Source organism: Holophagales bacterium, assembly GCA_016699405.1.
Taxonomy (GTDB): domain Bacteria; phylum Acidobacteriota; class Thermoanaerobaculia; order Multivoradales; family JAGPDF01; genus JAAYLR01.
This window is the reverse complement of record CP064972.1, coordinates 2148560-2206230: the sequence shown is the minus strand read 5'-3', so window position 1 is coordinate 2206230 and position 57671 is coordinate 2148560. Positions and strand designations below refer to the sequence as shown.

The window sequence follows — 57671 nt, the reverse complement described above, 5'->3', positions numbered from 1 at the left end:
GTTCGGGCAGCTCGGGATGGCAAGTCGGCGAGCGAGAGGGGAAACAGGGCGACTGTCTTTCGAGCCCCAGGCTCGATCCGCGCCAGTGTCGCGCGTTCGGCGACGCCCGGGCCGATGTCCGCAAGGCGCCAGAGCTCGTGCCCCTTCTCGTCGACCGCGACGACGGCTCCACCCTCACCTTCCACCAGATGCGAGAAGCGCGGGCGAGTAGCCAGGTACCAGGTCGCGAGTCCGGCTAGCAACAGCACCACACCGGAAGCGACGCTCGCGGCGCGACGATGCCGCCGCCAGAGTGCCCGCGCGATGCCGGTCCGATGGGAGCGGAGGCTCGTCAGCGCCTCGCCGGCCGACGGGTAGCGCTGCGACGGCTCCTTCTCCAGCAACCGAGCGACGAATGCCGCCAACCAGGCCGGCACTTCTGGCCGCAGAGCCCGCACGTCGGGCGCTGCCCGTTGGAGATGGCCGACCACCGTCTCGAGCCTTGTACCAGCTGGCTGGGGCGATCTGCCCGCCAGCATTTCGAATAGCGTCACACCCAGCGAGTAGAGGTCTGATCTCCCGTCGATCGGCGACCCCCTGAACTGCTCCGGCGCCAAGTACTCGACTGTCCCGACGAAAGCGGCTTCCGAGGTCAGCCGAGTCAGGCCGTCGGGCTCGAGCGACAATGCGAGCCCGAAGTCGGCGAGCTTCGCGTGGCCGGAGGCGTCAAGCAGCACGTTGCCGGGCTTCACGTCTCGGTGAACGATTCCGTGGGCATGCAGCGCCTCGAGCCCGGTTAGAATCTCGGCGGTCAACGCCACGGATCTCTCGATCGAGAGCGGTCCACGACGAAGCTCCGCCTTCAGGCTCCCCCCCTCGGCCAGCTCCATGGTGAGAAAGGACAGCTCGGCATCGGTGTCGAAGTCGAAGTCGAATACGCGCGCGAGATGCGGGCACGCTACGTCCCGAGCTACCGCTACCTCTCGTCGCAAGGCGACGAGACGCGGGTCGCGACTCGAGGACTTGAGAACCTTCAAGGCGATCGATCGCTTGAGCTCGCGATCGAACGCCCGGTAGACGACGGCGAACCCGCCGACCCCGAGGCACTCCTCGACAGCGAATCGCCGTGCGACCACGGTTCCGGCACCAAGCAGTGGAAGCGGCCTGCCGCTCTCCTCAGCTCCACTCCAGGTGGCTGTTGCGTCAGCGTCTTGCAACGGCGTACTCTCGGATGCGACTCATCCTACATGACACCCGGAACGCGCGAGCTCACAGAACCCTGCCGCCTCCGTTCCGCTTCACCCCGCGCCCAGCCCCCACCCCGCCGGGTGGGGAAACGACCACCCACAAAGCCGTTGAAGGGCCGGGGCGCGACTGCGAGCATCCCCGCGACTTTCCGGAGCGCCCTTGACCTTCGCCTTCCGCAACCTCGCGACGTGGGACCGCATCCTGCGCATCCTCCTGGGCGCCACGCTGCTCGGGCTGGGCTCGCTCGATCTGCTGCCCGACCTCGGGCGGATCGCCCTCGTGCTCTTCGGCTGGGTCCCCCTTGTCACCGGCCTGCTCGGCTGGTGTCCGTTCTACTCGCTGCTCCGCTTCTCCACCCTGCGCCGGCCCCGGCCCAAGGACTGACGCCCGCCCCGGGGAGCCCCCGGGAAGCCCGTGCTACACTTCGCGCCCTCGCTCCGCGGCCAGGGATCTGCGCTCCACCGCCGGCTCCCCGACGACCTCGGGAGGACGCTCGGTGACCCTTCAGCGGCTCAAGATCTACGCCATCCTGAGCTCCGGGATCTTCGTCCTGGTCCTCGAGGTGAGCCGCCACCTTCTCTATCCCTACCTGCTCTCGCTCTCCGGTCGCCTGCTGATCGACGGCGTCCTGGCGGTCGTCGCCCTGTTCTTCTTCGGCGCCTTCTTCCACGTCCTCGACACGATGCAGGCGCAGCTCGAGCGGCAGAACCGCGAGTTGCTGGCGCTCCACCAGGCGGGCCTCGACATCGCCGGCGAGCTGTCGCTCGAGGCGGTGCTGCAGAAGGTCGTCGACCAGGCGCGACACCTGATCGAGAGTCGCTACGGCGCCCTGGCGATCTACGACGAGGCGGGAAAGATCGGCACCTTCGCCACCTCCGGCCTGTCGACCGAGGAGCGCGAGCGGATCGGCGCCGGGCCGTCCGGGCGCGGACTGCTCGGCGTCCCCCTCGGTGAAGGCCAGCGGCTCCGCCTCGACGACATCACGCGCGATCCCCGGCGCGTCGGCTTCCCGGACCACCACCCGGCGATGCGGTCGCTCCTCGCCGTGCCGATCCAGTGCAAAGGACCCTTCCGCGGCAACCTCTACCTCTCCGAGCGCACCGACGGCGCTCCGTTCTCACGCGAGGACGAGGAGACGCTCGCCCGCTTCGCCGTCCAGGCGGCGGTGGCGATCGATAACGCGCACCTGCATCGCCGGGTGCGCGACCTGGCGGCCTCCGAGGAGCGCCTGCGGCTCGCTCACGAGATGCACGACGGGCTCGCCCAGGTGCTCGCCTACGTGAACACCAAGGCGCAGGCGGTCCAGGGCTTCCTCCGGCACGGCAAGAGTCAGGAGGCGAGCGACCAGCTCAACCAACTCGCCGCCGCGGCGCGCGAGGTCTACGCCGACGTGCGCGAGGGGATCCTCGGCCTGCGCGTGACCTCCTCCGCCCTCGCCACCCTTCCCGAGACGATCCGCGACTACGTCGAGCGCTGGACCGGCCAGACCGGGATCGCGACCGAGGTCGAAGTCGATCGCCGCCTGCGCCTCCCCACCGCAGTCGAGCTCCAGGTCTTCCGCATCGTCCAGGAGGGGCTCGCCAACGTCCGCAAGCACGCCCGCGCCGACGAAGTCCGAGTCCGCTGCAGCAGCGGCTCTGGCCGGGTCCGGGTGGTCATCGAGGACAACGGGGTAGGATTCCGTCCCGAGGCCCTGGGACGAGCCGAGTTTCCCCGCTTCGGTCTGGCGACGATGCGCGAGCGCGCCGAGAGCCTGGGGGGACAGTTGACCGTCCACAGCACGCCCGGTGAAGGGACCCGTGTCGAAGCGGAAATCCCTCTGCCGCCACTCGGGAGGTGACCCAGCATGCGGATCCTGATCGCCGACGACCATTCGCTCTTCCGCGACAGCCTGCGCAGCCTGATCGAGGCCCAGGGCCACGACGTGGTGGGCGAGGCGCGCAATGGCCGCGAGGCGGTCGAGCTGGCCAAGCGGCTGCGGCCGAATATCGTCTTGATGGACCTGACGATGCCGGAGCTCGACGGGTTGGCCGCCACGCGCCTGCTCACGGCGGAGGCCTCCGACGTCAAGGTCGTCGTGCTGACCGCCTCGGACGACGACTCGAACCTCTTCGAGGCGATCAAGTCCGGCGCTCAGGGCTACCTGCTCAAGGACCTCGAGGCGTCGCAGTTCTTCACCCTGCTCGAAGGGGTCGAGCGTGGCGAGCCGGCGTTGACCCCGAGTCTCGCCCGCCGCCTGCTCGCCGAGTTCGCCCACCCGGCCAAGTCGGCGCAGCGCGAACAGAACCCCGACGCCCTCACCGACCGCGAGCGCGAAGTGCTCGAGCTCCTGGTGCGGGGCGTGACGTCGAACCGCAAGCTCGCCGCCAAGCTCGGCGTCTCGGAGAACACCGTCAAGTTCCACCTGCGCAACATCCTCGACAAGCTCCACCTGAACAACCGCGCCCAGGTGGTCAGCTACGCCCTGCGCCACCGCATGGTCGAGTTGCCCAAGGACAGCGGCGGGTAGGCCTGTGGTCCGACGGATCGTCCGCTCGGACTTCGGTTCCATGGGCTCGCCAAAGTGCGGCGACCGCCACGGGTAGCCAAGTTGTCGCTCGGCGACGATTCGGAGCGCGAGGTGGGGGCCACGCGTGTCTAGAATCTTGTCGAAGAAACTCTCCCCCCTTGCGGGTGCGCTCTCCCTACTGGTCCTTGCTGGCTCGAGTTCCGCTGCAGGGTCTTCCGGCTGGGCATGGGACAACCCGCGACCCCAGGGAAACGACCTTCTCGGAGTCTGGGGAAGCGGCCCGAACGACGTGTTCGGGGTAGGAGGAGAGGGGACCATCGTCCACTTCGACGGAACCGAATGGGCCTCGTTGACCTGGGGAGAGGCCGACGACCCTCTAGCTCTCCTCGGCGTGTGGGGCAGCAGCGAAACGGACGTCTTCGCGGTGGGGGCGCATTCCTCATCCAAAGGCAGGATCCTCCACTACGACGGAAGGTCGTGGACGTCGGTCGACCCGCAGCCGAGGTATCGCGCCAGCGCCGTGTGGGGAAGCGGGGCACGCGACGTGTTCGTGGTCGGCGAAGTCGGGATGATCCTGCACTACGACGGCGCCACCTGGTCTTCGATGGCAAGCGGGACCTTCGAAACTCTGCGGAGCGTCTGGGGAAGCCGCAGCAACGACGTCTTCGCTGTCGGTGACTCCGGCACGATCCTCCACTACGACGGCGTGAGGTGGTCGCCGATGGCGACCGGGACCTCCAACAGCTTCAACAGCGTATGGGGCACTGGCCCGACCAACGTCTTCGTCGTCGCCTACTACTGGGAGGCCACCTCCAGTCCCATCTTGCACTACGACGGCAGCACCTGGTCGCCGATGTCGGTCAACACCACCGAATCTCTCTGGACCATCTGGGGCACGAGCGGCACCGACGTCTACGTGACCGGACACAACACCGTTCTGCACTACGGCGGCGAGACATGGACACCAATAGACACCGGCCACTCTGGAAACTTCCCGGGCCTCTGGGGCAGCAACGCCCACGAGATCTTCCTGATGGGCTGGGCCGGAGAGATCCTTCACTTCGACGGGAGCATCTGGCGGCAGCGCAAGACCAGCACGACGTACTCGAGTCTCGGCGGTCTTTGGGCCAACAACGCAAGCGACATCTTCGCAGTCGGCGACCAGGGCACGATTCTCCACTCCAACGGAAACTCCTGGTCAACCATGGCCACGGGGACCTCGGAGCCACTCTGGGGGGTTTGGGGAACAAGCGGGAGGGACGTCTTCGCGGTCGGAGTATCCGGAACGATCCTCCACTTCGATGGAGGCGGTTGGACGCCGATGAGAAGCGGATCTTCGTCTTCGCTCACCGGCGTCTGGGGTAGCAGCAGCACGGACGTTTTCGCCGTAGGCGAGGCAGGGACGATCCTGCACTACGACGGCAGGGCCTGGTCGTCAATGGCAAGTGGCACCAGCAACTTCCTCTGGCGAGTCTGGGGTAGCGGGGGAAGCGATGTGTTTGTCGTGGGCACCAATGGAACAGTGCTTCATTATGACGGTGTTCAGTGGTCGCCAGAGAACAGCTCCGTGAGCGTCGACCTCCTGGGCCTTTGGGGCGCAAGCGGAAGCGACGTCTTCGCAGTCGGGCGCAACGGAACCGTCCTGCACTACGACGGCAGCGAATGGTCGCCCATGGTGAGCCCGGCCCACACTGATCTCGGCGCGGTTTGGGGAAAGGACGGCGAAGATGTATTCGCCGTCGGAGCCTATGCGCGAGTATTCCACTATGACGGGCGCGAATGGTCTCCCATTCGCTCATCGGCTAGCGGGTATTACTACGACCTATATGGCGTAGGCGGAAGCAGCGGCGGCAGCGTCTTCGCAGTGGGCAGCCACGGAACCATCCTGCGCTACGACACGGCTTGCGTTCCTGGAGGATCGAACGTGTGCCTCGCAGGCGGGCGGTTTGATGTCGAGGCCAGATGGAGAACCTCCGCCGGGGCGTCGGGAGCCGGGCGCGCCGTCCAGCTAACGAGTGACACGGGTTACTTCTGGTTCTTCAATGACGCGAACGTGGAACTGGTCGTCAAAGTGCTTGACGCATGCTCCTTTCCTGGCGCAGCTCGCTTCTGGGTGTTTGCCGGTGGCCTCACGGACGTCGAAGTCACGCTGACGGTCCGCGACTCCGAGACTGGGAAAGTCACGAGCTACCACAACCCACAAGGCACTCCGTATCAGCCGGTCCAGGACACCAGTGCCTTCGCGACGTGCAGCTCGGCGAGGACTTCCTCACCAGCCGATACTGGCGGGGCGTCGGAATCGGAGCCGAGAGACCTCTCGAAGCTCCTCGGCGAATGGGCGGCCAGTCGGCCCCTGGCGGGCAAAGGTGGGCAGACTGCAGGGGCTGGATCCTGCACGGCCAGCTCGACAGTCGCCTGCCTGAACCATGGCCGCTTTCGAGTTACCGCCCGCTACGATTCTGGTACCGGCAACTCGGGCGAGGCACAGGTCGTCCAACTGACGCCCGACACCGGCTATTTCTGGTTCTTCGCCAGCTCGAACGTGGAGGCTTTGGTGAAGGTACTCGACGGTTGCAGTGTGGGCGGGCACTACTGGGTATTTTCCGGCGGACTGACGGACGTGAAGGTGGACTTGACGGTCGCCGACACGGTGACTGGCGCGTCGAGGACGTATTCAAATCCCCTCCACACTCAGTTCCAGCCGATTCAAGACACCAGCGCCTTCGCAACGTGCCCCTAAGCCGACTGGGGGAATGTCGCAGTCGGCGTCCCGCAGGTGAGGGCGACTCGCTCATTCCCCCGCCGAGCTCACGCGGGAGACTTGGAAGAGGCGCCAGCTCCAGCATGGCTGAACTGGCGCTCTCGCGAAGAATCCTTGAAACACCGTTACCAAGGTCTCGACCTCGGCACCGTCAGTCACTGCCAGCTCCGCCGCGCCGTGAGGCCCGACAGCTCTGGGAGGTTCAACGGCCAGGCCGCGGGGAGCTCCCGCTGGCCCGGCCGACTTCATCCGGTCCCGATCAGGACTTCTTCGTCTTCGGCTCGATCACCGACTCCTTCCGCTCGAGGGTACGGCCTGGGACCTCCTTGCCGTTGAACCAGGCGGTGTCCATCGGGTAGACCAGCGGGTCGAAGAGCACCCAGTAGAAGTGCCAGACCAGGATGGCGAGGGTCGCCAGGATGGCCTCGTAGAAGTGGACCACGGTCGCGAGGTCGCTCACCCACTTCGGGAAGTTGCTGAGGGTGAAGTTCTCGAACCAGAGCAGCGCCCCGGTCACCGCCATCACGATCGTCCCCCAGATGAGCGCCAGGTACTCGGCCTTCTCAATGTAGCCGAGCGCCGGAGCGTGCGGCATCTCCTTGCGCTTGCCGAGGTACCACTCGATGCGCTCGCGCACCTCCTGCACGTCGTGCAGCGTCGGCAGCATCGCCAGGATGCAAGCCCGGGCACGGCGGTCGATGGCGATGTGGACGAAGTGGAAGAGGAAAGCGGCGATCATCACCAGCGCCGCTCCACGGTGGAGCCAGGCCCGCGCCGGGAAGCTGCTCTCCCAGGAGAGCAAGGGCGCCGCCCACCAGCCGTCGGGGTACTTCAGCGCGAATCCGGTGTAGACCAGCACCATGAAGGAGAGCGCCGTCGCCGCATGGGCGATGCGGAAGCCCTTGTTGAGCCGCTCGCGCCGCTGGCTCTTCGGGATCATCGGACGCACGATCGGCGTCAGCGCCTTGCGCCGCAGATCGAGCAGGTTGTGCAGGAACATGCCGCCGATGGTCATCCAGATCAGCCAGAGGTAGCTCTCGCGGACCCAGTAGACGATCGGGTTCGCGTTCGCCTTGTCGCCCGGCTGCACGTGCACCTCGCCGATGGCGAAGGTCTTGCCGGCGCCCGGATGGCACGAGCCGCAGGTGGCGGCCAGGTTGGCCGGATTGACGTGCGAGCGCGGGTCGCTCGACGGCTGGATGTCGTGCACACCGTGGCACGAGGCGCAGTTGGCCACCGTGGCGCTGCCCGTCTTGTTGGCGAGCCCATGGAAGCTGTCCTGGAATGCCGCCACGGCGTTCGTCTTCATGCCGAACTTCTCGGTGACCCGCAGGTCGGCATGGCAGCGCTCGCAGGTCATCTTCGGCACGTTCGAGGCCGAGACCGGCGAGCCCGACTCGCTCGGGCCGACGATGCGGTGCTCACCATGGCAGTCGGTGCAGACCGGGGCCTCGCGGATTCCGGCCGCCGCAGCACGGCCATGGACGCTCTCCTGGTACTTGGCGGAGATTTCGCCATGGCACTGGCCGCAGAGCTGCGGCACCTTCGAGTGATTGACCCGCGACTTCGGATCGCTCGCCGGCAGCACGTCGTGACCGCCATGACAACTCGAGCAGGTCGCCGCGGGCTTGCCGGCCATCACCGCCTGGTGGTGCACGCTCGCCTCGTAGGCGGCGAGCGGCTGCACGACGCGGAAGCCGAACTTCTCGGCCATTGCCGCCGACGAGTGGCACTGTCCACAGGTCTCCGGCAGCTTCTGCGGATTGATCGCCGACGCCGGGTCGCTGCGCGGCACCAGCGCGTGGATCTTGCCGTGGCAGCTGCCGCAACGGTCCATGCCGGACAACGCGGTGAACTCCGGCTTGCCGTGCACCGACGCCGCGATGCTCTCCTGCACGTCGCCGTGGCACGACGAGCAGTCGGCCTTGGCGGTCGCCGCGTCATGTCCCTCCTGGGCCGCGCCGACGTGACAGTCGGTGCAGCCGAGGCTTCCGTGGACTGTCTTGGCGAAGGCCGCGACGTCGACCTCGTGGCAATCGCCGCACGCCGGCGTCTGCGCCTGCGCGACACCGGACGACACCGTCCAGGCCAAGATCAGCCCGAGGGCGGCGGCGCGACCCACCGCCCGGGCATTCATCCTCCAGAGACCAGCCTCCTCGCTCATGACTCCCCCTGCGATCCCCTGCGGCCGCCGCGAATGCTCAGCGGTAGGCGAAGAGGATGGCGTAGACGATCAACACGATCAGCGTCAGGCCGACGGTGAGGGCGGCGAATCCGAAGATGCGGAATCCGCGCTCGACCGGCTTCGGATAGGCCTCGACGAGATGCGCTTCGAGCTGGCCGCTCTCGACCAGGGCGGCGTACTCGCCGGGCTTGTCGTACTTCAGCTCCTCGATCGGCACCCGGCCGGTGAAGATCACCGGGTCCATCGGGAACTTGTCCGGACGGAAATGCGTGTTGAAGAAGTGAATCGTGAAGATGAACCCGGTGGCAAGCAACGCCTCGTCACTGTGGACGATGGTGGCGACGTTGATCGACCAACCCGGGAGAACGCGCGTCAGCAGCTCGGGGAACCAGAGCACGATCCCGGTGAACCCGATCACCACGACGCCCCAGGCGACGGCGAAGTAGTCGAACTTCTCCCAGTAGGTGTAGCGACCGTAGCGCGGGCGCGGCCCGAGGCCGAGGAACCACTTCAGCGAGCCGATGACGTCCTTGACGTCCTGCCAGGTGAAGAGGATCGTGCCGGGACCGGTGACCATCTGCTTCCAGGTCCAGCCGAGCGCGCGGCGCTTGCGCTTGACGTCCCAGAGATGCAGGGCGAAGACGGTGAAGAGCGTCAACCCGCCGAGGCGGTGCAGCACCGCCATCGTCGGCTGGCCGCCGAGCGCCGTGGCGATCGCCTGCGCCCACCCCGCATAGGAGAACTTGATCGCCATGCCGGTCAGCGAGAGGGTGAAGAACGACATCATCATCAAGATGTGCAGCGCCCGCTGGAAGGTGGTGAAGCGGCGGTAGAACTTCTGACCCGGATGGTGGATCTCCTGCTTGTGGTGGATCCACTCCTCTCGCGTGCGGAAGAGCCGGATCAGCCAGGCGATCGTGTGGATCATGAAGAAGGTCAAGGTCCCCACCAGCAGGGTGGTCATGAAGCGGAACGACCAGAACAGCCACGGGTACTTCTTCCGGTCGTGATGCGTCGAGTGGGTCAGGTACCCGGCGAACTGCCGGTGCGACCCTTCGTGGCACTTGCCGCAGGTCGCCACCACGTTGGCCCGCGAGAGGTGGGAGGCGGGATCCGTCGTCGGCAGGATGTCGTGCGCCCCGTGGCAGTCGGAGCACTTGGCCGCGCCCTCGGTGCCGAGCTGCGAGACCTTGCCGTGGAAGGTTTCGAAGAAGGTCTCGGCCTGTTCCTTATGGCAGCGACCGCACTGCTGCATCATCGCCGTGCGGAAACCGGCCTTCTCGGGCTGACTGATGTTGTGGGCCGAATGGCAGTCCTCGCAGACCGGCAGCTCCATCCCGTCCTTCGGCGAGCCGGTGGCGTGGATGCTCTTGGCGAAGGCCTCCTGGATGCCGTTGTGGCAGGCACCGCAGGTCGCCGCGAGGTTCTTGCGGTTGACCGTCGAGTTCGGGTCGCTCGGCGGCAGCTCGCCGTGCGACGAATGGCAGTTGACGCAGGTCGCGCTGACCACCAGGCCGCCCTGCGTCAGCCCGCGCCCGTGCACGCTGTCGGCGTAGCTCTGGACGATGTCGGGAACGTCGGAGTCGATCCGCACCGCCGCCTTCTCGCCGATGCGGTGGCAGCGCGCGCAGAGCTGCGGCACGTTGCGGGCGAAGGTCGGCGAGCTCGGCGAGCGCCGGCTCTTCGTCTCGTGGTACGAGTGGCAGTCGAGGCAGCCCGGCGCGTCGTGGTCTCCCTTGGCGGCGAACTGCCCGTGGGTGCTCTTGCGGTACTGCTCGACCTGCGAGGCGTGGCAGATGCTGCAGTCGACGCGCGAGCGCACCGTCTCGCAGGGCCGATCGTGGGACGGGCTGACCTCGGTGTGGCACTGCGCGCAGGCGACTTTGGCGTGGGTCGAAAGGCTGTACTTCTCGAGATCGACGTAGAGCGACTTCGTCTTGCCGTCGCGCTCGACTGCCAGGTCCTTGCGCCCATGACACGCCAGGCAGTCGCGATTGGCCATTCCCGCGTCGTAGAAGACCTTGCGGATCTCGTGCGGCTGGTGGCAGTCGACGCAGGCGGGGATCTTGTTCGGTGCCTGCTCCCACAGCTTGCCGTCGATCACCTTGCGATGCACGCGCTCGATCTGGCCGTGACACTGCATGCAGGTGCCGGCCAGGTTCTTGGCGTTGATGCTCGAGCGCGGGTCGGTGTGCGGCAGGATGAAGTGCGAGGTGTGGCAGGAGGTGCAGACCGCGGTGACGGTGAGCCCCTTCTCGAAGAGCCCCTTGCCGTGGATCGAATCGGCGTAGTGCTCGAGGATCGCCTCCTGCGGGATGTCGCGATGCAGCGAGACGTCCGTGCCCTGCTTGTGGCAGCGGCCGCAGAGCAACGGCACGTTCATCACCGCCACCGGCGAGGCCGGGTCCTTGTGCGAGAGGATGGTGTGCGAGCCGTGACAGGTCACGCAGGTGGGCGCGAGCTTGTCGCCCTTGGCCGCGGCCACGCCGTGCAGGCTGGCGTGCTGGGCCGCCGCCACCGCCTGGTGGCACTTGGCGCAGTCGATCGCCCCGACCTTGGTGGGCTTGGCGATCGCGTGGTTGCCGTGGCAGTCGGCGCAGGCTGCCGCCGGATGCCCGTCGACGGTGTGCGAGTGGATCCCGCGGCGGGCGAGCTTCGCCTCGCCGTCGTGGCAGGCGGAGCAGTCGACCGGCGCGACGTCGTCGCCGTGCCCTTCGCCCTGTCCGGCGAGGTCCTGGTGACAGTCGACGCAGGCCAGGCTGGCGTGGACCGACGCCGCGAATTTCGCGCCGTCGACGTGAACGGAGATCTCCTTGCCGGCCCGCGTGCCGGTCAGCGAGTCGTCCGAGTGACAGGCCAGGCAGTCGTCGATGCTCTGGGCCGCGGCAGGCGCAGCGAGCCCGATCGTCGCCCCCACCAGCAGTCCCAGCAGAAGCAGCAGGCGCCTCGTCGTCATGAGCACTTTCCCCTTCACGTGCCTTGGTGTCGCGGCTCTACGGCGAGAGCGTCTTGAGGATCTGCGGGTCCGCTTCGCGCTCCGCCAGCAGGCTGTGGCAGGTCGAACAGTCCTGCGAGATCGTCCGCCCGGACGCCGACTTGTGCGCGTCGTCGTGACAGCGCCAGCAGCCCGGGCTCGACTCGTGGCCGATGTGGTTCTTGTAGGTTCCCCAAGTGATCTTCATGTTGGGGAAGACGTTCGACTTGTAGCCGACGAACAGAGCGGCGGCGGCGGCATCGATGTCGGCGGCCCGATCTCTGGCGAGCTCCGGCCGCTCCTTCTCGTAGTAGGCACGCAGGCCCCGGGCGATCGCCTGCTCGGCCTCCTCCTGCGACGGGTATTCGGCCTTGAGGAGCTTGACGCCCTCACGGCGGACGAACGGCAGGTCGCGCGCGATCTTGCCGTCGCGCAGCGCCAGGTCGACCTCGTCCTCGGGCGAGTGGAAGGTGTGGCTCGGCCGGTTGTGGCAGTCGACGCAGTCCATCGTCCGCCAGACCCCCGCCTTGGCGGCTTCACCCTCGGCCGCCCCGTCGGCGAGGAAGCGCTCGACGCTGCCGTCGGCCTTCGTCAGCTCGACTTCGTAGATCGTCTCGCGCGACTCGTCGGAGCGGTAACGGATCTGGTTCGAACGGTCGACGTGCCAGTGGATCCCCTGCGAGCTGCGGCCGGAGACGCCGCCGACCCGCATCAGCAGGACGGTCTTCAGAGCGGTGTTCGGCTCGTCGTCGGCGAAGGTGTCGATCACCTTGAGCCGGTCGCCGACGAACTTCTCCGGCCAGTGGCACTGTTCGCACGTCTCGCGGGCCGGGCGCAGGTTGTGCACCGGCGAGGGGATCGGCGTCGGGTAGAGCTTGAGGTTGACCGAGATCACCTGCCAGGAGCCGGAGAGCTTCGACTTGACGAACCAGCCGGCGCCGGGCCCGATGTGACAGCTCACGCAATGGACGCTGGCGTGGGCGCCGCGCTGGTAGGCGGCGAACTCCGGCTGCATCACGCTGTGACAGGCCTGGCCGCAGAAGGCCGTGGTCTCCATCGTCTCGACGCCTTTGTAGGTCGCCGTGGCGAGCAGCACGAGGTTGACCAGGGTGAGCGCCAGGACGATGAGCGTGCGATTGCGCGTCTCGGTGCGATTGAAGTCGAGCACCGGGAAGGTCGGGGCCGCCTCGCCGCGGGCAAGCGCCGCGCGCTCCCGGCGGCGCTCGCGCGAGATGCCGAGGGGGATCAGCAGGAGGCCGACGACGAAGATCGCCGGGACGATGAGATAGGCGATGATCCCGGCGTAGGGACCGCCCTTCATCCCCACCGCGTCGATCACGAAGAGCGTGGCGAAGAGCACCGCGGAGGCCGTGGTGATGGCCGCGCCGGCCAGGCTCAGGGGGTTGCGGGTCAGGGCGATGAAGAAGTTCTTCATGAGGTCTCCGGCTCTCCGATCACTCGTGGCGAGAGGCTGCGACCCGCCCCCGCCAGTGTGCGCAAGAGGCTAGCGGCGCCGGGGGGACCCCGCAACACCCGGCTTTCCTAGCATTACCCCGCCCATCCCCACCCGAACGGGTAGGCCGCTTCGCCACCTCCTGATGCACGCTTGCACCATCCCGAGAAACGGCGGCCAACAGAGGGCCGCTGCAAATAATCGCCCCAGTCGGTCGGCCCGCGCCGACCGGGAATGAGGAGGAGGAGGAGACAATGAGGAAGACGACGACTTGGTCCTGGCTGGGACTCGCCTTGGTCGGCGCGGTCCTCGCCTGGACGGGAGCAGCTCCGGCACTCGCCGCCGGACCGGCCGACTACGCCGGTTCGGAGACCTGCCTGGGCTGCCATGACGGCAAGGCGCTCGGCGGCACGCCGCACGGTCGCCCGGCCTTCGCGCAGGCAACGGCCCTCGGTTGCGAGGCCTGCCACGGACCGGGCGCGCTGCACGCCGAAGACCCGAGCATCGAGGCCAACCGTCCGAAGGTGCCCTCGAAGATGAAGGCATCGGAGGCCTCGGCGACCTGCCTCGAGTGCCACAGCAAGGGGAACCAGGCGTTCTGGATGGGCAGCACCCACGACGCCCGCCAGGTCTCCTGCGTCGACTGCCACTCGGTGCACGGCGCCAAGACCGAACGGGCGCTGCTCAAGGCCAAGAGCCAGCTCGACACCTGCTACGAGTGCCACAAGGACGTGCGCGCCGAGACGTTCAAGAGCTCGCACCATCCGATCCGCGAGGGCAAGATCGCCTGCGCCGACTGCCACAATCCGCACGGCACGACGACCGACAAGATGCTCAAGGCCGAGTCGCTCAACGACCTGTGCTACAGCTGCCACGCCCAGTATCGCGGCCCGTTCGTCTGGGAGCACCCGCCGGTGCGCGAGAACTGCGCCAACTGCCACACGCCGCACGGCTCGAACCACCTTTACCTGCAGAAGACCTCGATCCCCTTCGTCTGCCAGCAGTGCCACATGCACACGCGGCACCCGGGGACGATCTACGACGGATTCAAGCTGCCGACGCTCGAGAACGAGGGTCTCGGCAACGTCCGTCTGTTCAACCAGGCCTGCCTGAGCTGCCACGGGATGATCCACGGCAGCAACAGCCCGTCGTCGCCGTATCTCGGCCACTAGGACGCCAGGAGAGAGAGCCATGAGAAAGAGCCTGATCCTCTCCCTCGTCGCCGCGCTGATCGCGGTTGCGATGCCGGCGTTCGCGGGCGAAGGGGAGTTCACCCTCAACCTGAAGAGCCTCGTCGTCGGCGGGCGCTACGTCGACCTCGACTCCAACTCGGCGAAGTTCAACGAATACCGTGACGTCAGCAACGGCGCTGCGGTTCCGACGCTGAAGATCGAAGGCAAGAACGCCGATCTCGCCCGCTGGATGATGATCGAGCTGTACAACGTCGGACAGCGCGATGCGCGCTATGCGATGTTCTACGACGTCTCGGGCAAGTACTCGTTCGCCCTCGACTACAACAAGATTCCGCACCGCTACATGAACGACGCCACCCTGCTGCTCGAGGAGGTGTCGCCCGGCAATTTCCTCGTCGCCGACCCGGTGCAAAAGTCGCTTCAGGGGTTGATCGACGCCCAGTACGCGATCAGCAAGCCCGGCGTGAGCTTCGCGTTCCTCAACGGGCTCGTCGAGCCCTATCTCGCCACCGCTCAGCGTCTCGACGTCGGCATCCAGCGCGACCGGCTGGCGGCGCGGGTCGACTTCGGCAAGAGCGGCAACTTCGGCTGGGGCCTCGAGTACAAGCACGAGAACCGCACGGGCAGCCGCCCGTTCGGTGCGGCCTTCGGCTTCGGCAACGTCGTCGAGCTTCCCGAGCCGATCGACTACGACATCGACGACGCCAAGCTCGGCGCCGAGTGGCGACTCGGGAAGGGTGCGCTGCGTTTCGGCTACACCTACTCGAAGTTCGAGAACAACGTCGACCGCCTCTACTGGGACAACCCGTTCCGCTTCACCGACTCGACCGACGCCTCGGCCTACCAGGCGCCGAGCTCGTCGTCGGTGGCCGGCGGTTCGCGCGGCTTCGCCGCGCTCAACCCGGACAACAAGCGCGACGGCTTCTATGCCAACGGCAACTGGCGCTTCGGCAAGAAGACCTACCTGAACTTCAGCCTCAACGAGTTCAACCTGAAGCAGAACGAGGCGTTGACGCCGTTCACCCTCAACACCTCGATCCTCGATCCGCTCGGTCGCGCAGCCACCAACCTGAACCTGCTGCCGCAGGCCACCGCCGACCGGAAGGTCACGGTGACCAACGCCTCGGCAGACTTCGGCACGCGTTTCGCCGAGGCGTTCAGCCTGCGCCTGCGCTACCGCTACTACGACTACGACAACAAGGGCGAGCCGATCGACTTCGAAGGCTACGTCCGCTACCACGGCGTCTGGGAGGACATTCCGCGCGAGGCCGAGCCGTTCGGCTACACCCGGGACTCGCTCTCCGGCGAGGTGGGCTGGGAGCTCGGCAAGGGAATGCGCCTCGGCCTCGAGTACAAGATGGACTCGATGGACCGGATCGACCGAGATGTCGAATCGGCCGACGACGACGTCCTCCGGCTGACCTTCGACGGTCGCCTGGGCAACATGGTCGTCCGCGCCGCCATCGAGGACGGCAGCCGCTCGACGAGCGCTTACGAAGAAGACGCCACCATGCCGGCCGGCGCGCGGCGCTTCGACGAGGCGGAGAAGGACTACAACCGCTACAACGCTCGCCTCGAGTGGAACCCGGGCGAGAAGTGGTCGTTCGCGGTTGGCGTCGACGATCGCAAGGACGAGTACAACAAGAGCGTCTTCGGCCTCGACAGCGACGAGATCACGACCTACAACGCCGAGCTGTCCTTCAGCCTCAGCGAGAAGTCGAGCCTCTACGCCTTCTATCAGGTCGCCGATCGGAGCGTCTTCATGAAGTCCCGGCAGTCGGGCGGCACGCCGTCGGTCAGTCCGCTCGACAACTGGGAGATCGCCTTCGACGAGTCCAACGACTACTTCGGCGGCGGATTCACCTTCGGCACCGAGAAGGTCAAGGTCGACCTCACGGCGAGCTGGGCCAAGTCGTCGGGCAACGCCGACTTCTCGGCCTACGTCGGCGGGCAGACGTTGACCGGCCGACCGGCCGGGACGACGAACGCCACCGACATCCCGAACTACGAGGACATCGAAAGCCTGACCGCCCAGGCCAAGGTCGAGTACTCGCTGATGAAGAACGTCGGGCTCGGGTTCCTCTACCGCTACGAGGACTACTCGATCGACAGCTTCATCATCGCCAACCTGGACGACTACCTCCCGGCCGCGCTGCTGCTCAACGGCAATCGCGGTGACTACACGGGCAACGTCGGAGCCATCTACCTGAAGTTCACCTACTGATCCCCCACCCGGGGCCGCCCGAGGGCGGCCCCCGAGGTTCCATCGGCCCCTGCCCTCACGGCAGGGGCCTTTCGTTTCAGGGTTGGGGTCGGGGCCGCGGCTCCCGCTCTCGATCCGGGCGGTATCCGGAACAGGCCAGCACGGGCAACCGGGGATAGCGAGGGTAGGCCGGATCTTCGTCAGCGAGACGACAGCGCAGGAAGCGGCTGCGGGCCGAGGCCACTTCCTGGGCATACCGGCAGCCGGAACAGAGGCCGGCGGGCGACGGAAGCTCCGGATTCGGTGGATCGGGAATCAAACCAATCACCCCGCTGTTACGTAGGAATGATTGAACAAGGGCCGGAAGTCCCGGCCTCGCCTGTCGGGCACCCACCGGACCGCGTCCGCGGCCGGCGACGAGGGGGCCCAACCCGGCGGAGAGCATCTCCGACCGTCCCACAGCCCACGAAATGCCCGCGGCTTCGGCCGCGCGGATCCACTCGAGGGGGCCGGCGCAAGCCGGCCCCCTCCGTCATTTCGGCTCATTCGTAGCGCAGCGCCGCCGCCGGCTGCAGACGGCCCGCCCGGCGCGCCGCCCAGAGGCAGGAGACGAGCGTCACCACCAGGGTAAAGAGCGCGACGGCGGCCACCTCCCGCAGCCCCGCATGGAACGGGACCGAGCGGAGGAAGTAGATCTCCGCCACCTCCGGCTCGAACCGCACCACCTCGAATCGGGTCAGCAGCTCGCAGAGCACGACCCCCACGACCACTCCCACCGCCGTGCCCGCCGCTCCGAGGAGCATGCCGAAGGCCAGCACGGCCCCTCGCAGCCCGCGGGGAGCGACCCCCAGAGCGGCAAGCACCCCGAGGTCGCGTTGCCGCTCGCGGACCAGCACGACGAGCGACGACGCCACGTTGAAGGTGGCCACGAGGACGATCAGACCGAGCAGGAGGAAGAGTCCCACCTGCTGGATGCGCAGGGCCGAGAAGAGCTCCCGGTTGAGCTCCTGCCAGGGCGTCACCAGATGCTCCGGCCCGAGCCGCTGCCCGAGGCGCTCGGCCATGGCCGGCGCGTTGGCCGGATCCTCGATGGCCACCTCCAGGCTCAGCACGCCCTGCCCCGACACGCTCTCGACGAGCCCACGGTCGAGGACCACCCAGGAGCGATCGAACTCGGAGAACCCCGTGGTGAACACCCCCGAGCACCGTAGCGTCCGGAAGGCGAAGCGCGGCCGCTCGCCGACGATCCCGAGCGCCGTGAGTCGAACCGGGTCGCCGGCCGTCACGCCGAGGGTGTGCGCGAGCTCACTGCCGAGCAGGGCCCCCGGCGCCCCGTCGCGGATGGCGATCGCCTCGGCCGAGGCCGCGAGGGTTCCTCCACCGCCGGGCTCGACGCCACGCAGCGCAACGACCGCCTCCTTGCCATCGCTCGAGGTCACGATCCCTTGGCCGTAGACCACCCGATCGACTCGCTGGACGCCCGGCTCCCGGCGCACCGTCGCCGCCGACGCGACGGCGTCGACCGCGCTCGTCGGATAGATGACGATCGCCGCATTGCCACCGATGAGCTTGCGCTCGAGGTCGCCGCGGTAGCCGCTCATCAGCCCCATCGCCACGACCTGGGCGGTCACCCCGAGGGCCGTGGCGACGAGTGCCACGCGCGCGCTGGAGTCGAGCAGGCGGCTACGCCGGCGGCCTCCGAGGAAACGCCGCCCGAGCTCCCAGGCAAGCGGCAGCGACGCCCCGCCGTCCCACACGCTCACCTCGGCGCGCCAGGCAGCAGAGCGAGGAAGCGGCCGAACAGGCCGCTGGCGTCGTGGGGGCCCGGAGCCGCCTCGGGGTGGTACTGCACCGAGAGGACAGGGCGATCGCGCACCGCGAACCCTTCGAGCGTGCCGTCGTTGAGATTGCTCTCGCTCGCCACGCAGCCCGGCGGCAGGGTGTCCGGATCGACGGCGAAGCCGTGGTTCTGACTCGTGATGGTGACCCGCCGCGTCGTCGCATCGATCACCGGCTGGTTCCCGCCGTGGTGACCGAACTTCAGCTTGTAGGTCCGGCCGCCGAGCGCCAGGCCGAGCAACTGATGGCCGAGACAGATCCCGAAGAGCGGCTTGCCGCTCGCCAGCAGCTCGCGCACGTTCGCCAGGATCTCGACGAGCGGCTCCGGATCGCCCGGTCCGTTCGACAAGACGACACCGTCGACGCCGAGGGCCAGACACTCGGCGGCCGAGGTACGCGCCGGAAGCACGACCAGCTCCGCTCCGCAGGCCGAGAGGCAGCGCAGGATGTTGCGCTTCACCCCGAAGTCGTAGACCGCCAGCCGGCACCGCCGACTCGCCGTCGTCATCGTCCAGGGTTCGGCGCAGGTCACCTCGTCGACCAGCGCGCGACCGACCATGCTCGGAAAGCCGCGCACCTCGGCGAGCAGCGAATCGACCTCCGAGCGCTCGGTGGTCACGACACCGCGCATGGCCCCCCGCTCACGCAGGCGCCGGACGACGGCACGGGTGTCGAGCCGGTCGATCGCCGGGATCCCGTGGCCGCCGAGGTAGCTCGGCAGGCTGCCGGTGCTCGCGGCGTTCGACGGCTCGGCGGTGAAGCGCCGGGCGACGAACCCCTCGACCCAGGGGCGAGCCGACTCGGCCCACTCCGCCTGCACTCCGTAGTTGCCGATGTGCGGCTGGGTCATCACCACGATCTGGCCGCGGTAGGACGGATCGGTGAGGACCTCCTGGTATCCGGTCATCGACGTGTTGAACACCACCTCGCCGAAGCGAGTTCCGCGGGAGACGGCACGGGCCGGAAAGACCGATCCGTCCTCGAGGACGAGCAAGGCGTCGGGCGTACGGGCTAGGGCCATGGGGTGGAGGTTCCAGGAGGGTCGCCGGCCGCCGGGGCGACGGGCCGGGGTATAGTAACAAAGCCCTGCTTCCGGAGGCCTCGATGAGAACCGCCCGACTCCTCCCACTCGTCGCGCTGGCGCTCGCCCTCCTCGCCGCGCCGGCCGCCGCCTACGTCATCATCCTCAAGGACGGCACGCAGGTCATCACCCGCGACCTCTACCGGGTGGAAAACGGCAAGGCGCGCTTCGTGCTGCAGAACGGCACCGAATCGTTCCTCGAACTCCAGGAGATCGACATCCCGAAGACCGACGAGGCCAATCGCGTCAACTACAGCGGCGCGATGGTGCTCGATACCGGCAAGGCCGAGCAGTTCAAAGAAGGAACCCCGACGCCGCGCGCGCCCAAGCTCGCCGACCTGATCGCCGCCCGTGGCGACGGCGGGCTGCGCGCCCTGCCCTCGACCCGCCGATCCGAGCCGGACCGCAGCGGTCGCCCCGTGCAGACCTCGGCCGGATATCAGGACCTCACCCGCTTCCCGCGCACCACGATGCGCGACACCGACGTCTCCACCAGCCTGCTCGCCTTCTTCCAGGCGCAGAACGTCGAGGGGGTGATGGTCTACCAGGGGACGCGGGAGAGGATCCCCCTGGTCGAGATCACCACCGGGTCCGAGGCGGCGGTTTTCCGCGGGTTGCTCGTCAGCGCCAACGCCCTGCTGGCCACCCGCGACAAGCACCGCGACCGCGTCGATTCGCTCCAGGTGATCCTGATCACGCCGCAGGGGAGCCGCGCCGGCCAGTTCGAGCTCAGCCCGGAGGATGCCGCCGGACTGGCCTCCCGCCGCCTCGAGCTGACGCGCTTCTACGTCGACAACGTGCAGTTCTAGCCCGGCGATCAACCTCCGACGCGCGGCAACCCTCACCGAGGGTCTGCGGAGCTCGAGCCACCCACGATCTCGGCCACGGGACGACCGACGCGGCGGACGAAGCGTTCGGCGAAGCTCTCGACGTCACCGACCCGCTCGTCGAGGAAGATCCGCTCGACGCGGTGGAGCGGCACGAACATCGTCGCCAGGCCGAGCCCCGAGCGGCCTTCGCGCGCCAGCTCGAGCGACCAGTCCTCGAAGCTCCCGAGGTTCAGCGCCCGCAGGGTGACCCCCGCCGGGGCGAGCTCTTCGAGCACGCCCCAGAGCTTCTCGTTCGGGTTGACCAGGTGGGCGACGACCAGCGTCCCGGGCAGGAACGGCATCGCGACTCCGGCTCAGTGTGGCGGCGCGCCCGCGTGGCCGTGCGCCGGCGCTTCCGAGAGCTCGACGAGCACACCGCCGGCGCTCTTGGGGTGGACGAACTGCACCCAGCAGCCGCCGGCGCCACGGGTCGGCTCGGGCCGCAGCAGCGTCGCCCCCGTCTCGCGCAGCGCGAGGTCGTCGCCGCGGACGTCGCTCGAACCGAGGCAGAGGTGATGCAGCCCGGGGCCGCGCTTCTCCAGGTGCTTGGCGATCGGCGAATCGGGGCGCGTCGCCTCGAGCAGCTCGATGCGGCTCTCGCCGCAGACGATCATCGCCACCCGCACCCCTTCCTGCGGGACCTCTTCGATCTCCGCCACGGTGAGCCCGAGACTCTCGTAGAAGCGGCGCGCCTCGTCGATCGAGTGCACCGCGATGCCGACATGGTCGATTCGCTGGATCATCTCTCCTCCGTCGCGGGGCCGACCGCGCCGCTCTCCACCCGCACGACCTCGCCGAACAGTCGGTCGGCCAGCGTGTAGGGGTCCTCGCCCGCCGCGAAGCCGCGTTCGACCGCCGCCTCGAGACTCGCCTCCTGCCGTGCGGCGCGCAGCACGCGCTCCTTGAGGAGCGTTTCGACCCGCAGCCGGAGTTGCCCTTGCCGGCGCGCGGCGAGCGCTCCGGACGTGGCCAGATAGTCGCGGTGCCGCTCGACGGCAGCGAGGAGCTCGTCGATCCCCTCGCCGCGGCTCGCCACCGTGCGCAACACCGGCGGCAGCCACTCGGGGTGCGGGTCGGCAAGCCCGAGCATCATCTCGAGATCGCGTGCCGTGCGATCGGCGCCCTCGCGGTCGGCCTTGTTGATGACGAACAGGTCGGCGATCTCGAGGATCCCCGCCTTGATCGCCTGGATGTCGTCGCCCAGGCCAGGCACGGTGACCACCACCACCGTGTCGACCGTCCGCACGACGTCGACCTCGTCCTGGCCGACTCCGACGGTCTCGACGAGCACCCAGTCGAATCCGGCCGCGTCGAGCAGGTCGACGGCGTCGCGCGTGGCACGGGCGAGCCCGCCGAGCGCACCGCGGGTGGCCATCGAACGGATGAAGACGCCGGGATCGGTGGCGATGCCCTGCATGCGGATCCGGTCGCCGAGCAGCGCACCGCCGGAAAACGGGCTCGAGGGATCGACACAGAGGATGCCCACCGTGTCGCCGCGCCGCCGGCAGGCCTGGGCCAGGCGATCGACCAGCGTGCTCTTGCCGGCTCCCGGCGGTCCGGTCAACCCGACCACCCGGGCGCGCCCCCCGCTGCGGTAGAGCCGGCGCACCAGCTCGGGCTGCTCCTCGCCGCCGTTCTCGAGCAGCGAGACACCGCGAGCGACGGCGCGCATCTGCCGCGCGAGGACCCCGTCGACCAGGGCCGGCAGGGCGATGGTCTGCCGCCCGCGCGGCGTGTCGGGGGCGCTCATCCCGCCTTGGCGAGCAGCTGGCGCGCGATGACCAGGCGCTGGATCTCGCTCGTCCCTTCGCCGATGGTGCAGATCTTCGCGTCGCGGAAGAACTTCTCGGCGCGGTAGTCCTTGATCAGTCCGTAGCCGCCGTGAATCTGCACGCCGCGCTCGGCGCAGAAGACTGCCGCCTCGCCGGCCATCAGCTTGGCCTCCGAGGCCTTGAGGGTGACCTTGCCGGTGCGGTCCATCTCGGCAGCGGCAGCGAACGTCAGCGCCTCGGCGGCGGCGATGCGCGTCGCCATCTCCGCGAGCATGAAGCGGATCGCCTGGAACTCGGCGATCGGCTTGCCGAACTGCTCGCGCTCCGTAGCGTAGGCGAGCGCCGTGCGGTACGCCCCGATCGCCGTGCCGAGGCCGAGCGCCGCAATCGAGATCCGGCCGCCGTCGAGCACCGCCATCGCCTGCTTGAATCCCTCGCCGCGCCTGCCGAGCAGGTGGTCGTCCGGGACGAAGCACTCGTCGAACACCAGCTCGGCGGTATCGGAGGCGCGGATGCCGAGCTTGTTCTCCTTCTTGCCGGTGCGGAAACCGGCCGTTCCGCGCTCGACGACGAAGGCCGACATGTGTCGTCCGCGCACCGCGCCGCTCTCGGGAGGTTCGGTGACCGCCATCACCACCGCCAGATCACCCACCGATCCGTGGGTGCAGAAGACCTTGGCACCGTCGAGCACCCAGCCGCCGTCGACCTTGCGCGCTCGCGTGCGCCCGGCAGCCGCATCGGAGCCCGCTCCCGCCTCGGTGAGCGCCCAGGCGGCGATCTTCTCGCCGCGGGCGAGCGGCGCCACCCAGCGCTCGCGCTGGGCCGGCGTGCCGAACTTGTAGATGTGATTGGTGCCGAGCGAGTTGTGCGCGGCAATGCTGATCCCCACGGACGGATCGACGGCCGAGAGCTCGGTAACGATCAGCACGTATTCGACGTAGCCGAGCCCGGCGCCACCGAGCTCTTCGGGGAAGATCACGCCGAGGAAGCCGAGCTCGGCGGCCTTCTTGATGACGGCGAGCGGGTACTTCTGGCTCTCGTCGTGTTCGTCGACGATGGGGTCGATCTCGCGCCGCGCGAACTCTCGCGCGGTCTCCTGCACGGCAAGCTGCTCGGGGCTGAGGGAAAAGTCCAAGGCGGGGGATCCTCCGGGTCTACCGGTGGGCATGCTACCCGACCCGGCCGCTGGCGGTCACCCGTCAGCGACTGGCGCCCCGGACCTGGGGAGCGGCGACGGCGGGCCGGACGAGACCCTGCCACCGTTCGACGCGCACGCCGCTGTAGTAGTGCGTCAGGATCTCCCGGTAGTCGTGGCCACGTCGCGCCATGCCGAACGACCCCACCTGGCAGAGCCCGACGCCGTGTCCCCAACCCCGGCCGGTGAACTGCCAGCCCGGGCTGCCGTTCTTCGGCGTCAGCCGACGGGCGGTGAACCAGGTGTCCGGCAGGTCGAAGGTCCACCGCACGGCCAGGCCCTCGACGTCGACGATCTCGCCCCGAGCGCCGCTGAGTCGAAGTCTGCCGACGCGCCCCGACGCCCCGCGATCGAGCAGCTCGAACCCCTTGAGCTCGAAACCGGGATAGCGCGATCGCACCAGGTTCGCCAGCTCCCGGTCCGAGCGGAAGCGGTTCCACGAAGCACGCGTGCTGGTGCGGTCGTAGGCGACACCCTGCCGGTCGACCTGCTGAACGACGGCGGCGAGCCGCTCCCCCTGAAGGTAGAGACGCAGCCGATCGCCGGCGACTAGAGCGAGCGGCCCGGAGAGCGCCGCGACTCCGTCGTCGCGAAAGGTGGCGAGCTCGCCGGGCAGCGTGAAGCTCCGGTCCCCCTCCTCGAGTCGGACCGCCATCCGCCCGTCGCGCAGAGCGAGGAAGCTCCCCTCGAGCGGTTGCACGGCGTGCAGATAGATCGCCAGCCGCAGCAGCAGCTCTTCGAGGTCGCTCGCCGCGAGCTCCCCCCGCGGTTCGCCGACGAGCAGGCCGCTCTTGACCAGGTAGGCCGCGAGCTGCAGCTCCCCGGGGCTCCAGTCGTCCGGCGGATTCGACACCAGATAGGCCACGTCCTCGGACGGGAGGAAGAGTCGCGCGTCGACCGCGAGGTCGAAGAGCGAGCCGAGGTAGCGCTGCACCTCGCGGCGTGCCAGCGAGCGCAGGTGGTCCTCCGGTACGGCGAGGCCCGCCGCCGTGGCGAGGGAGCGCAACCGGGCCTCGAGGTTCTCGACGCCGTTTCGCCCGCTCGTCCCCGGGTAGAGCCGACCGGTCAGGCCTTGCGGGAAAGCGACTCCAGCGGCGAGGTTCCCGGCGAGCCGGGCCAACCCGGCCTCGAGACAGGGCACGGCCTTCAGGTATTCGGCGCGCTTGAGCGGAAAGACCACCTGGACGTTCTCGGTGTGCCCTCCGCACGTGGAGCTGTAGAGCGCGTCGATCGGCCGTCCGTCGAAGAGCACGATCTCCCCGGCCGTCTCGGCCACCGCACGATCGGAGAGCGGGTGCTCGTCGTCCATGCCGCCGTAGACCTGACAGCGCGGCGTGGCGCAGATGTCGTAGCCCTCGTCGCGAAACTCGGCGAGGTTGGCGATCGCATAGGTCCGCGCCGCCACCGCCTGCGCCTTGAGCGCCTCGAGCTCGTCGAAGACCGCGGGCCCCATCTCGCGCGGCACGACGCCGCGCAGGTACTGTTCGAGCGGCAGCTCGTTGACCACGTTGAGCCCACCGCGGTCGTTGAGGAAGACTTCGATCTTCCCGCGGTAACGCCGCCCTTCGACGCGAATCCCGGCCTCGTCGCCGCCGTCGAAGACGATCGACCGGCCGGGAACCGTCCAGCTCTTCCCGCGTTGGGTCACCCGCAGCGCCGGCTGCCGCACCCCGCCGCCCTCGGAGACCACCCAGAAGCCGGCGACGCCGCGCTGCGCGAGCCGGCGACCTTCGCGCTCGGCCTCCTCCCGCGACGCGTAGCGCCCGACGCGGACGCGATAGAGGTCGGTCGCCGGATCGAAGCGAGCGTCGGCCGGAGCGCCCGCCAGCGCCGCCACCCGGGCCGCGAGCCCTCGGGCCTGCTGCTCGTCCTTGAGCGCCGCCACCTGCAGCCGGAATACCGAGGCGCCCACCGCCGCCGGCGACGGCTCGACCCGCACCGGCGCCATCGCGGCGAGCGTCACGCCGTCCCCCAGACGTGCCGTCACCTCGCCGTCGCAGCAGGGCACCACCACTTGGGCGAGGTCGGTGGCGAGCCCCACGCGAATCGTCGTCAGGGCCGGGTTCGACGGCGGCGCGCCGGCGGCCAGCGGCGGCAGAACGACCACCGGGGCGGGCGTCGGGACCGGCGTCTCGACCGGTACCGGCGTGGCGCTCGGGGCAGCCGATCCCGATCCGTCCACGGCGGGCGGGGACGACGGGGCGCTTGCCGTGGCGACGGGCTTCGGGCGAACCGACCAGCGGGCGCACGCCCAGCCGGCGGCCAGGGCCAGCACCACGATCCCCGCACCGCGGATCAGCCGGGGACGACGCGAATCAGACACCCGAACGCTTCGCCTTCACTTCGCGCCGGAAATCGGCGCAATCGAGGAGCACCGGCTGGGTCATCTCGTAGAGGCGCGACACCAGCATCGCCGGGATGCGCGAGGAGAGCAGCTCGGCTTCGCCGGCCGCCGTGCCGGCTCGGCCCGGCGACGCCGACTCCAGCCGATAGTTGCTGGTGAAGAGCGTCGGCAGTTGGCGCGTGTAACGGCTGTTCATCACCAGGTAGAGGACGTCCTGGACCCAGGCCGTCGGCTTCTGCGCCCCGAGCTCGTCGAGCACCAGCACCTCGGCGCCGATCACCGGGTCGAGGACGTCGTGCTTCGACTCCGGGCTCGCCGGGTCGAAGGTCGACTGGATCTGGTGGATGAGGCTGTTGAAGTCGACGAAACGACCACGCAACCGGTAGCGCGAGATCAGCTCGGCAAGGACCGCAACGGCGAGGTGGGTCTTGCCGGATCCCGGCGGGCCGACGAAGAGAAGGCCGGTCTGGCGGAACTGCCCGTCGGTCGAGAGGAAGCCGTCGAGGTAGCGGCGACAGACGGCCAGCGCTTCCTGGAGACGCGGATCTCCCGACGGCTTGAAGCTCGCCAGCGTGCAGCTGCGATAGCGCGGGGGGATGCCGCTGGCGTCGATCAGCCGCGGACCGAGATCCTCGAGTCGGCAGTCGCACGGCCGAGCCCGACCGGCGCCGCCGTCTTCCTCGATCACCCAGCCGCGGCCGCCGCACCGCGGGCAACCTTCTTTCGGCGGTGCGAGCGCCTCCAGCATGGATCGATCGTACCATGCGACCGGCGAGCCGCCGGGAGGCCCGGCGACCGTCAGCGCTTGACCAGCGGCCCGCTCGACACCTTGACCAGCGCGTGTGCGCGCGGCACGCCGGAGCGCTCGCCGAGCATCTCCTGGCGCACCACCTGGAGAAGCCGATCGACCTCGAGTTGCGCCGCTTCGAGCTGCTCGCGCAGGCGCAAGATCACCTCCACACCGGCGAGGTTCACGCCGAGATCGCGGGTCAACGTGAGAATCGCCTCGAGGCGGCGGATCGCCTCCTCGTCGTAGAGGCGGGTATTGCCGGCGCTTCGCGCCGGCTGCAGCAACCCCTCCCGCTCGTAAAGGCGGAGGGTCTGGGGATGGACGCCGTAGCGCTCCGCCACCACGCTGATCATCACGTAGCGGGCGCCCGTCCCTTTGCGCTTGCGGTCGCTCATGAGAACGAAGGGTTCCGGCCGGCGACGACGCTCGACGCGCCGCCCACCGGCCGGATGACCATTCAGTTGCCCTTGTTGTCGACGTCGACGAACTCGGCGTCGATCACGTCGGAGCTCTTGCCGGCATCGGGCGAAGCGGCCCCTTCCCCCCCAGCCGGTGACGCGCCGGCCGTCTGCCGGTACATCGCCTCGGCGAGCTTGTGGGACGCCTGGGTCAGTCGCGTGTGCGCCTTGGCGATGGCGTCCGCATCGTCGCCCTCGAGCGCCTTGCGTGCCTCGGCGATCGCCTCGTCGAGCTCCGCACGCTCGGCCGCGCCGAGCTTCTCCTTGTGCTCACCAAGCCCCTTGTCGGTCGAGTAGACCAGCGTGTCGAGCTGGTTGCGGGCCTCCACCAGGGCGCGCCGCTTCTTGTCCTCGTCGGCGTGCGCCTCGGCGTCGTGGACCATCCCCTTGATGTCGTTGTCGGACAGTCCCGAGGATGCGGTGATGGTGATCTTCTGCTCCTTGCCCGTTCCGAGGTCCTTGGCCGAGACGTTGACGATGCCGTTGGCGTCGATGTCGAACGCCACCTCGATCTGCGGCACGCCGCGCGGCGCCGGCGGAATGCCCACGAGGTGGAATCGCCCCAGGGTCCGGTTGCCCGCCGCCATCTCCCGCTCGCCCTGCAGCACGTGCACTTCGACCGAGGTCTGGCTGTCCGACGCGGTCGAGAAGGTCTCGGCCTTGCGGGTCGGGATCGTCGTGTTGCGTTCGATCAGCTTGGTGAACACCCCGCCGAGCGTCTCGATGCCGAGCGACAGCGGCGTCACGTCGAGCAGCAGCAGGTCCTTGACCTCGCCCTTGAGCACGCCGCCCTGGAGCGCCGCGCCGGCCGCGACCACCTCGTCCGGATTGACGCCCTTGTGCGGCTCTTTGCCGAAGAGGTCGCGCACCAGCTTCTGGATCGCCGGCATGCGGGTCTGACCGCCCACCAGCACGACCTCGTCGATCTGCGCCGCTTCGAGCCCGGCATCGCGCAGCGCCTGCCGACAGGGCGCAGCCGAACGCTGGATGATCTCGTCGACGAGCTGCTCGAGCTTGGCGCGCGAGAGCCGCAGATTGAGGTGCTTCGGACCCGAGGCGTCGGCCGTGACGAACGGCAGGTTGATCTCCGTCTCCATCGCCGAGGAGAGCTCGATCTTGGCCTTCTCGGCGGCTTCCTTGAGACGCTGCATCGCCATCGGGTCGGCGCCCAGGTCGATCCCCTGGTCCTTCTTGAACTCGGCCACCAGCCACTCGATGATCCGCTGGTCGATGTTGTCGCCGCCGAGGTGGGTGTCGCCGTTGGTCGACTTCACCTCGACCACGCCGTCGCCGACTTCGAGGATCGAGATGTCGAAGGTGCCGCCGCCGAAGTCGTAGACGGCGATCGTCTGGTCCTTCTTCTTGTCCAGACCGTAGGCGAGCGCCGCCGCGGTGGGCTCGTTGACCAGGCGCTTGACCTCGAGGCCGGCGATCTTGCCGGCGTCCTTGGTCGCCTGGCGCTGGGCGTCGTTGAAGTAGGCCGGCACGGTGATCACCGCCTCGGTGACCTTCTCTCCGAGGTAGTCCTCGGCCGCCGCCTTGAGCTTCTGCAGGATCATCGCGGAGATCTCCGGCGGCGAGTAGAGCTTGCCGTCGATCGACACCCGCACGTCGTCGCCCGAGGCTTCGACGCGATAGGGCACCATCCGCATCTCGTCGGAGACCTCCGAGTAGCGGCGCCCCATGAAGCGCTTGATCGAGTAGACCGTGTTCTTCGGGTTGGTCACCGACTGCCGCTTCGCCACCTGCCCGACCAGCCGCTCGCCGGACTTGGCGAACCCGACGACGGACGGGGTGGTCCGGCTGCCTTCGGCGTTGGGGACGACCTTCGCCTCCCCGCCCTCCATGACGGCCACGACGCTGTTCGTCGTGCCCAGGTCGATTCCGATGATCTTGCTCACGTCTTCCTCCGAATCCTTAGTCCGTTCCTGTCAAACTCGCTCGCATTCTATCTGACAAGAATTCGCGCAGATATATTCCAGCGGAAAGGAATCCTCCCCCGACGGCGGTCAGGAAGCCGGAATCAATCGAGCAGGACGAGCGGAGCGACTTTGGAGGCCTCGTCGACCGCCAGGAACTCCGGGTCGAGGAGGAAATCGCCGGGAATGCCCTCGTTGACCGCCAGGTCGGCGAGGGGGCCTTCCGGGCCGATCGGCGTCAGCGAGTAGCCGACCGGACCGGGCCGATACTCCCATCGGTAGCCCGAGGGATCGTGCGGGATCCGCCCGAGCAACCCGAGCGCCAGGAACCCCTGGAGTCCGTCCGGATAGCGCCCCTCGAGCAGGAAGTGGGCGCGGGCGGCGCGGTCCATCGCGAGGACCAGGGAGGTCCGCTGTGCCTTCTCGACCTGCGCTCGATCGCCCTCCTGCCAGGGAAAGGGCAACGGGGTCGACCGCGGGCTCCTCCAGACGAGCACGGCCAGGCCGACGGAGAGCGCCAGCGCGACGAAGCGGAAGGCCAGGCGAAGCCGGGGCGCCACCGCCGGGCGCACCACCGCAGCCGGCGGAATCGTGAACGCCGACTCCTCCCGTTCGACTCGCCGCACCGGCTCGACAGCCACGGCAGCCGGAGTCGGCCGCGCCGGCACGTGAACCGCCGGCGGCGCGAGCGGCGCCGGGCTGGCGACGCCTGCCGACGGGGCGGCGACCGGCGGCTGAGGCGCGACGGCCGGGCGAACCGGCGCCGAGACGCGCACCCGCGCCAGGCCGGAGCGCGAGAGCCGGAAGAGCGCGAAGACGACCCGCGATTCGTCGACGCCGCTCCGGGTCGCGAGATCCGTGCCGGTCGAACGTCCGTCGAGCATGGCGAGCAGACGCGACTCCGGCTCGCTGATCCAGGGGCTGGTGTCGCGGCCTTCGTCGTCCTCCGGATCGCGACCGTGCACGCGAAAGGACGGGACCGGCTGGACGCGTTCGAAGATCGCCTCGGGCGACGGCAACTCGGAGGTGTCGGTGATCAGCAGCGAGCCGATCTCCTCGAACGCCCGCAGGAGGAGCTCTTCGACGGCGATCGGGTCGATCCCCTCCTCGAACGACACCTCCTCGCCGGCGTAGAACTTGAACTCCCCCTCCTTCCATTTGAGGAGGTGGATCAGCATCCGCATGGTCTGCAGACGGAGCGCCAGCAGGAGCTGCGGTCGCGACAGGGCGCCGCGCATCAAGAGGAGGTCGACCAGCCGCTCGCCGCCGGCCTGGTGCTCCGCGGCAATCGACGAGAAGAGGTCCTGCCGCACCAGGCGCTCCTGCACCAGGATCTGCCCGAGGCCGTCTTCCACCGTCTGGTTGAGCGCGTCGGCGGCGACGATCGCGCCGCGCAGGAACGAGACGGCGATGATGTCCTGCTCGCCCTGGACGGTGAGAATCCCCGTCTTCTGCTGCAGCGCCACCATCTGCAGGATGTCCGGCAGTTGGAAGTCGCGCAGATCGCCTTCGAGGGCCATCGGTCGCCTCAGTCCTTCGTCCGAGCGCGCCGGTGCCAGCGGAAGACGGCTGTTCCGGCGAGCGCCAAGAGGGCAATCGCCCACATTCCACCCTGCGGCGCCGCAAGCCCAGCGGGCGGGACCACGGTGAACCCGCCACCGAGCGGCAGGAGCACGGCCAGGGTCGGCCCGGCAAGCGAGAGCAGGGCCTGCCCGCCGTCTCCGTCCTCCGTCAGGTGCCACGCCGGGAGGATCACGGCAAGGATGGCGTCGGCCCAGGCCGGGCGGTGCGACGAGAGCGGCACGGGATCGCCGCCGCCGAAACGACGCAACGTCAGGTCCCACGCGATGGCCAGCAGCACCACGAAGCCGACGACGGCAAGCGGCAACCACTGCCGTCCCCCGCCGGTGAATCCGCTCGAGGTGCGGTCCTTCCTCCATGCCGTGGCCAGTTGCTCGCGAATCTCCGTCTTGCGCCGCAGGCCGCCGTCGAACAGCACGACGCGATCGGACGAGGCAGAGTGGACCCAGGCGGTGACCTGTTCGTCGTCGATCTGTCGCGCCTTGGCCAGCGCCTGGCGGGATTCCTCGAACTGGTAGGCCTCGGAATGAGCCAGGCTCAGGTTGTAGTAGGCGGCCGCGGCCGGCGGGTCGATCGCCGCCGCGCGCTGGAAGTACTGTCCGGCGGTGGCGAACTCCCCCTTAAGGAAGTAGTAGGAGCCGAGCGAGAGCAACGCGTCGACGTTGCCGCCCTCGGTCTCCAGGACCTGACGATAGATCGCCCGGGCATACTCCCACTGACCGAGACGGCGATGAAAATCGCCGATCAACTGTCGCACCGCCGCGCTCTCCGGCAGCACGCTGCGCAAGACGCCGAGGTCACTGAAGATCGAGCCGTACAGACGCCCCTGCTCGATCCCCTGAATGGCCCGCAGCGGCGGCGACAGCGAGAGCCCGAGCTCGGCGTGCTGGCGCGCCGCCACGGTCGGCCCGACGCCCGCCACGAGCCAGACGAGGGCGATCGCCCCGCGCTCGCTCGCGCTGGCGTGGGCCCACACCAGCGCCGACGCCCACAGCAGGAAGAAGATCGGCCCACCGGGAAGGGCCAGCGGCCAGGCGAGCAGGACGACCGTCACCAGATGGCTGACGGCCACGGGAAGCCGGCGGTTGCAGAGACCGAAGACGTCCCGGTAGATCGTCGGTCCCTTGACGCCCACCTGGACGATGACGAAGAGCGCCGCCACGACGAGGAGCGCGGCGGCGAGCCAGAGCGCAAGGCTCCGCCCGAGCAGGGCGCGCTCCGCCGGACCGGAGGTCAGCCGCACCACACCGCGTGCGTACCAGCCCACGGAATCGACGTAGCTGCCGGCGGACCAGGCGGCGCGCGACGCGCCGAAGGCGATCTCGGGGCGTCCCGGGTCGAGGCTTTCGGCCGCGGCGAGCGCCCAGCCGGCCCGTTCGCGCTTCCCCTCGGCCGCAGCCTCCACCGCGCGAGCCGTCATCGCGAGAGCCAGGTCCGAGAGCTTCCCCATTCCCAGCTGCGACGCGACGGCCCGCATCTCGCGTTCGGCCCCGGCGGCGGCATCCCGGTCGTCGCGATAGAAGGCCGCCACCCATTGCAGCCACTGCTCCTGCAGCTTCTGCAACGAAAGGCGCAGCGGCGTGGAAAGCTCGACGCCCGTCTCGGGCCCCGGCGACTGGGCCGAGACCCGCGGCGCGGTCACCAGCGAGACGCCGAGCGCCAAGGCGACCACGGCCGCCAGGCTCGGACGGAGGAACCGGGCGACGGCGACCGGCGGGTCAGCCCCGCTTCTGCACATAGCGCATCCGGGCCCGGTAGAGGAAGTCCTCGAGAACCCCAAGCTCCTGCGAGGTCAGGTTGCCCACCGTCTTCTGGCGCAGGACGTCGAGCAGGTCGATGTGCAGGCGGGCCATCTCGAGGTTCTCCACCTTCCGCCCGTCGGGCAGCGTTGCATCTCCGAGGTAGAGAGGGATCGGGTCCGCGAGGACCCCGAGGAGATCGTAGAAGGAGGGCCCGAGACCGGGGGGTGCCCCGGGGATCTCGATCGGCGGCCGGCGACCGCCCGCCTCCGGTGCCGGAGTCGCGGCCGCCGGGGTCGGCTCGGCGGGCTCGGCCATCCGAGGATCGGGCTCCTCGGCGACTGACTGGGCGCTCGGCTCCGCGCTCGGCTCGGGCGCGACCGGTGCCTCGGCTCCGGCGAGCTCCTCACGGAACTCCTCGCGCAACTCGCCATTGGCGTCGAACATCCGGCGGTCCGTGACTTTCATCCCACTCTCGCTCACCGCGCGTCTCTCCGGCAGGTTGGCACCACTCCGAGGCTGAATCTGTCGTGGGGTATCGTACCCACCGCTTCCTCCGCCGGCAAGGCGCTGGAGAACTTCCATGCCTCCGACCCACCGCCTCCCCGCCGACCTCACACCGCTCGTCGCCCTCGTCGAACGGCTGCGCGCACCGGACGGTTGCCCCTGGGACCGCGAGCAGAAGCTCGGCCACCTGCGCGCCTACCTGCTCGAGGAAGCGCACGAGCTCGCCGCGGCGATCGACCAGTCCGACTGGGAGTCGATCCGCGAGGAGCTCGGCGATCTGCTCTTCCAGGCCGCGTTCGTCGCCCGCCTGGGCGAAGAGGCGGGAGAGCTGGCGCTCGACGCGGTGATCGCGGCGGTCCACGCCAAGTTCGTGGCGCGCCACCCGCACGTCTTCGGCGACGAGAAGCTGGCCGACGCGCAAGCGGTGCGCGAGGCCTGGGAACGTCGCAAGGCGAGCGAGGCCGGGCGCCGCGAGCGTGCCGACGGCGCGACGCACAGTCTGCTCGCCGGAGTCCCGGCATCGCTTCCGGCGCTGCTCGGGGCCTACCGCACGACACAGAAGGCGGCGGGCGTGGGATTCGACTGGCCCGGACCGGCCCCGGTTCTCGACAAGCTCGACGAAGAGCTCGCCGAGCTGCGGGCCGAGCTCGCCGCGCCGGAGTCACCCACGCGGGCGACGCGCATCGTCGAAGAGCTCGGCGACCTGCTCTTCACCGTCGCCAACCTGGCGCGACACCTCGACATCGACCCGGAGGCCGCGCTCGCCGCGGCCAACGCCAAGTTCCGCCGTCGCTTCGCGGCCGTCGAGTCGTCGCTGGCGAGCGCCGGGCGCCCGCTCGCCGAGGCCAGCCTGGAGGAGATGGAGGCCGCGTGGGGCGAGGTCAAACGGCGCGAACAGGCCCCGCCGCCCCCGGACGAGCACGACCCGGGCTGACCGGGCCGCATCGCGGCATCAGCGCGCGAGCACGCGGCGGACGATCGGCTCGAGATGGGGCAGGACGTTCGCCGCGACGAGCTTCTGGCCCTCGGCGGTCGGGTGGATCCCATCGGCCTGGTTGAGCTCGGGCTGCGCCGCGATCCCCTCGAGCAGAAACGGCACGAGCGGCACGTCGAGCTCGCGTGCCAGGCGCGGATAGAGCGCGGCGAACGCTCCGGCATAGTCGGCGCCGTAGTTGGGTGGAATCCTCATCCCCAACAGGAGGACCTCGGCGCCGCTCGCCCGCACCGTGCGAACGATCTCCCGCAGGTTCGCTTCGGTGCGCTCGAGCGGCAACCCCCGCAGCCCGTCGTTGGCTCCGAGGCCGATCACGACGACTCGTGGCCGCTGCTGCATCAGCCAGTCGAGCCGCGCGAGGCCACCGGCAGACGTGTCGCCGCTCACGCCGGCGTTGACGACGTACACGGCGAGTCCCCGGCTCGCCAGCGCCTCTCCGAGCCGCGCCGGGAAACCATCCTCTTCGCCGAGGCCGTAGCCGGCGGTGAGACTGTCGCCGAGGAACACCACCCGCGGGCGGCTCTCCGTGGCGACGGCGGGCGTCGAGAGGGAACCTGGCGAGGTCGACGCCGGGGCCGGCGCCGGACGCTTGCCGGGAACCGGCCCGCCGCAGGCCAGCACCAAGCCGACGAGGACGACGGTGGCGACACACCGTCGGTGACGGAATCGGTCTCGCATCGAAGCATCTTCGCAGAGAGCGCCCCTCGGGATCGACCCCGTCGCCACCGCCGGCCGCACGCCGAGCGCGTGCTACGCTGCCCGTCCGTTCGGCACCATCCGACGTAGAACCGAGTGGCCATGTTCCTCCCGGAAACTCCGCGTCTCGCTGTCCATGAGCTCGGCAAACGCCTCCCCTCGGGCGACCGCGAGCTCGTCATCCTCGACGGGATCGACCTCGTCATCCAACCCGGCGAGTTCGTCGCCATCCTCGGCCCGTCGGGGAGCGGCAAGTCGACGCTGCTCGGCCTGATGGCGGGGCTCGACCGCCCGAGCAGCGGAACGATCGAGATCGACGGCCTGCCGATCCAGGCGCTCTCGGAGGACGCGCTGGCGCGCCTGCGCCGGCGCAAGATCGGCTTCGTCTTCCAGGCCTATCAGTTGCTGGGCAACCTGACGGCGCTCGAGAACGTCCTGCTGCCGCTCGAGCTGCTCGGTCGCCACGACGCCGAGGCCCGTGCCGCGGCGCTGCTGGCGAGCGTCGGACTGGGCGAGCGGGGACACCACTATCCCGTTCAGCTCTCCGGCGGCGAACAGCAACGTGTCGCCCTCGCTCGCGCCTTCGCTGCCGAGCCGGCGATCCTCTTCGCCGACGAACCGACGGGCAATCTCGACTCGGCCAACGGCGAGCGGGTCCTCACGCTGCTCGCCGAATTGCGCGCGCGCCACGGCACGACCTTGGTGCTGGTGACGCACGACCCTGCGGTTGCCGCGCTTGCCGGTCGCCGCATCCACCTGCGCGACGGGCGGATCGAACGGGTCGAGACCGGAAGCGCCGCCTGACCGGGGCGCCCCAGGCATGACACTCCGCTTCCTTCTGCGAGAGATCGCCCGGGAGTCGCGCGGCGGCGCGGCGCGGCTGCTGCTCTTCGTGCTCTCGCTCGCCGTCGGCGTCACCGCGGTGGTGGCGGTCGGCGGACTCTCGTCGGCCATCGACGGGGCTCTGCGGCGCGAAGCCCGACAGCTCCTCGCCGCCGATCTGAAAGTCGAGAGCCGACGACCGCTCTCCGCCGGGGAGGAGTCGGCGCTCGCCTCGCTGCATCGGGTCGCTCGGGCCGATCTCGTCGAGCTCGTCACCGTCGCCGCAGTGCCGTCCGATGCAGTGCCGTCCGATGCGGACGGTCGCCCGGGGCGCAGTCTCCTCGTCGAGCTGAAGGCCGTCGACGGCGGCTACCCCTTCTACGGCACACTCACCCTCGACCCACCGCTGCCCCTCGCCGAGCTCCTCGGCGACGACGGCGCCGTGGCCGCACCCGAATTGCTCTCGCGCCTCGGCCTCTCCCTGGGCGGCGAGATCGTCGTCGGGGGAGCACGGTTCCGCATCCGCGGGCGCGTGCTCGCCGAGCCCGACCGGATCGCCGGCGCCTTCAGCCTCGGCCCCCGGCTCTTCGTGTCGCGCCGCGGCCTGGCGCGGGCCGAGTTGCTCGGGCGGGGCGCCCGGGCCGAATACAAGGTCCTCCTGCGCCTTCCACCGGGCGCCGGTACCGACGACGTGCGCGCTGCCGCGGCGAAGCTCGAGCTCGCCCTGCCGCGCGCCAGCGGCGTTCGCGTCGAGACCTTCCTGCAGGCACAGCCCTCGCTGCGCCAGGGGCTTGCCCGCGCCGAGCGGTTCCTCGGTTTGGTGGCGCTGCTCTCCCTCCTGGTCGGCGGCGTCGGCGTCGCGCAGACGGTCCGCGCCTGGCTCGCCAGTCGGCTCGACGCGATCGCCGTGCTCAAGTGCCTCGGCCTGCGACCCATCGAGGTGCTGACTCTCTATCTCGGGCAGATCGCCCTGCTCTCGCTGCTCGGCAGCGCCGTCGGCGCCCTCGCCGGCACGGCGGTCCAGGCGCTCGCCCAGCGCTTCGCCCCGGCGATCGTGCCGGCCGGCAGCCTCGACCTCTGGCAACCCGGGGCGATTCTCGAAGGCCTTCTCCTCGGCCTCGGGATCGCCCTGCTCTTCAGCCTCCCGACGCTGCTCAGTCTCCTGCGAGTGCCCGCCGCCCGGGTTCTCCGCCGCGACGCCGAACCGCCTCCCCCGAGTCGGATGGCGGCCCTGGCCCTCGCCCTCACGCTGCTGACCGGGCTCGCCGCGGTCGCGTCGGCGCAAGCTCGCTCAGTGCCGATCGGCCTCGCCTTCACCGGCGGGCTGGCGCTCCTCGTCGGGCTCCTCGCGCTCGCCGCCCGGGCGCTCGTCGGCCTGTCGCACCGGGCGCCGCGCCGCGGCCTCGGCGTCGCCTGGCGACACGGACTCGCCTCGCTCGGCCGACCGGGCGCCGGCACGCTCGGCGCCGTGGTGGCGCTCGGACTGGGCGTTCTCGTCGTCCTCGCCATGGCGCTCGTCCAGCGCCAACTCTCGCGGCAGCTTCTCGCCGAGCTCCCCGCACAGGCTCCGACGGCGTTCTTCATCGACGTCCAACCCGACCAGCTCGCGCCGTTCGCCGAGCGGATCAGCCGCTTCGGTGCGACGCGACTCGAGTCGGTTCCGGTCGTCGTCGCCCGCCTCGCGGCGATCGACGGCGTCGCCGTGGCGACGCTCGCCCAACAGACGCGCGAGGAGCGCGGTGGACGACGCTGGGCGCTCACCCGCGAGCAGCGCCTGACCTACCTCGAGCAGTTGCCGCCGGACAACGAGATCGTCGCCGGCTGTCTCTGGTGCGACGCGACACGACCCGAGATCTCGGTCGAGCAGGAGTTCGCCGAGGACCTCGGGCTTACCCTCGGCTCGCGCGTCGCGTTCGACGTCCAAGGGGTGCCGGTCGAGCTCACCGTCACCAGCCTGCGGCGCGTTCGCTGGGAGTCGTTCGCCATCAACTTCTTCCTCGTCGTCGAGCCGGGAGTCCTCGACAAGGCGCCGCAGCAGCGACTGGCCGCGGCCCGCCTGCCGGCCGCCGCCGAGCAGCGGATCCAGGACGAGCTCGCCGCCGACTTTCCGAACGTCACGATGCTGCGCGTGCGTGAGTTGCTCGACAAGGTCACCGCGGTGCTGCGCCGGATCGGGCTCGGGGTCCGCTTCCTCGGTGGCTTCACGGCACTGGCCGGCGTCGCGATCCTCGCCGGAGCCGTCGGCGCGACCTCGGCGCGGCGCGGGCGCGAGGTCGCGCTGCTCAAGGCACTCGGCATGACGCGCGGCGATGTCGTCACCGCGCTGGCGCTCGAGCATGCGCTGGTCGGCCTGGTGGCCGGAACGATCGGCGCGGCCGGTGCCGTGCTGCTCCACTGGGCGGTGCTCACGTTCGTCATGGAGCTGCCCTGGCGCGGCGATCCGTGGCCGGTGGTGACGGCGGTCGGCGGCGCGGCGGTCGTCGGCATGCTGGCCGGATTGACGGCCAGCCTCGGCGCCCTGCGCCGTCGGCCCATCGAAGTCCTGCGACGCGAAGACTAGCGGGAGAGGTTCAACGCCGGCGCTCGCCGAGCAGCTCGCCGACCGTGACGAAACGCACGCCGCGCTTCCTGGCCGCCGGCACCTCCTCGGCGAGCACCGCGAAGGTCGCCGGATGCGGATGGCCGATGGCGATCGCCGCGCCTCGCTCGGCGGCGAGGTCGAGCAGGCGGCGGAACTCCGCGCGGATCGCCTCGGGTGCGAGGTCGTCGTCGAGGAAGACCTGACGCTCGAGCGCCGGGACGCCGAGCTCGCGCGCCACGTCGAACGCCACGGTGTGCGGCGTCGTCCGCGAATCGAGGAAGAAGAGGCGCCGCGCGGCAGCGACGCCGAGCACCGCCACCATGGCTCGCCGGTCGGCGGTGAGCGCCGACCCCATGTGATTGTTGATGCCGATCGCTCCCGCGACCTCGGCGAGCGCGCGCTCGGTCCCCTCGCGCAACGCGGCGTCGTCCATCCCGGTGCGCAGCGCTCCGGGACCGGGATTCTCGCCCGGCTGCGCCGACTCCATCGGCAGATGCAGGAGAAGCTCGCCGCCCCGGGCGCGCACGCGGCCGGCGACATCGCGCGAGAGCCGCTCGAACGGCAGCACGGCGCAGGCAATCGGCACCTGCAAAGCGTCGATCGTGTCGAGGTCCTCGAGCTTCCGCCCCAGGTCGTCGATCACCAGCGCGACTCGCGGAGGCGCACCCGAGGCCTCCCCCACGGCCACCGCGGGCGACGGCGCGCGGCGCTCCGCGGACCGAGCGACCGGACGAGCGGGGGCTGGAGGCGTCGCCGGCGAACGGCGGGCAGCGGCCCACGGCATCCGGCCGATCTCTCCGGGTTTGCCGGACTCCACACGGGATCGCCAGAACCATCCGAGGGCCAGGCCGACCACCAGACCAGCGATCAGGATCACGACCCAGGCCCCGGAGGACCGGCGACGAGGACGACGAGGACTCATGGGGGAATGCGGCGTCGGCGACCGCCGCAAGGGCCGGAACCGTCGCGGCCGGCGACGGGACCCGACGGGATCAGGCGGCCTTCTTCTCCGGCAGCTTCTCCTCGCCGAGCAGCAGCCCGACTCCCTTGCGCAGGATCAGCTCGCCGAGCGGCTCGTCCTTCTCGCCGAAGCGACGGGTCGACTCGTCGACCGAGAGGTCAGGCGAGAGGCCAGTCGAGATCGGCTTGCCGTCGGGTCCGGTGTAGAAGCCGGTCGCGAGGCGAAGGCGGGACCCGTCGGAGAGTGTGACGGTCTCCTGTCGGCCAGCGTACCCGAAGGTGCGCTCCCCCACCAGGCGCGCACCGGCGCGCTGCTGCAGCAGCGCGGCGAGGACCTCGGCCGGTCCGACCGTCGAGCGATCGACCAGAGCCACCATCTCTCCCGCGAAGAGGTTCGGGGTGGTGTCGGTGAAGGTCTCGACGGACTTGTCGCGGACCTTCAACTGACCGAGCTCGCCGTCGGCGAAGAGCGCGCCGAGGTCGAAAGCCGCCCGTGGATCGCTTCCGGTGGTACCACGCAGGTCGAAAACCAGTCGCGTCGGATGCTGCGCCGCGAGCAACTCGCGAACCTGCGCCACCGTGGCGGAGGTGAGCTGCGGCAGATGCAGCACCGGCACCCCGCGACTCTCCGAGAGACTCGGGGCCGCTGCCGCGAACGACGCCAGGACGAGATCGACCTTCTTCATCTCGCCGCGGCGGATCCACTCGGAATCGACGTGCGTCCCCTCGGCCGCGGCGAATCGCGCCTCGATCTCCCAGAACGGCATCTGCCGGGACGACGCACCGTCGAGCTTGGCCAGGATGTCGCCGACCGCCACCCCGGACTTCGCCGCCGGACCACCCTCGTCGACCGTGGCGACGAAGACCATGCCGCGCTCCCGAGCCAGTCGCAACCCGCTGCGCGAGGCACCCACGCGCGCGGCCTCCCCGAACTTCTGCGCGGCAGAGGCGGGCACGAAGGAGGCGAACGGATCGAGCGCGTCGACCGTCCCGTCGAGAGCGCTGGTCATCAGCACTTCCGGCTCGGTCGGCTCGACGTAGGCGCTGCGCACCAGGCCGAGCACTTCGGTGAAGACCGTGAGGTACTTGAAGATCGAGTCGTCTTCGACCTCGACCTTGCCGGCCTCCTTGGAACCCTCCTTGGCAGCACCCGCGGCTTGCGAGGCCGCGACGATGAACGGCGTCACGACCGCCAGGGAGAGCAGCAGGAAGACGAGGCGTCGGCGCAGCGGCGAAGGCAGGGTCATCGGCGAGTCCAGGCCAGGGGATCCTCGGGACGATTGTCGACACGGACCTCGAAATAGAGCCGGTCGGCAGCTTCTCCCAGGACCTGTCGCAAAGCTACCACATCCCCTCGCGCCACCTGGAGACGCCCGAGACCGGCGTAGAGCGTGAAGACCCCGCCAGAGTGCTGCAGGATGACGGTCGGCCCGTAGCCTTCGAACGGCGCCGCGAAGGCGACCTGCCCGGAGTAGACCGCATGGACCGGCTCGCCGCGCGAGGTCGCGAAATCGACGCCATGGTGCGGGGTCCGCGTGCCGTAGCGCGGGTCGAGCCGCGGACCGAACGGCTCGAGGATGCGCCCCGGCACCGGGCGTTCGAGCAGACCGCGGAAGTCGCGGATCGGGCGGCCCGAGAGGATCGGGTCGGCCCGGCCGTAGAGGAAGTCGAGGAAGTTCGAGAGCCGGCGCTCGCGCTCGGCGAGCACGCCGGCGCGACTCTCCAGCCGTCGCGACTCGCCCTCGAAGCGGGCGAGCAAGGCCGTCTGGTCGCGGCGCATCTTGTCGAGCTCGTGCCGCCGCTCCTCCTCGCGCGCCACCCACGATTGCGCTTCACGCTCTTGGGCCGCGAGCTCGTCGCGCTCGAGCGCGAGCCGCGCCCGCGCCTCGACGTAGCGGTTGGTGAGGTCGGCGTCGCGCCGCGCGAGAAAGCGGAGCTGGCGGATCGCCGGCAACAGGTTGCGCCCCGGCTCGAGCGACAGGAAGAGCCGCAGGTAGCCGGGGCGACCGAGCCGGTAGAGCGTCAGCATCCGGCCGCGGAGCTCGGCGCGCACCCCTTCGAGCTGCGACTCGAGCGCTGCCACCGAGGCCGCGCTGGCGCTGCGGCGCGCCGCCGAGAGGTCGCGCGCCGCCACCGCCTCGGCGATCCGCTTTTCCTGCAGCTCGAGCTCGAGCCCGGTTCGCTCGACCTGAGCCGAGAGGTCGGCCGCCTGATGCCGCACCTCGCCGAGACGAGCCTGCAGACGAGTGATCTCGAGCCGGATCTCCTCGAGCTCGCGCTCACGATCTGCCGCCGTGGTCGACGCCTGCGCGGCGACCGGGGCCATCGGCGCCAGGGCGAGCAGCGCCGACAGGAGCAGGGCGAGCGCCGCTGCCGATCGCCATCGGACCCGCAATCGCCTGGCGGCGTCGTCCATCGTCGCTACCGGGCGGCCGCTCCGCGCGGCCAGAGGCTGCGGCCGTCGAGCTGGACCGGAGAGGTGACCCCCTGGAGCTCGAGCAGCGTCGGCATCACGTCGGCCATGTACGGATCAGGCGCATCCAGCCGGCGGTTGCTGAAGAGGATCCCCTTGACCAAGGGCGGATAGACGGAGCAGTGATCGGCGCTCCAGATGTCGCGGTTCGGCTCGACGACGTTCTTGGCGACGATGCCGAGGGTGTCCTGCCAGCCGACGCGATAGCCCTCGCTGTTGGAGGCGAACATGTCGGGGATCAGCTCGGGGTCGTAGACGCCGTAGGCCTCGTCGCGCGTCCAGACGTAGGCCACCGGCTTGTCGCCGGTCTCCTCGTCGACGTAGCCCTCGAGCTTCCCCTTGATCTCGGCGAGCAGCGCGCGGTACGGCTCTCCCGGTTCGACGATCCCCTGCCCTTCGCGGCCCTTGAGGTTCACGTAGATGTCGCCGAGGCCCATCGCATAGGCCCGCGTCTTCGACCAGTCGACGGTGACGAAGAACTCGCCCTTGTCGAACAGGTCCTCGAGGTTGGCGCGACCGGGAGCCTCGCCCTTGAGAACCAGGTAGCCGTTCTTGGCGAGCCAGGTGTTGTAGTTCATCGTGCGGCGCCACGAGACGAAACCGTGGTCGGAGACGACGAAAAGGACCGCGTCCTTCGGCATCGTCGCCATCACCTTGCCGACGATCCGGTCCATCCGCTCGTACGCCTGGCGGATCGAGTCGCCCCACCGGGCGTGCCCCTCCTCGGTGTAGAGCGGATGCTTCGGATCGACGTAGCGCCACATGACGTGCTGCACGCGATCGGTGAACTCGAAGTAGTGGACGTAGACGTCCCAGTCGTCGGCGATCAGGCCGGCGAGCATCTCCTCGTCCTTGGAGACCGTCGCCTCGACGTCCTCGAAGAACACCTTCTCGTCGATCGTGCCGCTGGTGATCGACCAGGTGTCGATCATCCAGCCGATCGTCTTGAAGAGCCCGAAGCGCGACGTCAGACGATCGACGAACGAGCCGGGCGCCGTCAGGTCGACGATCGGCGGCAGGTTCTCCGGGTCGAACTGGATCGGCGAGAGGTAGAGCCGGATCTCCGGGTCGAGCCCCATGAGCCGGAAACGTCCGATGCCGTGCAGCTTGAGGAGCGGGTTGTAGGCGAAGGTGAAGCGCACCCACGGACTCCAGTCGCCCGGCCGCAGGTCGAAGCGCGAGCCCGAAACCTCGACGCCGAGCGACCCGCGATCGGGAGCGATTCGCAGCGTCATCGGCAGCGTCAGGTACGGCCCTTTGGCGGGAAACAGCTTGTTCGGCGGCCCCTTGATCTCGGTGCGGATCTCACCCTTGTTGTCCTCGAGCTCGACGACTTCGACCGAGAAATCGCCACCGGCCTTCGGCTGGAAGAAGAGCTCCGAGGTGAAGTAGAACGGCTTGCCGATGCGGAAGGACAGGTCGGGCGTGCCCAGACCGGAGAGCAACTCGCCATGCTCGAACGGCTCCGGCGGGAAGGTCACCGGAATTCGCATGACCCGCACCCGCTTGCCGGCCTTTCCCAACAGCTCCCAGAAGGTCTCCCCCTGCTGTCGGTTCACCGCCAACGGTCGCTCGGTCGGGATCATCGTGTGGGCCACCCACCCTGCGCCGCCGCCGACCAGCAGGGCAAGCGCGGCAGCGATCGGGACCGCGCGGCGAGGCGCGATCCACCGGACGGCCAACCAGCCGACGAGCAGAGCGAGCAGCGCCGCGCCGCCACCGAGCACCCAGGGGTTGGCCTTCCCCCAGAGGAAAGGCACCGTCGTCTCGTCGAACGCCGCGAAGCTCGGGCGATAGGTCTTGGTGTCGCGCTTGAGGAAGTCGAAGATCGCATGCCGGCCGGGGTTGAGGCCGGTCGAGAAGGTCGACCACGAGACCGGCGTCTGCGACGGCACGGTCGAGCGCAGCGCGGCGTAGGTTCCCTGGTCGCGCAGCCGCGCGAGGTTCGGCAACCGGCCTTCGGCCATCCACTGCTCGGTGAGCTTGGCGTCGACGCCGTCGAAGCCCAGGACCACGACGCGCGGCGAGCCCCCGGCCGCGGCCGGGGACGCGACGGCGGGCCCCGCCGCGCTCGCCGGGACGGCGCCGGACACGGAGAGGAGCAGGGCGAGCAGGGCAACTGGGGCAAAGCGTCGGGACATCTCGGGGGGGCTCCTCCGCGGCGGACCGTCGGTGCGGCGAGCGTCCCCGCCGACTCCGACGTCGAATGAGCCGAGGATCCTAGCAAATGGCGGCTCCGACCCGACCTGCCGGCGCGCCGCGGTCCCGCCGGAGCGCTGGAGGACCGGCGACCCGCGCTCAGCGCTCGCGTCGCAACCAGATCGACCCCGCGTGCGTGTCGTGATCGGCCGGATCGACCCCTCGATAGCCGGGGATCGCCGCCGCCAGCGCCGCCTCGCGGTGGAATCGCAGCAGGGCCGCCGAGAGCACGACTGCGAAGCTGGAGTTGAAGGCCAGGAAGGCCTGGAGCAGCATCGCCTCGGTCCAGTAGCGCGGCCACTTGGCCCGGAAGAGGTAGGCCTCGGCGGGAAACGGCGTGACGTAGGGGAAGTGCACGTCGTGCACGTGCACCAGCGCCCCCACCGGCAGCCGCGGCACGACCTCGAGGTGGAGGAACGGCACCGCCCCGTCGATGCGCACCACGTGACTGCTGTCGATGAACAGCAGGTCGCCCGGTCCGAGCCACGAGAACCAATCGACCGGCAGGGCCTGGACCTCCTCGCGGATCACTTCGACTCCGAGCGCGGCGAGCGCCGCCGCCTTGCCGAACGGATCGATGCAGCGCATCTCGCAGGGCGCGCCTTCCGCGCCGTTGCGCGCCGCCGCGAAGGCGAGGACACGCGTCGACAGGCCCGACCCCACCTCGACAATGCGCGACGGCCGTAGGTCGCGCACCATCCAATAGGCGAGCACCGCGTCGACCTCGGTGAAACCCGGACCGAGCCGCTCGCGCTTCAGCTCGGCGAAGGGCGGGAGGCGCGGGACCTCCTCCCCATGGGTCGCCGCGAGACGGCCGAGCAGGCGCTCCATCGCGTCCAGATCGCGCGCGACTCCGACCAGGGCGCTCGGCCGGTCCCACCGCGCCCGGTTCGCCGCCAGGCCCGCCAGCACCGGCAGCGGCGAGTCGTCGTCCCCGGCCCGGTCGACGTTCAGCCCGAGGCGGTTGAGGAGACCGCGCCCGCCCCGCAGCGCGGCGCGGTAGAGCCGCCGCAGCGGCGACAAGAGGGGGTGCGTCAGGAACCTGGAGCCCGACACGAGGATCCTCCCTGGACTGTCTTCGCGCGTGGAGCCCCACTCTACCGCCGATCGCTCCCGAGGCTCTGTGCAGGCGACCGCAGGCCGGGCTAGGCTTCCCGACACCGCATCCCATGAACCGGCTCGGGCGCATCCAGGCGATCTACCGTGGAACCGGGCTGCCGCCGGCCGTGCGGAGGCTCGGCGCCGCCTCGTTCTTCCAGGACGTGGCGAGCGAGATGGTCTACCCGCTGCTCCCCGGCTTCCTCGCCGCGCTCGGCGGCGGCGCCGCGACGCTGGGGGCGATGGAGGCGGTCGCCGAAGGCGTCCTGTCGCTGGTCAAAGGGGCCGCAGGCCGCGCCAGCGACCGTTTCGGCCGGCGCAAGCCGTTCGTCGCCGCCGGGTACGGTCTCTCGGCCATCGCGCGCCCCCTGCTCGCGGTGGCCGGCGCGACCTGGCAGGTGCTCGCCCTGCGCGCCTGGGATCGCCTGGCGAAGGGGATCCGTACGGCGCCGCGCGACGCGCTGATCGCGCAGAGCACGCCACCGCACGATCGCGCCTTCGCCTTTTCTTTCCACCGCGGCCTCGACCACCTCGGCGCCGCGGTCGGCCCGCTGATCGCGGCGGCGGTGCTGCTGGCGGCGCCGGGGCGGGTCCGGATCGTCTTCGCCCTCGCCACCGTCCCGGCGCTCGTCGGCTGGGCCGTCGTCCAGCTCGGCCTGCGCGAGCCCCCGGTCGCAAGGCCGGCGCCCGCGGCGCCGGCCCCCGCCGCCGTCCCCACCGGGGTCCGCTCCGCAGCGGGACTCGGGCCGCTCCTCGCGAGCTTCTGCCTGTTCGCGCTGGCCAACTCGAGCGACGCGTTCCTGCTGCTGCGCGCCGGCGACCTCGGCCTGCCGGCCGCGGGCCTGGCCCTGCTCTGGTCGGGCTTCCACCTCGTCCGCTCGCTGGCCTCGGCCCCGGCCGGCCGCCTCGCCGACCAGATCGGCCACCGGCGAGCGCTGCTGCTCGGCTGGACGCTCTACGGCGCCACCTACTTCGGGTTCGCCCTCGCCGACGGACCCCGCGCGCTCGCGCTGCTTCTTCTCCCCTACGCCTTCGCGTGGGGGTTGACCGAAGGCGCGGAGCGGGCGCTCGTCGCCGAGTCGGCGGGGACCTCGGCGCTCGGCAGCGCGCTCGGCGCCTTCCATCTGGTGACGGGGCTCGCCACGCTCGCGGCCAGCCTCTGGTTCGGATGGGTCTGGGAGTCGTTCTCGCCGGAGGCGGCCTTCGCGACGGCGGCCGCCCTCGCCGGCTGCGCCGCCCTCGCCCTCCTCGGACTACGGGCCACCCCGGCGGCTCAGAGGTAGCCGAGCGCGCGCAGGCTCTTCAGGTACTCGGCGTCGGAGGCGGGTCGCGGCGCCCCGGCGGGCCGTCCCCCATAGGTGGGGACCCGCGCCGGCGGCTCCGGCCAGCGGCAGGCCGCGACCGGCTCCGGGAGCTCGGCGCTCTGCGGCAGCCCCGCCGCCCGGAAGAGCGCGGCGGTCACGGCCTCGACCTGCCAGACCTCGACCGCGGGCCGCGCCGGCCCGCCGCAGCCCGCCCGCCGCCAGAGCATCGCCCGCCCCTCCCCGACCGCGCCGCGGCGGCCCGGGTCGACGATGACCGCCACGGTGTCGAACCCCCCGCCGTCGGCGAGGAGCCGGTCGGCGGCCGCGAGCTCGGCGCGCAGCAGATCGGCGAAGGCGAGGTCGCCGCCGCTCCAGCCCTCGGCCGCGATGTCGAGTCCGGGCAGGTAGAGCGCGGCCACGCGGGGCCTTCCGCCGACCTCGTCGGCGAGCACCCGGCGGTAGAGCGCGTCGGGAGCGAGCGCCATCCCCGCGATGCGGGCGCGCTCCGGCTCGCCGAGCGCCCGCAGCGCGGCGAGCGACGCCGGGTCGGCGCTCGTGTCCGCCGCGAGCGCCGCGAGTCCCGGTCCGCGCTCCTCCGGCGCCACCGCCCCGACCGCGCCCTCGGCGAGGAGCTGCCGCGCGCCGTGGGCCACGACGAGACCGGGCAGCGGCTCGGCGGGGAACGTCGCCCACCAGTTGACCGCCAGCACCGGGGCGCCGCCCCGCGACGCCAGCTCCCAGAGGGCCGCCGCCCGGCGCCGGCCGGCGAGCAGCGGGCGCACCACCGCGAGACCGAGCGGCTCCGACCAGAATCGCCAGACCGCGCGCGTCGGACCGAGGCGGGCGAGGGGCACGCTGACGCCGAGCGGCTCGACGGCGTCGAGCGCCACCACGCCGTGGGCGGCCGGGGCGACCCCGGTGGCGACCCCGGTCCAGAAAGTGGCTGGCACCATCGCGGGGCGACGGTAGGGCCGCCAGCCGGAGCCGGCCGCCGCCAGCTCGGCGAGCGTCGGCAGCTCCCCGCGGGCGAGGAGGTAGTCGAGCTCGCCGGGCAGCACGCCATCGACGGCCAGCAGCAGCACCCGGTCCCCCGGCGCCATCGGCAGCGAGGCGACCGGCGTGGCCGGAACCTGCCGGGCGCTCAGGAGAAGCGGCAGGGCGAGCGCCACGGCCAGCAGCAGCGCCGCGAGCGCGAGACGACGCGGCGAGAGTCGCCGCCCCGCCGGAGCGTGTCGCGTCATGCCGATGGCCAGGGCGAGCAGCGCGCGGTCGAGGAGCGCGGCGAGGCCGGCCGCCGCCGCCAGGCCGGCGACGAGCGCCAGGGCCACCTGCGGGCGGGGCAGCGACCGGAGATGGCCCCAGGCCTGCCAGAGCCCCGCCCCGGCGAGCGCGCCCGCCACCGCCGCGGCGAGCGCCGTCGGCACCGCTTCGAACCGCCGCACCGGGAGCCAGCGCAGCGCGGCCGCGAGCGCCCCGGCGAGGGCCAGGAACAGGGCGGCCGCCGCCAGGCCGAGCGGGACGACGAGGTGGAGAAAGAGCACCGCCGGGTCCGCCGGCGCCGCCGCCAGGCTGCCGTTGGCGAGCGCCAGGCCGCCGGAGGCCACCAGCGCCAGGCCGCCGCCCGCGGTCAGGCCGACCTTGCCGGCCAGGCGCAGCCAGGCGCCCAGCCCGCCCCGCGGGCGCAGCCCGTCCTGCAGGAGGAAGCGGTCGAGACGGCGAGAGAGGTAACCGAGCCGCCGCAGCTCCTCGCGCACCGCCTCGAGCTCGGCGGGCGAGCTCACCGCCGCCTCCCGAGCACGTAGCGCGCGAGCACGCGCAGCGGGTCGGCGCGCCGCCCCAGCGGCTCGAGCGCCGCCACGGCGAAGTCCAGCAGCTCGGCGGCGAGGGCGCGGGCACCGTCGACGCCGAGCAGGCCGACGAAGGTCACCTTGCCGACGTCCTTGCCGGTGTCCTTGCCGGCCTCTTCCGGCGTCGACAGCACGTCGACGAGGTCGTCGGTGATCTGAAACGCCAGTCCGAGGTTCTTGGCATAGGCCCCGACCGCCTCGAGGTCGCGACGACGCGCGTCGGCCGCCATCGCGCCGAGCTCGGCGGCCGCCAAGAACAGCGCGCCGGTCTTGTGGCTGTGGATGTACTCGAGCCGTTCGAGAGCGGGCGGTCCGGCGACGGCCTCGAGGTCGAGCGCCTGTCCGCCGATCAGCCCTTCGGACCCGATCGCCAGGGCGAGATGATGCACCAGATCCTCGGGGGTGTAGCGGCTGAGGCGCAGCCGCTGGCCGGCTTCGGCGACCAGGGCGAACGCCCGGTTGAGCAGCCCGAAGGCGGCGAGCAGCGCGATCGCCTCGCCGAAGACCTTGTGGGTCGTCGCCCGTCCACGTCGTCGGTCGGCGTCGTCCATCGCCGGAAGGTCGTCGAGGACCAGCGACGAGGCGTGCACCAGCTCGACGGCCACCGCCAGGTCCTCGGCGGCCGCATCGCGCCCGCCGCCGAGCATCTCCCCGACGGCCAGCGTCAGGACGGGGCGCAGGCGCTTCCCGGGTCCGGTCGCGGCATAGCGCATCGCCGCATGGACCGACTTCGGCCGATCCTCGGCGCGAGGCAGCCGCTCACCGAGCCGTCGCTCGACGCGTTCGGCGAGGGCCGCCAGATAGGGACCGAGATCGGGTGCTGCTGACGAGCCGATCGGGCTCAAAGGCCGTCGCGGCTCAGAACGAGCGGAGCGCCTCCTCCTCGTTTTCGAAGGTCTCGAAAACGGTGATCAGCTGAGTGATCTGCAGGATGTCGTTGACCTTCGCCGGCAGATTGACCAGTTTGAGCTTGCCGCCACGGTTGGTGACCGTGGTGAACGCGCTGACCAGCTCGCCCACCCCGGACGAGTCGATCGTCGAGACCGCGGCGAGGTTGATGAGCATCTTGCTCGCGCCCTTGCCGAGCTGCTCGTGCACCGCTTCGCGCAGCGCCACGTCGCCCTTGCCGATGGTGATCTTGCCTTCGATGTCGAGGACCCGGACGCCCTCGCGCTCGCGCACGTCGATCTTCATGACCGTCCCTCCTGTGGGGAACTATTGCTGGTGTCGGATTTCGGGACTGCGCCGCTTCCCGACGCGGTGTCCGCGGCGGGCGCGGCGAGATGCTTGACCAGTTCGACCACGGTGCCACCGCCGGCGTCGGCGCCGAACTCCACGGCGTCCATCAGCCGGCGCATGTAGAAGATTCCCCGGCCGTCCGCGCGGAAGCGGTTCTCCGGCGCGAGCGGGTCGCGGATCCGATCGGGATCGAAGCCCTCGCCCTGGTCGATTACCCGGATCTTGACCTGCACCGGGGAGACCGTGGCGGAGACCTCCACCTGCCGGCTCGCGTCCTGGCGGTTGCCGTGCTTGATGGCATTCGCCAGCGCCTCGCGCAGCGCCAGACCGATCCAGTGCCGCTGGTCGTCGTTCGCTGCCACCTGGCGCAACGCGTCGTCGATCACCACCTGAACGAGCTCGATGTTCTCGAAGCGGCTGGCGATGACGAGGTTGTACTCGCGCGACTGAAGTTCCGTCATGCGGAAATCCCGTTTCGGGGCGGCAGTCTAGCAGAGTCCCCGGCCGGGAAATCGCATCAGAAGACCATCGCTCGGCCCCATCAGCCGCCTCCCCCTGCCGGGACGAAGCGCAGCGCGAGAGGGATGACCACCAGCAGCTGCACGGCGTCGAAAAGGGCATGGGCGACGATCGCCGCCCAGAGGCTCTGCCGCCAGATGACCAGCGCGCCGTAGAAGAGCGACAGCAGGGTGATCCCGACGAGCATCAGCGGCTGGTCGTAGCTCAGGTGGGCGAGCACGAAGAGGCAGGTCGCTCCGGCGAGCCCGAGTCGAGGTTGCAGGAATCCGCGGAAGAAGAGCTCCTCGACGACCCCCGCGGACAGGGCCAGGGCGAGGCGCAGGGCCACCGGAAGTCCGGCGATCCAGACGATCGCCGCCGGCGGCGCCTCGGGGAGCGCCCCCTGGCCGCCGACGGCGTAGATCACCAACCCGACGCCGACCAGGATGGTCAGCACTCCCAGCCAGCCGGCGAGACCGGCCAGCACCCCGATCCCCAGCTCGACGTCGAGGCGCACCGCCCGCAAGCCGAGCTGGGAGGCCAGCTCGCGCGCGTGAGAGCCTCCGGCGGGAGCGAATCCCCCCCAGCCCATCGCGTACCAGCAGGCCAGGGTCACCAGGAAGAGGACGTGGAGCAGGAAGAGCTGCGCCGTCGGCACGGCGGAGAAATCCGGCGACTCGGACACGCCGACCGTGGCAAGGCCGGCGAAGACGCCGAAGGCGAGGACGAGCGCCAGCAGCACGAGAAACGGCGCGCGCCGCAGCGGGTCGACGAAGCCGGGAGGAGAGAGCCCGCGCCGCGCCGCCGCGCGATCGAAAGCATAGACGGTGAGCACCGAGAGCAGCGGCGGGGCCCAGAGGCGGAGCAGCGCGAGCATTGGCAGGTCGGATCTCGGCGGGGTCTCAGCGGCTGCCGGAGCGGGGATCGCCCGGCTTCCCGTCGGCCGGCCGCGGAGCGCGCGAGCGCACCCGCTGCTGGTAGCCGCGCAGCATCGTGAGCGCCCCGGTGAGTCGCTGGAGCTTGCGGTTGCGGAGCTGGATCGCCGCCAGATCCTCGAGCGGGGGCTGGTCGCCGCGCGTCTCGCGCAACGAGCGGTCGAGCTCGAAGGCGAGCTGATCGAGCTCCTCGACCGAGAAGCGCTGGTAGGTGCGTTCGGTCACCAGCACATACCCGCCGCCGATGTCGCGCGCCATCGCGAACGCACTGCCGCCCGGGAAGCTGGCCATTGGCGCGATCCTATCGCGAGCGGAGTTGCCCGCCGACGACACCGCCGAGCGGCGGTTCGGCCGCGGCAGGACGGCGCACCGGGAGCCCTCCGGCACCCCGGCGGTGCGAAGTGCGCGTGCTATGCTTTTTCGGGTTTCGCCGCTCCCGCCGCGCGAGCCTGCCACTCCCTTCCGCCAAGGAGGACAGACTTGAGCCGTTTCCCCGGAGTCGATTTCATCGAATTCGATGCCCTGCTGACCGAGGAGCAGCGGCTGGTGCGCGATACCGTGCGCGCGTGGGTCGAGGACAAGGTCAAACCGATCATCGAGGAGTGCCACCGCGACGCTCGAACGCCCCTCGAGCTGGTGCCCGACATGGGCAAGCTCAACCTCTTCGGTTCGACGATTTCGGACTACGGCCTGCCCGGTCTCGACAGCGTCTCCTACGGTCTCATCATGCAGGAGCTCGAGCGCGGCGATTCGGGACTGCGCAGCTTCGCCTCGGTGCAGAGCTCGCTCGTCATGTACCCGATCCACGCCTTCGGCTCCACGGAGCAGAAGGACCGCTGGATCCCGCGCCTGGCCACCGGCGAGGCGATCGGCTGCTTCGGCCTGACCGAACCAGACTTCGGCTCGAACCCGGGCGGCATGCGCACTACGGCGCGGCGTGACGGCGCCGAGTGGGTCCTCGACGGCAGCAAGCAGTGGATCACCAACGGCACGCTCGCCGACGTCGCGGTGGTGTGGGCGAAGACCGCCGAGGGGATCCGCGGCTTCCTGGTCGAGAAGGGGACACCGGGCTTCACCGCCTCGAACCAGCACGGCAAGTTCTCGCTGCGCGCCTCGACCACCTCCGAGCTCGGCTTTTCCAACTGCCGCATTCCGGCGGACGCGATCCTGCCGCATACGAGCGGGCTCAAGAACCCGCTCATGTGCCTCAACCAGGCTCGCTACGGCATCGCCTGGGGCGGTCTCGGCGCGGCGATGGAGTGCTACTGGACGGCGCTCGAATACGCCAAGCAGCGGATCCAGTTCATGGGCCAGCCGATCGCCAGCCATCAGATCGTCCAGGAGAAGCTCGCCTGGATGATCAGCGAGATCACCAAGGGACAGCTGCTCGCCCTGCAGCTCGCCCACCTCAAGGACGCCGGCCGGATCAAGCCGCACCACGTCTCGCTCGGCAAGCGCAACAACGTCTGGGTGGCGCGCGAGTGCGCCCGGCTGTCGCGCGAGATCCTCGGCGCCAACGGAATCGTCGACGACTACCCGGTGATCCGCCACATGCTGAACATCGAGTCGGTGTTCACCTACGAGGGCACCCACGACATCCACGGACTGGTCATCGGCGAAGCGGTGACCGGCATTCCGGCCTACAACCCCCCGATGCGGTCAGAGAAGGCGGCTCCGGCCGCCACTCCCGCCAAGTAGGAGATCTGATGTCCCTCGACCGATTCCTCGAGAACGACTTCATCCGTGTCACCGAGCGGGCGGCGATCGCCGCGGCCAAGACGATGGGCTTCGGCAACCGCGACGAGTCCGACCGCGTCTCGGTCGAGGCGATGCGCGAGCAGCTCGACCAGTTGCCGATGGCCGGACGGGTGGTGATCGGCGAGGGCGAACGCGACGAAGCGCCGATGCTCTACGTCGGCGAGGAGGTCGGTGCGCTGAAGGGCCGCGCTGACGCGGTGCAGATCGACATCGCCGTCGACCCGCTCGAAGGCACCAACCTCTGCGTCACCGGCGCGCCCGACGCCACCTGCGTCCTGGCGGCCGCCGAACGCCACGGCCTGTTGCATGCGCCCGACTGCTACATGGAGAAACTGGTGGTCGGCCCGACCGGCAAGGGCTGCGTCCACCTGGACGCTCCCGTGTCGGAGAACCTGCGCAACCTCGCCAAAGCGTTCGAGCGCGACATCGAGGACCTGATCATCGTCGTGCTCGACCGGCCCCGCCACGCCCAGTTGATCTCCGACATCCGCTCCGCCGGGGCACGCATCCGGCTGATCGGCGACGGCGACCTGTCGGCCGGCATCGCCGCGGCGGTGCGCGGTACCGGCGTCCATGCGGTGATGGGGATCGGCGGCGCGCCCGAAGGGGTGATCACCGCGGCGGCGATGCGCTGCCTGGGCGGCGAGATCATGGCTCGCCTGACGGCGCTCGACGACAAGCAGCGCGATCGTCTCCACACCTTGGGCTACCACGACCTCGGCAAGATCTACCGCACCGAGGACCTGGCGCCGGGCGAGCACATCGTCTTCAGCGCCACCGGGGTGACCGACGGCGAGTTGCTCAAGGGCGTGCGCTTCTTCGGCGGCGGCTCGCGGACCTCGACGCTCTTCATGTCGCTGTCGCGGCAGATCATCCGTTTCGTCGACACGATCCGGCGCGAGAGCACGTCGGTGCCGGTGCGCTTCAACTGAGTCGGCACCCGCGACGACGAGCGAGCGCCGGCCCGGTGTCGGTCCGCCCGACACCGGGCCGTTCTGTCCCCAGGGAGACCGCCGCCGGCTCCTGCGCAGCGTCCCCCCCGGGGTGGTGGCTATAATCGCGTTCCCGCCATGAGCATCACTGGAAATCTGCGCACCATGGAGCTCGCCGAGCTCCTCCAGTGGCTTTCGCAGGCGCAGAAGACCGGGACGCTGGTGGTCGACAACGGTCACGTCGAGAAGCGCATCTTCTTCCGCGACGGGATGATCATCTCGTCGGCCTCGACCGACCCGCGGGAGCACCTCGGCAGTTTCCTGGTCAGCCGCGGGTTCATCACCGACCTCGAGCTCACCCAGGCCGTCCAGATGCAGGCGAGCAACAAGATGCTGCTCGGCAAGATCCTCGTCACTCTGGGCGCGATCTCCGAGCAGGACGTCCACCGGATGCTCCTGCACAAGGCCGAGGAGAGCATCTTCGACGTGTTCGCCTGGCCGGAGGGCGAGTTCCGTTTTCTCGACAAGGAGCTGCCGGACGAGTCGATGGTGCCGGTAGCCATCGACGTTACCGGCATCGTCCTCGAAGGGATGCAGCGCATCGACGAGTGGCGGCGCATCCGCGAGACCATCCCCAGCATGCAGTGCATCCCGGTGGCGGTCGCCGCGTTCGACGAGAGCGAGATCGACACCGGCGGTCGCCAGGTGCTGTCGATGATCGACGACACGCGGACTGTCGAGGAGATCGCCGGCGCGGTGCATGCCAGCGAGTTCTACGTCTGCCGCCACCTCTTCCGCCAGAATCAGGCCGGCCGCCTGAAGTTCGTGCGACCGCGGGCACCAGCGGCTGCCGAGCCCGGGCCGACGGCGAAGGCGGCGCCGGCGACGTCGACCGGAACGGTCGTCGACGCCGACTCGCTCGGCGAGGCGGCCACCCGCCATCTCGGCAAGGGGGATCTCGAGCAGGCGCTGCGCTACATGCGCGCCGCTCGCTGCCTCGACCCCGACAACAAGAAGCTCGGCAGCGAGCTGACGCGCGTCGAGGACGGGGTCCGGCTCGAGATCGAGCGCGCCGGCGTCCTGCCGCAGGCGATCCCGGCGCTGGCGCGCACCATGGAAGAGCTGACGAAGCTGCGCATCTCGCCACAGGAGGGGTTCATCCTCACGCGGATCAACGGCAGCGATACCATCCAGTCGCTGCTCAAGCTCTCGCCGATGCCGGCGCTCGACACCCTCCTGCTCTTCTGGAAGCTCACCAAGGCCGGTCACATCCGGCTGCAGACGAGGCACTGACCGCGCCGACGCGGCCCCCGCCCGCGGCGTCGGAGCGGGCACCGCTCCTCGGCAGCAAGGTCACCTCAGCTGCGGTCGCGATACGTCGCGATGCCCGCGGAGGGCGAAGCGCAGCGGCCAGGCCGCCGCCTCGCCGGCGTAGGCGATGCCGACGCGCGGCGCGACGGCGACCGCCGGGTCCGCCACGGGAAGAGCCGCGACGAGCTCGAGCCCCCCGCCGGCGAAGGGCAGGCCGTCGAACCCTCGATCCACGCCGAGCCCGCGACAGAGGCGACCCGGGCCGCCGAGCAGGTCGCCCGACCGCGGCTCCCGGTCGACGAAGCCGCGACGGCGCCTCACCTCGTCGTGTCCGGCGACCACCTCGGCCGCGCGGAAGAGCACCGCTCCGCCACCGCCATCGGTGTTGGCGACCACGTTGAGACAGAAGTGCATGCCGTAGATGAAATAGACGTAGGCGGTCCCGGGCGGAAGGTAGAGCGCGGCGTTGCGCGCGCTCCGCCGTCCTGCCCAGGCGTGGCTGGCGCGATCCTCGGCCCCGAGGTAGGCCTCGGTTTCGACGATTCGCGCGACGATCGTCGTCGCGTCGATTCGACGCACCAGGAGCTGTCCGAGCAGCTCGCGCGCCACTCGGGATGTGTCGCGCGCGAAGAAGGTCGGAGAAAGCGGAGTCGCCGGGGTCTCTCCCGGGGGTGCCATCGGCTGCCCCAGCCCGGTATGCTTGGCCGTCATGGCGACCATCCTAGTCACCGGCGGAGCCGGTTTCATCGGTTCGCATCTCGCGGAGGCTTTCCTCGCCGACGGCCACCGCGTCCTGGTGCTCGACAGTCTGGTCACCGGGCGGCGTGAGAACGTGCCGGCCGGAGCGACCTTCCTCCACCGCGACCTGCGTGACGACGGCCTCGCCGACATCCTGCGCGGCGAGCGGGTCGACATCGTCGACCATCACGCCGCCCAGGCCAACGTGCGGATCTCGGTCGAGGATCCGCTCTGCGACGCCGAAGCCAACATCCTCGGTTCGCTCCACCTGATCCAGGCCTGCCGGCGGGCCGGCGTGCGCCGCCTGCTTTTCGCCTCGAGCGGCGGCACCGTCTACGGCGAACAGCACGCCTTCCCCTGCGACGAGACGCACCCGGCGCGGCCGACCAGCCCCTACGGCTGCGCCAAGCTCGCCGTCGAGCACTACCTCGAGGCTTACGGCGCGATCGGCGAGCTCGAGCCGGTGATCGTGCGCTACGCCAACGTCTACGGCGCGCGTCAGGATCCGAAAGGCGAAGCGGGCATCGTCGCCATCCTGGCCGAGAAGTTCCTCGCTGGCGAGACGCCGCGTCTCTTCGGCGACGGCGAGCAGACGCGCGACTACGTCCACGTCTCCGACGTGGTGGCGGCCAACCGCGCCCTCGTCGGCGACTGGCGACCCGGCACCTACAACGTCGGCACCGGAATCGAGACGTCGCTCAACGATCTCTACCGCATGATCGCCGCGCGCCTCGGCGCCAGCACCGAGCCCACCCATGTCCCGGCGGTCTCCGCCGAGTTGCTGCGCAACAGCCTCGACGCCGGGAAGCTCGCGCGCACGTTCGGCTGGCAGCCGCGCGTCGCCTTCGCCGACGGGCTCGACCTGAGCCTTCCCTACTACCGGGCGAAGCTCGCCGCCGCCGTCTGAACGGCGTCGCACCCATGCTGCAAACCGCCGTGCTTCCCGAGCTCTTCGCCGAGCTGCCCGCCGCGTTCGCCGCGGGATTCGACCCGGCCGCACCGTGGGCGCTGCTCGGCGAGCCGCTCGACGCGCTGCTCGCGGCGTTGCCGGTCGAGCGGATCGACGGGCGAGTGTCGCCGGGCGCGCAGTTGCTCGGCGAGCGAATCGTCGTCGGCAAGGGGAGCCGGATCGCGCACGGCGTCGTCATCGAGGGCCCGATCTGGATCGGCGAAGACGTCGAGATCCGTCCCGGCGCCTACCTGCGCGGCGGCAGTTGGCTCGGTGACGGCGCGGTCGTCGGCGCCAACACGGAGGTCAAGCGGGCGATCTTCCTGCCGAAGGCGCACGCCCCGCACCTCAATTACGTCGGCGACTCGATCCTCGGCCGCGGCGTCAACCTCGGGGCGGGGACGATCCTCTCCAACTTCCGCCACGACGGGCGGACGATCGGCATCCCCCACGGCGGTACGCTGCTCGCGACCGGCCGGCGCAAGCTCGGCGCGATCCTCGGCGACGGCGTGGCCACCGGCTGCAACAGCGTTCTCCATCCCGGGTGCATCGTCGGCGCCGGCACGCACCTCTATCCCGGCGTGCAGCTGCGCGCCGGCGTCTATCCCGCCCACCGCGTCATCAAGCTCCGCCAGGAGCTCGAGATCGCCGAGCGGCGGACCTAGCCCCTTCGAGGAGAGACCCGCGTGAGCCTTCGATCCGCCCGAGCCTCCTCGTTGCTCGTCGTGACGTGCCTGCTGCCGGCGCTTGCCGCTTGTCACCCTGCCCCTCCGACGACCGCCAAGCGCCTGGCACCTTCCGCCGCTCTCGCTGCACCGGCGACCCCGGTCGCGCCGACACCAGTCCCCACCCCGGAGCCGACGCCGGCTCCGCCGCCGCCGCAGATCGTCCGCGGCGTCCTGGTCGAGGCGCAGCCCCCTCTCGAGCCGCTCCCCGCCGAGTCGGCCAAGCCGGGCAGCGGCGACGCGATCGACAACGAGCCCGAAGCGACCGAGGACGAGGCCGCAGCGGCTCCGCTCGCCGCCCAGAAGGAGGCGCTCGAGCTCTGCCAGGAGGCCTCGACCCTGCTGTCGCGCGGCGAGGTCGATGCGGCGCTGCATGCCGTCGACCGGGCCTACGAGAAGATGCTCGCCCTGCCGAACAACGGCGACGAGACCTACCTGCAGGCCAAAGAGGACATCCGCCTGCTGGCCGCCGAGCTGATCCACCGCGCCTACACGGTGAACGCTCCGGCCGGTGGCAAACCGCGGGCCTCGTGGGACCTCGGCCTCGCCCTGGTCGACAACGAGCACGTGCAGCGCGAAATCCGCAGCTTCACCAACGGCGAACGCGAGCAGTTCCTCGAGGGTGTGCGCCGGTCCGGTCGCTATCGCCCGATGATCCTCGCCAAGCTCGAGGCCGCCGGGTTGCCCGCTCAGCTCTCCTGGCTGCCGCTCGTCGAGAGCTGGTTCAAGGAGCGCGCCCTCTCGCGCGCCGCCGCCTACGGGATGTGGCAGTTCATCGCCTCGACCGGCCTGCGCTACGGGCTGTCGCGCGACACCTGGATCGACGAACGTCTCGATCCCGAGAAGGCCACCGACGCTGCGATCGGCTACCTCGGCGACCTGCACGGCTACTTCGGCGACTGGATGAAGGCGCTCGCCGCCTACAACTGCGGTGAGGCGCGGCTGCTCCGCCTCGGCCGCCGCTCGGACGCCGAGTATCTCGATTTCTGGGACCTCTACGAGCAACTGCCGCT

At 70.2% G+C, this 57671-nt stretch carries 47 protein-coding genes (2 of these 47 running past the window's edge); 17 read left to right on the top strand and 30 right to left on the bottom strand.

Features of this window, described 5'->3' with window-relative positions; all coding sequences use genetic code 11:
• Positions 1-1115, bottom strand: partial view of a serine/threonine protein kinase gene (locus IPJ17_09195; GenBank protein ID QQR75727.1) — the beginning only. It extends 1501 nt beyond the left edge of the window; the window shows 1115 of its 2616 coding nt (coding positions 1-1115); the start codon lies at positions 1113-1115; its stop codon lies off the left edge, out of view.
• A gap of 271 nt (positions 1116-1386) precedes the next feature.
• Here IPJ17_09195 and IPJ17_09190 point away from each other — a divergent pair, with 271 nt between their 5' ends.
• The 4 genes from IPJ17_09190 (at position 1387) to IPJ17_09175 (ending at position 6476) form a co-directional block, all read left to right on the top strand.
• A complete protein-coding gene (locus IPJ17_09190; GenBank protein QQR75726.1) occupies positions 1387-1611 on the top strand; it encodes a DUF2892 domain-containing protein in 225 nt (74 codons plus the stop codon).
• Positions 1612-1723: 112 nt separating this feature from the next.
• On the top strand, positions 1724-3067 hold the full coding sequence (locus tag IPJ17_09185; protein QQR75725.1) for a GAF domain-containing sensor histidine kinase: 1344 nt from the start codon (positions 1724-1726) through the stop codon (positions 3065-3067).
• A 6-nt stretch (positions 3068-3073) separates the two neighbouring features.
• Complete coding sequence (locus tag IPJ17_09180; GenBank protein ID QQR75724.1) at positions 3074-3736, top strand: response regulator transcription factor; 663 nt, start codon at positions 3074-3076, stop codon at positions 3734-3736.
• 136 nt (positions 3737-3872) lie between these two features.
• A complete protein-coding gene (locus IPJ17_09175) occupies positions 3873-6476 on the top strand; it encodes a hypothetical protein (protein ID QQR75723.1) in 2604 nt (867 codons plus the stop codon).
• Positions 6477-6756: 280 nt separating this feature from the next.
• On the opposite strand, the gene IPJ17_09170 is transcribed toward IPJ17_09175, so the two are convergent.
• The 3 genes from IPJ17_09170 to IPJ17_09160 are packed head-to-tail and all read right to left on the bottom strand — an operon-like array spanning position 6757 to position 13091.
• The gene (locus IPJ17_09170) at positions 6757-8661 is read right to left on the bottom strand and encodes a cytochrome b/b6 domain-containing protein (protein QQR75722.1); all 1905 of its coding nucleotides are present in this window, start codon (positions 8659-8661) and stop codon (positions 6757-6759) included.
• A 37-nt stretch (positions 8662-8698) separates the two neighbouring features.
• Positions 8699-11638, bottom strand: a complete 2940-nt coding sequence (locus tag IPJ17_09165) for a cytochrome c3 family protein (protein QQR75721.1) — start codon at positions 11636-11638, stop codon at positions 8699-8701.
• Positions 11639-11675: 37 nt separating this feature from the next.
• Positions 11676-13091, bottom strand: a complete 1416-nt coding sequence (locus tag IPJ17_09160) for a NapC/NirT family cytochrome c (protein ID QQR75720.1) — start codon at positions 13089-13091, stop codon at positions 11676-11678.
• A 272-nt stretch (positions 13092-13363) separates the two neighbouring features.
• Between IPJ17_09160 and IPJ17_09155 the strand changes: the two genes are divergently transcribed.
• Both IPJ17_09155 and IPJ17_09150 read left to right on the top strand, forming a co-directional pair.
• On the top strand, positions 13364-14281 hold the full coding sequence (locus IPJ17_09155) for a DmsE family decaheme c-type cytochrome (GenBank protein ID QQR75719.1): 918 nt from the start codon (positions 13364-13366) through the stop codon (positions 14279-14281).
• Between the two features lie 19 nt (positions 14282-14300).
• Positions 14301-16526: an MtrB/PioB family outer membrane beta-barrel protein gene (locus tag IPJ17_09150; protein ID QQR75718.1), complete on the top strand. Its 2226-nt coding sequence runs from the start codon at positions 14301-14303 to the stop codon at positions 16524-16526.
• Between the two features lie 521 nt (positions 16527-17047).
• Here the strand turns inward: IPJ17_09150 and IPJ17_09145 are convergent.
• Together IPJ17_09145 and carA are read right to left on the bottom strand one after the other, a co-directional pair.
• A complete protein-coding gene (locus IPJ17_09145; protein QQR75717.1) occupies positions 17048-18268 on the bottom strand; it encodes an ABC transporter permease in 1221 nt (406 codons plus the stop codon).
• Positions 18265-19365 (bottom strand): glutamine-hydrolyzing carbamoyl-phosphate synthase small subunit, encoded by a 1101-nt coding sequence (carA, locus tag IPJ17_09140; GenBank protein ID QQR75716.1) that lies wholly within the window; start codon positions 19363-19365, stop codon positions 18265-18267. The genes IPJ17_09145 and carA overlap by 4 nt, the downstream gene beginning before the upstream one ends.
• A gap of 83 nt (positions 19366-19448) precedes the next feature.
• On the opposite strand from carA, the gene IPJ17_09135 reads away from it, so the two are divergent.
• Positions 19449-20234 carry a hypothetical protein gene (locus tag IPJ17_09135; protein ID QQR75715.1) on the top strand — a complete coding sequence of 262 codons (786 nt, stop codon included), beginning with the start codon at positions 19449-19451 and terminating at the stop codon, positions 20232-20234.
• Between the two features lie 32 nt (positions 20235-20266).
• Here IPJ17_09135 and IPJ17_09130 read toward each other — a convergent pair whose 3' ends face one another.
• The 11 genes from IPJ17_09130 to IPJ17_09080 form a co-directional block, all read right to left on the bottom strand.
• A complete protein-coding gene (locus IPJ17_09130; protein ID QQR75714.1) occupies positions 20267-20596 on the bottom strand; it encodes a hypothetical protein in 330 nt (109 codons plus the stop codon).
• Positions 20597-20608: 12 nt separating this feature from the next.
• Positions 20609-21037, bottom strand: coding sequence for a methylmalonyl-CoA epimerase (gene mce, locus IPJ17_09125; protein ID QQR75713.1), 429 nt, complete (start codon positions 21035-21037; stop codon positions 20609-20611).
• Entirely contained in the window at positions 21034-22044 is a 1011-nt protein-coding gene (gene meaB, locus IPJ17_09120) for a methylmalonyl Co-A mutase-associated GTPase MeaB (protein ID QQR75712.1), read from the bottom strand. The genes mce and meaB overlap by 4 nt, the downstream gene beginning before the upstream one ends.
• The gene (locus IPJ17_09115) at positions 22041-23234 is read right to left on the bottom strand and encodes an acyl-CoA dehydrogenase family protein (protein QQR75711.1); all 1194 of its coding nucleotides are present in this window, start codon (positions 23232-23234) and stop codon (positions 22041-22043) included. The genes meaB and IPJ17_09115 overlap by 4 nt, the downstream gene beginning before the upstream one ends.
• A 31-nt stretch (positions 23235-23265) precedes the next feature.
• Entirely contained in the window at positions 23266-25584 is a 2319-nt protein-coding gene (locus tag IPJ17_09110; GenBank protein ID QQR75710.1) for a SpoIID/LytB domain-containing protein, read from the bottom strand.
• Positions 25577-26353: an ATP-binding protein gene (locus IPJ17_09105; protein QQR75709.1), complete on the bottom strand. Its 777-nt coding sequence runs from the start codon at positions 26351-26353 to the stop codon at positions 25577-25579. Before IPJ17_09105 ends, IPJ17_09110 begins: the two co-directional genes overlap by 8 nt.
• A 50-nt stretch (positions 26354-26403) precedes the next feature.
• Positions 26404-26748 carry a MerR family transcriptional regulator gene (locus IPJ17_09100; protein ID QQR76131.1) on the bottom strand — a complete coding sequence of 115 codons (345 nt, stop codon included), beginning with the start codon at positions 26746-26748 and terminating at the stop codon, positions 26404-26406.
• A 104-nt stretch (positions 26749-26852) separates the two neighbouring features.
• Entirely contained in the window at positions 26853-28754 is a 1902-nt protein-coding gene (gene dnaK, locus IPJ17_09095; GenBank protein QQR75708.1) for a molecular chaperone DnaK, read from the bottom strand.
• Between the two features lie 122 nt (positions 28755-28876).
• A complete protein-coding gene (locus tag IPJ17_09090) occupies positions 28877-30292 on the bottom strand; it encodes a DUF4388 domain-containing protein (GenBank protein ID QQR75707.1) in 1416 nt (471 codons plus the stop codon).
• Positions 30293-30300: 8 nt separating this feature from the next.
• Positions 30301-32091, bottom strand: coding sequence for a tetratricopeptide repeat protein (locus IPJ17_09085; protein ID QQR75706.1), 1791 nt, complete (start codon positions 32089-32091; stop codon positions 30301-30303).
• On the bottom strand, positions 32072-32560 hold the full coding sequence (locus tag IPJ17_09080; GenBank protein QQR75705.1) for a DUF1844 domain-containing protein: 489 nt from the start codon (positions 32558-32560) through the stop codon (positions 32072-32074). Before IPJ17_09080 ends, IPJ17_09085 begins: the two co-directional genes overlap by 20 nt.
• Before the next feature lie 115 nt (positions 32561-32675).
• Here IPJ17_09080 and mazG point away from each other — a divergent pair, with 115 nt between their 5' ends.
• A complete protein-coding gene (gene mazG / locus IPJ17_09075) occupies positions 32676-33533 on the top strand; it encodes a nucleoside triphosphate pyrophosphohydrolase (GenBank protein QQR75704.1) in 858 nt (285 codons plus the stop codon).
• An 18-nt stretch (positions 33534-33551) separates the two neighbouring features.
• Here the strand turns inward: mazG and IPJ17_09070 are convergent, their stop codons facing one another.
• The gene (locus IPJ17_09070; protein ID QQR75703.1) at positions 33552-34271 is read right to left on the bottom strand and encodes an arylesterase; all 720 of its coding nucleotides are present in this window, start codon (positions 34269-34271) and stop codon (positions 33552-33554) included.
• Between the two features lie 120 nt (positions 34272-34391).
• Here IPJ17_09070 and IPJ17_09065 point away from each other — a divergent pair, with 120 nt between their 5' ends.
• Together IPJ17_09065 and IPJ17_09060 are read left to right on the top strand one after the other, a co-directional pair.
• Complete coding sequence (locus IPJ17_09065; GenBank protein QQR76130.1) at positions 34392-35093, top strand: ABC transporter ATP-binding protein; 702 nt, start codon at positions 34392-34394, stop codon at positions 35091-35093.
• 16 nt (positions 35094-35109) lie between these two features.
• Complete coding sequence (locus tag IPJ17_09060) at positions 35110-37671, top strand: FtsX-like permease family protein (protein ID QQR75702.1); 2562 nt, start codon at positions 35110-35112, stop codon at positions 37669-37671.
• A 10-nt stretch (positions 37672-37681) separates the two neighbouring features.
• Here IPJ17_09060 and IPJ17_09055 read toward each other — a convergent pair whose 3' ends face one another.
• The 5 genes from IPJ17_09055 to IPJ17_09035 form a co-directional block, all read right to left on the bottom strand.
• Positions 37682-38335 (bottom strand): divergent polysaccharide deacetylase family protein, encoded by a 654-nt coding sequence (locus IPJ17_09055; GenBank protein ID QQR75701.1) that lies wholly within the window; start codon positions 38333-38335, stop codon positions 37682-37684.
• A 349-nt stretch (positions 38336-38684) separates the two neighbouring features.
• Positions 38685-39899 carry a PDZ domain-containing protein gene (locus IPJ17_09050; GenBank protein ID QQR75700.1) on the bottom strand — a complete coding sequence of 405 codons (1215 nt, stop codon included), beginning with the start codon at positions 39897-39899 and terminating at the stop codon, positions 38685-38687.
• A complete protein-coding gene (locus tag IPJ17_09045; protein QQR75699.1) occupies positions 39896-41068 on the bottom strand; it encodes a peptidoglycan DD-metalloendopeptidase family protein in 1173 nt (390 codons plus the stop codon). Before IPJ17_09045 ends, IPJ17_09050 begins: the two co-directional genes overlap by 4 nt.
• A gap of 5 nt (positions 41069-41073) precedes the next feature.
• Complete coding sequence (locus IPJ17_09040; GenBank protein ID QQR75698.1) at positions 41074-43266, bottom strand: alkaline phosphatase family protein; 2193 nt, start codon at positions 43264-43266, stop codon at positions 41074-41076.
• Positions 43267-43423: 157 nt separating this feature from the next.
• Positions 43424-44380 carry a class I SAM-dependent methyltransferase gene (locus IPJ17_09035; protein QQR75697.1) on the bottom strand — a complete coding sequence of 319 codons (957 nt, stop codon included), beginning with the start codon at positions 44378-44380 and terminating at the stop codon, positions 43424-43426.
• A 113-nt stretch (positions 44381-44493) separates the two neighbouring features.
• On the opposite strand from IPJ17_09035, the gene IPJ17_09030 reads away from it, so the two are divergent.
• Positions 44494-45705, top strand: a complete 1212-nt coding sequence (locus IPJ17_09030) for an MFS transporter (GenBank protein QQR75696.1) — start codon at positions 44494-44496, stop codon at positions 45703-45705.
• On the opposite strand, the gene IPJ17_09025 is transcribed toward IPJ17_09030, so the two are convergent.
• From IPJ17_09025 to IPJ17_09000, 6 genes are all read right to left on the bottom strand, one after another.
• Entirely contained in the window at positions 45696-47507 is a 1812-nt protein-coding gene (locus IPJ17_09025; protein ID QQR75695.1) for an alkaline phosphatase family protein, read from the bottom strand. The two genes, IPJ17_09030 and IPJ17_09025, sit on opposite strands and share 10 nt — an antisense overlap.
• Entirely contained in the window at positions 47504-48418 is a 915-nt protein-coding gene (locus IPJ17_09020; protein QQR75694.1) for a polyprenyl synthetase family protein, read from the bottom strand. The genes IPJ17_09025 and IPJ17_09020 overlap by 4 nt, the downstream gene beginning before the upstream one ends.
• 13 nt (positions 48419-48431) lie before the next feature.
• Entirely contained in the window at positions 48432-48767 is a 336-nt protein-coding gene (locus IPJ17_09015; GenBank protein ID QQR75693.1) for an STAS domain-containing protein, read from the bottom strand.
• A complete protein-coding gene (locus IPJ17_09010) occupies positions 48764-49273 on the bottom strand; it encodes an ATP-binding protein (GenBank protein ID QQR75692.1) in 510 nt (169 codons plus the stop codon). Before IPJ17_09010 ends, IPJ17_09015 begins: the two co-directional genes overlap by 4 nt.
• A gap of 80 nt (positions 49274-49353) precedes the next feature.
• Positions 49354-50187, bottom strand: a complete 834-nt coding sequence (locus tag IPJ17_09005) for a CPBP family intramembrane metalloprotease (protein QQR75691.1) — start codon at positions 50185-50187, stop codon at positions 49354-49356.
• Between the two features lie 25 nt (positions 50188-50212).
• Entirely contained in the window at positions 50213-50536 is a 324-nt protein-coding gene (locus IPJ17_09000) for a hypothetical protein (GenBank protein QQR75690.1), read from the bottom strand.
• Between the two features lie 189 nt (positions 50537-50725).
• Here IPJ17_09000 and IPJ17_08995 point away from each other — a divergent pair, with 189 nt between their 5' ends.
• From IPJ17_08995 to IPJ17_08985, 3 genes are all read left to right on the top strand, one after another.
• Entirely contained in the window at positions 50726-51943 is a 1218-nt protein-coding gene (locus tag IPJ17_08995) for an acyl-CoA dehydrogenase family protein (protein ID QQR75689.1), read from the top strand.
• Between the two features lie 8 nt (positions 51944-51951).
• The gene (gene glpX / locus IPJ17_08990) at positions 51952-52935 is read left to right on the top strand and encodes a class II fructose-bisphosphatase (GenBank protein QQR75688.1); all 984 of its coding nucleotides are present in this window, start codon (positions 51952-51954) and stop codon (positions 52933-52935) included.
• A gap of 138 nt (positions 52936-53073) precedes the next feature.
• Entirely contained in the window at positions 53074-54228 is a 1155-nt protein-coding gene (locus IPJ17_08985; GenBank protein QQR75687.1) for a DUF4388 domain-containing protein, read from the top strand.
• Positions 54229-54288: 60 nt separating this feature from the next.
• On the opposite strand, the gene IPJ17_08980 is transcribed toward IPJ17_08985, so the two are convergent.
• Entirely contained in the window at positions 54289-54957 is a 669-nt protein-coding gene (locus IPJ17_08980; protein ID QQR75686.1) for a DNA-3-methyladenine glycosylase, read from the bottom strand.
• Between IPJ17_08980 and IPJ17_08975 the strand changes: the two genes are divergently transcribed.
• The 3 genes in view from IPJ17_08975 to IPJ17_08965 are tightly spaced (at most 21 nt apart) and all read left to right on the top strand, a layout consistent with a single transcriptional unit that may run on beyond the window.
• Positions 54956-55891, top strand: coding sequence for an NAD-dependent epimerase/dehydratase family protein (locus tag IPJ17_08975; protein QQR75685.1), 936 nt, complete (start codon positions 54956-54958; stop codon positions 55889-55891). The genes IPJ17_08980 and IPJ17_08975 overlap by 2 nt on opposite strands.
• Before the next feature lie 14 nt (positions 55892-55905).
• Positions 55906-56598 (top strand): hypothetical protein, encoded by a 693-nt coding sequence (locus IPJ17_08970; GenBank protein ID QQR75684.1) that lies wholly within the window; start codon positions 55906-55908, stop codon positions 56596-56598.
• 21 nt (positions 56599-56619) lie between these two features.
• Positions 56620-57671: the 5' portion of a transglycosylase SLT domain-containing protein gene (locus IPJ17_08965; protein QQR75683.1), read on the top strand. The gene runs 490 nt beyond the window's last position; the window shows 1052 of its 1542 coding nt (coding positions 1-1052); the start codon lies at positions 56620-56622; its stop codon lies beyond the right edge, outside the window.

Coding starts and splice junctions, on each gene's coding strand:
- IPJ17_09180 (QQR75724.1), top strand. CDS start 3,074: ATGCGGATCCTGATCGCCGACGACCATTCGCTCTTCCGCGACAGCCTG.
- IPJ17_09170 (QQR75722.1), bottom strand. CDS start 8,661: ATGAGCGAGGAGGCTGGTCTCTGGAGGATGAATGCCCGGGCGGTGGGT.
- IPJ17_09165 (QQR75721.1), bottom strand. CDS start 11,638: ATGACGACGAGGCGCCTGCTGCTTCTGCTGGGACTGCTGGTGGGGGCG.
- IPJ17_09160 (QQR75720.1), bottom strand. CDS start 13,091: ATGAAGAACTTCTTCATCGCCCTGACCCGCAACCCCCTGAGCCTGGCC.
- IPJ17_09155 (QQR75719.1), top strand. CDS start 13,364: ATGAGGAAGACGACGACTTGGTCCTGGCTGGGACTCGCCTTGGTCGGC.
- IPJ17_09150 (QQR75718.1), top strand. CDS start 14,301: ATGAGAAAGAGCCTGATCCTCTCCCTCGTCGCCGCGCTGATCGCGGTT.
- carA (QQR75716.1), bottom strand. CDS start 19,365: ATGGCCCTAGCCCGTACGCCCGACGCCTTGCTCGTCCTCGAGGACGGA.
- IPJ17_09135 (QQR75715.1), top strand. CDS start 19,449: ATGAGAACCGCCCGACTCCTCCCACTCGTCGCGCTGGCGCTCGCCCTC.
- IPJ17_09130 (QQR75714.1), bottom strand. CDS start 20,596: ATGCCGTTCCTGCCCGGGACGCTGGTCGTCGCCCACCTGGTCAACCCG.
- mce (QQR75713.1), bottom strand. CDS start 21,037: ATGATCCAGCGAATCGACCATGTCGGCATCGCGGTGCACTCGATCGAC.
- meaB (QQR75712.1), bottom strand. CDS start 22,044: ATGAGCGCCCCCGACACGCCGCGCGGGCGGCAGACCATCGCCCTGCCG.
- IPJ17_09115 (QQR75711.1), bottom strand. CDS start 23,234: ATGCCCACCGGTAGACCCGGAGGATCCCCCGCCTTGGACTTTTCCCTC.
- IPJ17_09105 (QQR75709.1), bottom strand. CDS start 26,353: ATGCTGGAGGCGCTCGCACCGCCGAAAGAAGGTTGCCCGCGGTGCGGC.
- IPJ17_09100 (QQR76131.1), bottom strand. CDS start 26,748: ATGATCAGCGTGGTGGCGGAGCGCTACGGCGTCCATCCCCAGACCCTC.
- IPJ17_09090 (QQR75707.1), bottom strand. CDS start 30,292: ATGGCCCTCGAAGGCGATCTGCGCGACTTCCAACTGCCGGACATCCTG.
- IPJ17_09085 (QQR75706.1), bottom strand. CDS start 32,091: ATGTGCAGAAGCGGGGCTGACCCGCCGGTCGCCGTCGCCCGGTTCCTC.
- IPJ17_09080 (QQR75705.1), bottom strand. CDS start 32,560: ATGAAAGTCACGGACCGCCGGATGTTCGACGCCAATGGCGAGTTGCGC.
- mazG (QQR75704.1), top strand. CDS start 32,676: ATGCCTCCGACCCACCGCCTCCCCGCCGACCTCACACCGCTCGTCGCC.
- IPJ17_09070 (QQR75703.1), bottom strand. CDS start 34,271: ATGCGAGACCGATTCCGTCACCGACGGTGTGTCGCCACCGTCGTCCTC.
- IPJ17_09065 (QQR76130.1), top strand. CDS start 34,392: ATGTTCCTCCCGGAAACTCCGCGTCTCGCTGTCCATGAGCTCGGCAAA.
- IPJ17_09060 (QQR75702.1), top strand. CDS start 35,110: ATGACACTCCGCTTCCTTCTGCGAGAGATCGCCCGGGAGTCGCGCGGC.
- IPJ17_09050 (QQR75700.1), bottom strand. CDS start 39,899: ATGACCCTGCCTTCGCCGCTGCGCCGACGCCTCGTCTTCCTGCTGCTC.
- IPJ17_09045 (QQR75699.1), bottom strand. CDS start 41,068: ATGGACGACGCCGCCAGGCGATTGCGGGTCCGATGGCGATCGGCAGCG.
- IPJ17_09040 (QQR75698.1), bottom strand. CDS start 43,266: ATGTCCCGACGCTTTGCCCCAGTTGCCCTGCTCGCCCTGCTCCTCTCC.
- IPJ17_09030 (QQR75696.1), top strand. CDS start 44,494: ATGAACCGGCTCGGGCGCATCCAGGCGATCTACCGTGGAACCGGGCTG.
- IPJ17_09015 (QQR75693.1), bottom strand. CDS start 48,767: ATGAAGATCGACGTGCGCGAGCGCGAGGGCGTCCGGGTCCTCGACATC.
- IPJ17_09010 (QQR75692.1), bottom strand. CDS start 49,273: ATGACGGAACTTCAGTCGCGCGAGTACAACCTCGTCATCGCCAGCCGC.
- IPJ17_09005 (QQR75691.1), bottom strand. CDS start 50,187: ATGCTCGCGCTGCTCCGCCTCTGGGCCCCGCCGCTGCTCTCGGTGCTC.
- IPJ17_09000 (QQR75690.1), bottom strand. CDS start 50,536: ATGGCCAGCTTCCCGGGCGGCAGTGCGTTCGCGATGGCGCGCGACATC.
- glpX (QQR75688.1), top strand. CDS start 51,952: ATGTCCCTCGACCGATTCCTCGAGAACGACTTCATCCGTGTCACCGAG.
- IPJ17_08985 (QQR75687.1), top strand. CDS start 53,074: ATGAGCATCACTGGAAATCTGCGCACCATGGAGCTCGCCGAGCTCCTC.
- IPJ17_08975 (QQR75685.1), top strand. CDS start 54,956: ATGGCGACCATCCTAGTCACCGGCGGAGCCGGTTTCATCGGTTCGCAT.
- IPJ17_08980 (QQR75686.1), bottom strand. CDS start 54,957: ATGACGGCCAAGCATACCGGGCTGGGGCAGCCGATGGCACCCCCGGGA.
- IPJ17_08970 (QQR75684.1), top strand. CDS start 55,906: ATGCTGCAAACCGCCGTGCTTCCCGAGCTCTTCGCCGAGCTGCCCGCC.